Source organism: uncultured Ruminococcus sp., assembly GCF_946415235.1.
GTDB lineage: Bacteria > Bacillota > Clostridia > Oscillospirales > Ruminococcaceae > Ruminococcus.
Genome location: NZ_CAMKRR010000010.1, coordinates 1 through 57,671, shown reverse-complemented (window position 1 = coordinate 57,671; position 57,671 = coordinate 1). Strand labels below are relative to the sequence as shown.

The 57,671-nt window shown below is 42.8% G+C and carries 50 protein-coding genes (1 of these 50 running past the window's edge); 25 read left to right on the top strand and 25 right to left on the bottom strand.

The genetic code is table 11. The annotated features are described in order from the left end of the window. The 11 genes from Q0R37_RS04320 to Q0R37_RS04270 all read left to right on the top strand — a co-directional run. Positions 1-1,955: the 3' portion of a DHH family phosphoesterase gene (locus tag Q0R37_RS04320; protein WP_294751744.1), read on the top strand. It extends 19 nt beyond the left edge of the window; 1,955 of the gene's 1,974 nt are visible here — the last part of the coding sequence; the start codon falls outside the window, past its left edge; it ends in the stop codon at positions 1,953-1,955. An 18-nt stretch (positions 1,956-1,973) separates the two neighbouring features. Continuing rightward, a complete protein-coding gene (gene rplI, locus Q0R37_RS04315) occupies positions 1,974-2,420 on the top strand; it encodes a 50S ribosomal protein L9 (protein WP_294751741.1) in 447 nt (148 codons plus the stop codon). A gap of 12 nt (positions 2,421-2,432) precedes the next feature. After that, entirely contained in the window at positions 2,433-3,788 is a 1,356-nt protein-coding gene (gene dnaB / locus Q0R37_RS04310) for a replicative DNA helicase (protein WP_294751738.1), read from the top strand. 62 nt (positions 3,789-3,850) lie between these two features. After that, positions 3,851-5,125: a tRNA lysidine(34) synthetase TilS gene (gene tilS, locus Q0R37_RS04305; RefSeq protein WP_294751735.1), complete on the top strand. Its 1,275-nt coding sequence runs from the start codon at positions 3,851-3,853 to the stop codon at positions 5,123-5,125. A 17-nt stretch (positions 5,126-5,142) separates the two neighbouring features. Continuing rightward, positions 5,143-7,050: an ATP-dependent zinc metalloprotease FtsH gene (ftsH, locus tag Q0R37_RS04300; protein WP_294751732.1), complete on the top strand. Its 1,908-nt coding sequence runs from the start codon at positions 5,143-5,145 to the stop codon at positions 7,048-7,050. 72 nt (positions 7,051-7,122) lie between these two features. Next, complete coding sequence (locus Q0R37_RS04295) at positions 7,123-7,542, top strand: FHA domain-containing protein (RefSeq protein WP_294751729.1); 420 nt, start codon at positions 7,123-7,125, stop codon at positions 7,540-7,542. Beyond that, on the top strand, positions 7,532-8,827 hold the full coding sequence (locus Q0R37_RS04290) for an FtsW/RodA/SpoVE family cell cycle protein (protein WP_294751727.1): 1,296 nt from the start codon (positions 7,532-7,534) through the stop codon (positions 8,825-8,827). Before Q0R37_RS04295 ends, Q0R37_RS04290 begins: the two co-directional genes overlap by 11 nt. Continuing rightward, on the top strand, positions 8,824-10,185 hold the full coding sequence (locus Q0R37_RS04285) for a penicillin-binding transpeptidase domain-containing protein (RefSeq protein ID WP_294751724.1): 1,362 nt from the start codon (positions 8,824-8,826) through the stop codon (positions 10,183-10,185). Before Q0R37_RS04290 ends, Q0R37_RS04285 begins: the two co-directional genes overlap by 4 nt. Before the next feature lie 145 nt (positions 10,186-10,330). Further along, entirely contained in the window at positions 10,331-10,858 is a 528-nt protein-coding gene (gene raiA, locus Q0R37_RS04280) for a ribosome-associated translation inhibitor RaiA (RefSeq protein ID WP_294751721.1), read from the top strand. Positions 10,859-10,920: 62 nt separating this feature from the next. After that, a complete protein-coding gene (locus tag Q0R37_RS04275) occupies positions 10,921-11,589 on the top strand; it encodes a lactate utilization protein (RefSeq protein WP_294751719.1) in 669 nt (222 codons plus the stop codon). 216 nt (positions 11,590-11,805) lie between these two features. After that, positions 11,806-12,759: an aldolase catalytic domain-containing protein gene (locus Q0R37_RS04270; RefSeq protein ID WP_366517395.1), complete on the top strand. Its 954-nt coding sequence runs from the start codon at positions 11,806-11,808 to the stop codon at positions 12,757-12,759. Between the two features lie 38 nt (positions 12,760-12,797). Here Q0R37_RS04270 and Q0R37_RS04265 read toward each other — a convergent pair whose 3' ends face one another. The 8 genes from Q0R37_RS04265 to Q0R37_RS04230 form a co-directional block, all read right to left on the bottom strand. Beyond that, complete coding sequence (locus tag Q0R37_RS04265) at positions 12,798-15,038, bottom strand: DNA topoisomerase (ATP-hydrolyzing) subunit A (protein ID WP_294751714.1); 2,241 nt, start codon at positions 15,036-15,038, stop codon at positions 12,798-12,800. Next, the gene (locus tag Q0R37_RS04260; RefSeq protein ID WP_294751711.1) at positions 15,039-15,263 is read right to left on the bottom strand and encodes a hypothetical protein; all 225 of its coding nucleotides are present in this window, start codon (positions 15,261-15,263) and stop codon (positions 15,039-15,041) included. A 12-nt stretch (positions 15,264-15,275) separates the two neighbouring features. Next, positions 15,276-17,255, bottom strand: coding sequence for a toprim domain-containing protein (locus Q0R37_RS04255; RefSeq protein ID WP_294751708.1), 1,980 nt, complete (start codon positions 17,253-17,255; stop codon positions 15,276-15,278). 142 nt (positions 17,256-17,397) lie between these two features. Further along, a complete protein-coding gene (locus Q0R37_RS04250; protein WP_294751705.1) occupies positions 17,398-17,748 on the bottom strand; it encodes an arsenate reductase family protein in 351 nt (116 codons plus the stop codon). Positions 17,749-17,751: 3 nt separating this feature from the next. Further along, on the bottom strand, positions 17,752-19,188 hold the full coding sequence (gatB, locus tag Q0R37_RS04245; RefSeq protein WP_294751702.1) for an Asp-tRNA(Asn)/Glu-tRNA(Gln) amidotransferase subunit GatB: 1,437 nt from the start codon (positions 19,186-19,188) through the stop codon (positions 17,752-17,754). Beyond that, positions 19,175-20,644, bottom strand: a complete 1,470-nt coding sequence (gene gatA / locus Q0R37_RS04240) for an Asp-tRNA(Asn)/Glu-tRNA(Gln) amidotransferase subunit GatA (RefSeq protein WP_294751699.1) — start codon at positions 20,642-20,644, stop codon at positions 19,175-19,177. The genes gatB and gatA overlap by 14 nt, the downstream gene beginning before the upstream one ends. Continuing rightward, entirely contained in the window at positions 20,611-20,877 is a 267-nt protein-coding gene (gatC, locus tag Q0R37_RS04235; protein WP_294751694.1) for an Asp-tRNA(Asn)/Glu-tRNA(Gln) amidotransferase subunit GatC, read from the bottom strand. The genes gatA and gatC overlap by 34 nt, the downstream gene beginning before the upstream one ends. Before the next feature lie 116 nt (positions 20,878-20,993). Continuing rightward, complete coding sequence (locus Q0R37_RS04230) at positions 20,994-21,998, bottom strand: cell wall hydrolase (RefSeq protein ID WP_294751691.1); 1,005 nt, start codon at positions 21,996-21,998, stop codon at positions 20,994-20,996. 436 nt (positions 21,999-22,434) lie between these two features. Between Q0R37_RS04230 and Q0R37_RS04225 the strand changes: the two genes are divergently transcribed. The 8 genes from Q0R37_RS04225 to Q0R37_RS04190 all read left to right on the top strand — a co-directional run bounded on the left by Q0R37_RS04225 (position 22,435) and on the right by Q0R37_RS04190 (position 34,105). Next, the gene (locus Q0R37_RS04225) at positions 22,435-23,388 is read left to right on the top strand and encodes a MoxR family ATPase (protein WP_294751688.1); all 954 of its coding nucleotides are present in this window, start codon (positions 22,435-22,437) and stop codon (positions 23,386-23,388) included. Positions 23,389-23,397: 9 nt separating this feature from the next. Continuing rightward, a complete protein-coding gene (locus tag Q0R37_RS04220; protein ID WP_294751686.1) occupies positions 23,398-24,591 on the top strand; it encodes a DUF58 domain-containing protein in 1,194 nt (397 codons plus the stop codon). Continuing rightward, positions 24,591-27,263 (top strand): transglutaminase domain-containing protein, encoded by a 2,673-nt coding sequence (locus Q0R37_RS04215; protein ID WP_294751683.1) that lies wholly within the window; start codon positions 24,591-24,593, stop codon positions 27,261-27,263. The genes Q0R37_RS04220 and Q0R37_RS04215 overlap by 1 nt, the downstream gene beginning before the upstream one ends. 10 nt (positions 27,264-27,273) lie before the next feature. Beyond that, on the top strand, positions 27,274-27,861 hold the full coding sequence (locus Q0R37_RS04210) for a DUF308 domain-containing protein (RefSeq protein WP_294751681.1): 588 nt from the start codon (positions 27,274-27,276) through the stop codon (positions 27,859-27,861). A 151-nt stretch (positions 27,862-28,012) separates the two neighbouring features. Continuing rightward, positions 28,013-29,512, top strand: coding sequence for a TerB N-terminal domain-containing protein (locus Q0R37_RS04205; RefSeq protein WP_294751677.1), 1,500 nt, complete (start codon positions 28,013-28,015; stop codon positions 29,510-29,512). Between the two features lie 3 nt (positions 29,513-29,515). Continuing rightward, positions 29,516-30,829, top strand: coding sequence for an ATP-binding protein (locus Q0R37_RS04200; RefSeq protein ID WP_294751674.1), 1,314 nt, complete (start codon positions 29,516-29,518; stop codon positions 30,827-30,829). 11 nt (positions 30,830-30,840) lie between these two features. Continuing rightward, a complete protein-coding gene (locus tag Q0R37_RS04195; protein WP_294751671.1) occupies positions 30,841-33,075 on the top strand; it encodes a DEAD/DEAH box helicase in 2,235 nt (744 codons plus the stop codon). 91 nt (positions 33,076-33,166) lie between these two features. Continuing rightward, on the top strand, positions 33,167-34,105 hold the full coding sequence (locus Q0R37_RS04190) for a LysR family transcriptional regulator (RefSeq protein WP_294751668.1): 939 nt from the start codon (positions 33,167-33,169) through the stop codon (positions 34,103-34,105). A 380-nt stretch (positions 34,106-34,485) separates the two neighbouring features. Here Q0R37_RS04190 and Q0R37_RS04185 read toward each other — a convergent pair whose 3' ends face one another. The 5 genes from Q0R37_RS04185 to Q0R37_RS04165 are packed head-to-tail and all read right to left on the bottom strand — an operon-like array spanning position 34,486 to position 38,908. Continuing rightward, the gene (locus Q0R37_RS04185; protein ID WP_294751665.1) at positions 34,486-35,889 is read right to left on the bottom strand and encodes an aminopeptidase; all 1,404 of its coding nucleotides are present in this window, start codon (positions 35,887-35,889) and stop codon (positions 34,486-34,488) included. A gap of 44 nt (positions 35,890-35,933) precedes the next feature. Next, positions 35,934-36,581 carry a dephospho-CoA kinase gene (gene coaE / locus Q0R37_RS04180; RefSeq protein WP_294751662.1) on the bottom strand — a complete coding sequence of 216 codons (648 nt, stop codon included), beginning with the start codon at positions 36,579-36,581 and terminating at the stop codon, positions 35,934-35,936. After that, positions 36,578-37,591: an L-threonylcarbamoyladenylate synthase gene (locus tag Q0R37_RS04175; RefSeq protein WP_294751659.1), complete on the bottom strand. Its 1,014-nt coding sequence runs from the start codon at positions 37,589-37,591 to the stop codon at positions 36,578-36,580. The genes coaE and Q0R37_RS04175 overlap by 4 nt, the downstream gene beginning before the upstream one ends. A gap of 5 nt (positions 37,592-37,596) precedes the next feature. Next, positions 37,597-38,670, bottom strand: a complete 1,074-nt coding sequence (gene prfA, locus Q0R37_RS04170; protein ID WP_294751656.1) for a peptide chain release factor 1 — start codon at positions 38,668-38,670, stop codon at positions 37,597-37,599. Positions 38,671-38,719: 49 nt separating this feature from the next. After that, positions 38,720-38,908, bottom strand: a complete 189-nt coding sequence (locus tag Q0R37_RS04165) for a DUF951 domain-containing protein (protein WP_294751653.1) — start codon at positions 38,906-38,908, stop codon at positions 38,720-38,722. Positions 38,909-39,079: 171 nt separating this feature from the next. Between Q0R37_RS04165 and Q0R37_RS04160 the strand changes: the two genes are divergently transcribed. Together Q0R37_RS04160 and Q0R37_RS04155 are read left to right on the top strand one after the other, a co-directional pair. Further along, positions 39,080-39,436: a hypothetical protein gene (locus Q0R37_RS04160; protein WP_294751650.1), complete on the top strand. Its 357-nt coding sequence runs from the start codon at positions 39,080-39,082 to the stop codon at positions 39,434-39,436. A gap of 61 nt (positions 39,437-39,497) precedes the next feature. Then, on the top strand, positions 39,498-40,418 hold the full coding sequence (locus tag Q0R37_RS04155) for a S1 RNA-binding domain-containing protein (protein WP_294751648.1): 921 nt from the start codon (positions 39,498-39,500) through the stop codon (positions 40,416-40,418). 35 nt (positions 40,419-40,453) lie between these two features. Here the strand turns inward: Q0R37_RS04155 and pfkA are convergent, their stop codons facing one another. The 11 genes from pfkA to rpe form a co-directional block, all read right to left on the bottom strand. Beyond that, positions 40,454-41,416 (bottom strand): 6-phosphofructokinase, encoded by a 963-nt coding sequence (gene pfkA / locus Q0R37_RS04150; RefSeq protein WP_294751645.1) that lies wholly within the window; start codon positions 41,414-41,416, stop codon positions 40,454-40,456. A 152-nt stretch (positions 41,417-41,568) separates the two neighbouring features. Then, positions 41,569-44,973 carry a DNA polymerase III subunit alpha gene (locus tag Q0R37_RS04145; protein WP_294751642.1) on the bottom strand — a complete coding sequence of 1,135 codons (3,405 nt, stop codon included), beginning with the start codon at positions 44,971-44,973 and terminating at the stop codon, positions 41,569-41,571. Then, a complete protein-coding gene (gene whiA, locus Q0R37_RS04140) occupies positions 44,970-45,833 on the bottom strand; it encodes a DNA-binding protein WhiA (protein ID WP_294751639.1) in 864 nt (287 codons plus the stop codon). The genes Q0R37_RS04145 and whiA overlap by 4 nt, the downstream gene beginning before the upstream one ends. 59 nt (positions 45,834-45,892) lie before the next feature. Continuing rightward, complete coding sequence (gene rapZ, locus Q0R37_RS04135; RefSeq protein ID WP_294751637.1) at positions 45,893-46,765, bottom strand: RNase adapter RapZ; 873 nt, start codon at positions 46,763-46,765, stop codon at positions 45,893-45,895. A gap of 22 nt (positions 46,766-46,787) precedes the next feature. Continuing rightward, positions 46,788-47,693, bottom strand: a complete 906-nt coding sequence (gene murB, locus Q0R37_RS04130) for a UDP-N-acetylmuramate dehydrogenase (RefSeq protein ID WP_294751634.1) — start codon at positions 47,691-47,693, stop codon at positions 46,788-46,790. 36 nt (positions 47,694-47,729) lie between these two features. Continuing rightward, on the bottom strand, positions 47,730-48,689 hold the full coding sequence (hprK, locus tag Q0R37_RS04125; protein WP_294751631.1) for an HPr(Ser) kinase/phosphatase: 960 nt from the start codon (positions 48,687-48,689) through the stop codon (positions 47,730-47,732). A gap of 39 nt (positions 48,690-48,728) precedes the next feature. Further along, positions 48,729-49,928, bottom strand: coding sequence for a putative glycoside hydrolase (locus Q0R37_RS04120; protein ID WP_294751628.1), 1,200 nt, complete (start codon positions 49,926-49,928; stop codon positions 48,729-48,731). Between the two features lie 30 nt (positions 49,929-49,958). Further along, positions 49,959-50,531, bottom strand: coding sequence for an Rnf-Nqr domain containing protein (locus Q0R37_RS04115; RefSeq protein WP_294751625.1), 573 nt, complete (start codon positions 50,529-50,531; stop codon positions 49,959-49,961). Next, positions 50,515-51,150, bottom strand: coding sequence for an Rnf-Nqr domain containing protein (locus Q0R37_RS04110; protein ID WP_294751621.1), 636 nt, complete (start codon positions 51,148-51,150; stop codon positions 50,515-50,517). Before Q0R37_RS04110 ends, Q0R37_RS04115 begins: the two co-directional genes overlap by 17 nt. Beyond that, entirely contained in the window at positions 51,143-52,129 is a 987-nt protein-coding gene (locus Q0R37_RS04105; RefSeq protein ID WP_294751618.1) for an RnfABCDGE type electron transport complex subunit D, read from the bottom strand. The genes Q0R37_RS04110 and Q0R37_RS04105 overlap by 8 nt, the downstream gene beginning before the upstream one ends. After that, positions 52,123-52,782, bottom strand: coding sequence for a ribulose-phosphate 3-epimerase (gene rpe / locus Q0R37_RS04100; protein ID WP_294751615.1), 660 nt, complete (start codon positions 52,780-52,782; stop codon positions 52,123-52,125). Before rpe ends, Q0R37_RS04105 begins: the two co-directional genes overlap by 7 nt. Before the next feature lie 232 nt (positions 52,783-53,014). Between rpe and sigK the strand changes: the two genes are divergently transcribed. From sigK to Q0R37_RS04080, 4 genes are all read left to right on the top strand, one after another. Continuing rightward, positions 53,015-53,698, top strand: coding sequence for an RNA polymerase sporulation sigma factor SigK (gene sigK / locus Q0R37_RS04095; protein WP_294751612.1), 684 nt, complete (start codon positions 53,015-53,017; stop codon positions 53,696-53,698). Between the two features lie 66 nt (positions 53,699-53,764). Beyond that, positions 53,765-54,208, top strand: a complete 444-nt coding sequence (locus Q0R37_RS04090; protein WP_294751609.1) for an HD domain-containing protein — start codon at positions 53,765-53,767, stop codon at positions 54,206-54,208. Between the two features lie 106 nt (positions 54,209-54,314). Beyond that, positions 54,315-55,298 (top strand): DnaD domain protein, encoded by a 984-nt coding sequence (locus tag Q0R37_RS04085; protein WP_294751606.1) that lies wholly within the window; start codon positions 54,315-54,317, stop codon positions 55,296-55,298. 12 nt (positions 55,299-55,310) lie between these two features. Further along, positions 55,311-56,273, top strand: a complete 963-nt coding sequence (locus Q0R37_RS04080) for an ATP-binding protein (RefSeq protein WP_294751603.1) — start codon at positions 55,311-55,313, stop codon at positions 56,271-56,273. A 33-nt stretch (positions 56,274-56,306) separates the two neighbouring features. Here the strand turns inward: Q0R37_RS04080 and Q0R37_RS04075 are convergent, their stop codons facing one another. Next, the gene (locus tag Q0R37_RS04075; protein WP_294751600.1) at positions 56,307-57,569 is read right to left on the bottom strand and encodes a hypothetical protein; all 1,263 of its coding nucleotides are present in this window, start codon (positions 57,567-57,569) and stop codon (positions 56,307-56,309) included. Positions 57,570-57,671 lie beyond the last annotated feature (102 nt).

Below are 57,671 nucleotides of genomic sequence, written 5' to 3'. Positions count from 1 at the left end.
CAGTTATGTTGATACTTCATCTGCTTGCGCTGGGGGTATTGATACCTGCATTTCTGCTCAGCAACAATAACAGTACGATCATCAACATTCTTTTTGCCGCTGCTATTGCCCTTATATTCAGCTGTATTGTCTATACAATAATCTATTCCAGAAATTCCATGCGGCGTATCTCGAAGATGAATCAGCACCTTGAAAGCTCGGCTGCCGAATTCATGAATTCTCTGCCTGCACCTGTTGCGGTGATCGACGATAACAGACAGTTTGTCTGGTATAATCAGGTCTTCTCCGAAAAAATAGGTCTCGGACAGGATGTTTACGGACTGGATTTTGAAAGCTTTGTAAAAATGGATATAGATATTATCTCGGGAAACGGATACGGTATCTGTCCCATTAACGGCTGTATATATAACGTAACGTCTGAAAAATTCGAGAAAAATGATATGTCGTTCCTCGTTTTGTATTTTCATGATGATACGAACTATTACACCATTAAAAGAGATATGACCGAATCCCACCCGAATGTTGTCATTATTACCATAGACAACTATGATGAGATCATGCAGAATGCAAAGGAGAGCGAAAAAGCACAGACTTCCGTTGAAACCGAAAAGCTTATCGAGAATTTTATGAGCAAGACCAACGGCTTTATCAAGAAGACATCTTCAAATACTTTCTTTGCGATCATTGAAAACAAGCATCTCAACGAGATAATCGAAGAAAAATTCAAGATCCTCGATTCCGCCCGTAATATCAAGATATCAGGCAAATTCCCTCTTACATTCTCTATAGGAGTAGGTCAGGGAGCCCATTCACTTGCGGAAAGTGAGAAAATTGCAAGGCAATGCCTTGATATGGCACTCGGACGCGGCGGAGATCAGGCCGTCGTAAAGACAGACAACGGTTATAGGTTCTTCGGCGGCGTTTCCAACGGCGTAGAAAAACGATCGCGTTCCAAGACAAGGATAATCGCCAACGCCATGCAGGATCTTATTTCAAACTGCGAAAGAGTATTCATTATGGGACATCGCTTCGGTGATCTCGATTCTGTCGGAGCTGCCTGCGGCATCGCAGGAGCGGTCATAAACCTTGAAAAAGAAGCGTATATAGCTGTTGATCGCTCAAAAAATCTTGCTGTTAATTTAATTGACAAGATCGATACGGAAACAGAAGGTGCTCTTTTTGTTACGCCGTCCGATGCTGAAAGCATGATCGGTCCAAATGATCTTCTTGTTATAGTTGATACCCATAATAAAGACTATATCGAAAGCCGTACCCTTTATGAAAGAGCAAGAGCTGTGGTCGTAATAGACCATCACAGAAAAACTGTGAACTTTATTGACAACGCTGTGATCTTCCACCATGAACCTTATGCCTCATCGGCTTCTGAAATGGTCACGGAGATGATTCAGTACTTCAATTACCCCAATGACGAAAAGATCGCAAGCTGCTTTGCCGACGCTCTCCTGTCGGGAATAATGCTTGATACCAAGAATTTTGTCATGCGTACAGGCGTAAGGACATTTGAGGCTGCAGCTTTTCTTAAAAAGCTCGGAGCCGATACTATTGCCGTTAAGCATCTTTTCTCAAATTCAATAGATTCTTACAGAAGAAAAACTCAGATAGTCGCTTCTGCCAAGCTACATAACAACTGTGCTATCGCTTCTGCCGATTTCAAATCGGATGATATAAGGATAGTCGCACCTCAGGCTGCCGATGAACTTCTCGGTATCACCGATGTTGATGCTTCGTTTGTTATATACAGGACCAACAGCACAGTTAATATCTCCGCAAGATCACTGGGCGGACTTAATGTACAGGTCATTATGGAACAGCTCGGCGGCGGCGGACATCAGACAATGGCTGCAACACAGCTTGAAAACATTACAATAGAAGAAGCCGCAAAGGCTTTGATAACAGCAATAGACGACTGCAAAAACAGCAGTACCGATCTCTGAAATGAAAGGTTGATGAATATGAAAGTAATTTTCTTACAGGATGTTAAAGGTTCCGGAAAAAAAGGCGAAATAAAGAATGTTGCCGATGGTTATGCGCGTAATATGCTGCTCCCTAAGGGACTTGCGGTCGAAGCAACTGCGGCAAACATGAACAAGCTCGAAGGAGCTCAGGCTTCCGCACAGCACAAGATAGACGTTGATATTCAGGCGGCAAAGGATGCAGCGGCAAAGATAAAGGGCAAAAAAGTCAATATTTCTGCAAAAGCAGGTTCAAACGGAAAGCTTTTCGGCTCTGTAACAGCAGGCAATGTTGCGGATTCTCTTGCAGAGCAGTTCGGAGTCAAGGTCGATAAAAAGAAAATCGTCCTCAGTACAGATATCAAGAATTTCGGATCATATACGGCTACTGTAAAGTTTTATAACGGTGTATCCGAAACTATTGACGTTGAAGTTGTTGAAGGCTGATCGGTGAACATTATGGATGAACATGAACTCTTGCTCTCTGCCCGTGAGCTCCCTCACAGCATAGAAGCAGAACAGTCTGTCCTCGGAGCTATTATATCTCAGCCCTCAGTTCTTCCAGATGTTATAGAGCTTATAAAGCCCGAGTATTTCTACAATGAACAGCATAAGGCTTTGTATTCCATAATGCTGCAGATGAACTCGATGAGTCTGCCTGTTGATATAGTAACGGTCCTTAATGAAGCTGAAAAGCAGCATATATTTGAAAGTCCTGCCGAAGGACGCCGTTATCTTGCAGAGATCGGTAATATGCTCCCCTCAACTGCGAATATACAGAGCTATTGCAAGATAGTCGCAGACAAGTATTTTCTCAGAAGCCTCAGTTATGTTGCAAAAACTATACTTGACGAGGTACAGTCTGGAGAACAGGACGCACAGCTTTTGCTCGACTCTGCCGAGCAGAAAATATATGATATAAGGCAGGGCAAGGACGTAAGAGGACTTGTTCCGCTTTCGGAAGCTATTGCGGAGGCATATGACAGGCTCGGTAAAATATCAGGTCCCGACAAGGAAAAATATGTTGGTGCACGAACAGGATTTACACTTCTTGACAGTATCACATCAGGTCTTAACAAGTCAGATCTTATTATCATAGCTGCGCGCCCAGGTATGGGAAAGACCTCCTTTGCTATGAATATAGCTACAAATGTTGCCAGAAGAGCTGAAAAGGAAGTTGTCACCTTCAATCTCGAAATGTCCAAAGAGCAGATTGCGACACGTATACTTTCCACAGAAGCTCTCGTTGAGTCAAACACCCTCAGAAACGGCAGGATAAACGGTGATGACTGGGTAAAGCTTGCCACGAGCGCAGGTTACCTCAGTACTCTGCCGCTTTATATTGATGATACAGCAAGCATGACGGTTCAGCAGATGAAAGCCAAGCTTCGCAGGACCAAAAATCTCGGGCTTGTTATCATAGACTATTTACAGCTCATGGAATCAACTTCACGTTCCGATAACCGTGTAACTGTAATCAGCGAGATCACGCGTCAGTTAAAGGTCATGGCAAAGGAGCTTAATGTTCCCGTTATCCTTCTTTCCCAGCTTTCACGTGCTGTTGAAAGCAGGACCGATAAGCGCCCTATGCTCTCCGATCTTCGTGAATCGGGTTCTATCGAGCAGGACGCCGATATCGTTCTTTTCCTTTACAGAGACGCTTACTACAACAAAGAAAGCCAGCGCCAGAACATTTCTGAGTGTATAGTCGCCAAAAACAGACACGGTGAAACAGGTACGGTCGAGCTTATATGGGACGGACAGTTCACACGCTTCTCAAATCCCGACTATAATGCTCCGCCTGAAAATGTATGATAATGTTAAATAAAGTTCTAAATTTCATTAACAAATATAATATGATTTGCGGCGGCGATACGGTGGTATGCGGCCTTTCAGGCGGCGCTGACAGCGTTGCTTTGCTGCTCATAATGAAGGAACTCAGTGAAAGACTGAATATCACTGTTGAAGCTCTTCATGTAAATCATTGTCTCAGAGGCAAAGAAAGCGACAGAGACGAACTTTTCTGCAAAGCCCTCTGTTCCGAAAACCATATCCCCTTTACAGCTGCTTCCTGTGATGTTATGAGTTATTCTCGGTCAAAATGTCTTTCCGTAGAGGAAGCCGCAAGAGAGCTTCGTTACTTGATCTTTAAAGAAAAAACAGCTGAAAAAAAAATGGCGACTGCTCATAATGCCAATGACGCTCTTGAGACTGCTGTACTCAATCTTGCCCGCGGAACAGGCATAAAGGGACTTGCAGGTGTTCCGCCTGTGAGAGGAAATATCATTCGTCCACTGCTTGCCGTGACACGCACTGAGATCGAAGCTTATCTTGAAAGCAAAGGACAGGCTTATGTAACTGACAGCACCAATCTGTCCGACGATTATACAAGGAATAAAATAAGGCATAAGATCATCCCTCTTTTGCAGGAGATCAATTCTTCGGTCATTGACTCATCCGTCAGGTCATTAGATGTTGTACGCGATGAAAACAGCCTGATCGAAAAAATGGTCGATGAAGCTGTCATGAAATGCCTTAACGGTACAAAATTTACGGGACTTGACAAATATGACCCTGTTATTCGGAAAAGAGCTATTTCAAGACTTCTTTCGGATAACAAGCTCCCCTATTCGCATAACAGGCTCGATGAGACCGACAATATCCTTATAAACGGAGGAAAGATCAATATTTCCGACAATTTTTATCTTATCGGAGCAAATAATACACTTGAATTAAAAAAGATCATGCCTGTTTCGACAGAAATTGTTTCTGTTCCTCTGCAAATGGGGATTAATCAAATTTTCGAGGAATGTACCCTTTTTTGCGAACTTGTTGAATGTGATAATTTGAAGAAAAATGAAAGTGTTAACAAAATATCCACATTTTTTCTTCTTGATTATGATAAAATAAGAGGAAGAGCAATTGTCAGAAGCCGAGTATACGGTGACAAAATAAAGCTCTGCGGAAGAAGCTTCACTTCTTCTGTTAAAAAATTGATAAACGAAATGATAGCGGCTGATAAAAGAAGTACTCTGCATTTTATAGAGGACGAAGAAGGGACGATATTCGCTGAAGGTATCGGTATAGCCGACAGAGTTGCCCCTGATAAGGATACAGCCCGTTTACTAAAAATTTCTGTAAATCGAATATAAAGAATGGAGAGGATAATTTGACACCAAAAAAGAGTAAAGGAGTTCTTACCTACCTGCTTATCGTTGGAATTGCTGTATTTATGCTGGTCTTTATCAGCTCAAAGCTTAATCAGAACGCTGAAAGGACTGAATATACCGAAATAATCAGTCTGTTTGACGACTATAAGGTTGCATATTACGAGCTTGATCTCGGCACAGGTGAGCTTACTTACAGACTTGAAGACAGTGAGGAAGAAAAGCACTACAATGTTCCGAATGTCAATATATTCCTTAGTGATACGGAAAATTACCGCAAGGAATATAATGAAAGACACGACAAGCCCCTTGAACAGGATTATATCAAGATCACCGACAGGACATGGATTTATTCGCTTATTCCTGTTATACTGACCGTTCTTCTCGGGATTTCCATACTCTACTTCATCATGAAGCAGAACGGCGGCGGCAGTAAGTACGCTACATTCGGAAAAGCCAACCTTAAAAACGGTGCAAGTGCCCGTAAGGCAACATTTAAAGACGTTGCCGGAGCTGATGAAGAGAAACAGGAGCTTATCGAGATTGTTGATTACCTCAAAAATCCGAGAAAGTATACAGAGCTCGGTGCTAAAGTCCCCAAGGGCGTTCTTCTTCTCGGACCTCCCGGTACAGGTAAAACTCTTCTCGCACGTGCAGTTGCAGGTGAGGCAGGATGTCCTTTCTTCCCTATCTCGGGTTCGGATTTCGTTGAAATGTTCGTCGGTGTCGGAGCTTCACGTGTAAGAGACCTTTTTGAACAGGCCAAGAAACACGCTCCCGCAATAATCTTCATTGATGAGATAGACGCAGTGGGACGTCACAGAGGTGCAGGTCTCGGCGGCGGACACGATGAACGTGAACAGACCCTCAACCAGCTGCTTGTTGAAATGGACGGTTTTACGGGCAATGACAGCGTAATAGTCATTGCTGCTACCAACAGACGTGATATCCTTGATCCCGCGCTTCTCAGACCGGGCCGTTTCGACCGTCAGATCGTTGTCGGATATCCTGATGTAAAGGGACGTGAGGAGATACTTCGCGTTCATGCAAAGAATAAATCTCTCGGACCCGATGTAGACCTTAAGGTCATAGCTAAGACAACTCAGGGCTTTACAGGTGCGGATCTTGAAAATGTACTGAACGAAGCTGCTCTCCTTGCTGCAAGAAACAATCGTCTTGCAGTTACCGAGGCAGATATCGAAGAAGCTACAATGAAGGTCATTGCAGGTCCTGAAAAGAAGTCACGTATTGTTACCGAACATGATAAGCTCGTAACAGCTTATCATGAGGCAGGTCATGCTGTTGCGGCATATAACCTCAAAACTCAGGATAAGGTACATCAGGTCACTATCATTCAGCGTGGTATGGCTGCGGGACTTACCGTTACAAGACCCGATAACGATGACAGGCACGTTTCACGCAATCAGATGCGTGAGAGCATCATAATGCTTCTGGGCGGACGTGTCGCTGAAGAGCTCTTTATTGACGACATCTGCACAGGCGCTTCAAATGATATAGAACGTGCAACTTCAACTGCAAGGAATATGGTCACAAAGTACGGCTTCTCAAAGAAGATAGGTACTGTTGTATACGGCTCTGAGAGCGATGAGGTGTTCCTTGGCAAGGATTACGGGCATACAAGAAATTACAGTGAGGCTGTTGCCGCTCAGATAGATGAAGAGGTAAGAGCTATCATCGAAAAGGCTTATAACGACTGTACAATACTTCTCAAAGCTAACGAAGATAAGATGCATTTCCTTGCAAAGTATCTCCTTAAATTTGAAAAGATCGACGGAGATGACTTTGAAAAGCTTATGAGCGGAGAAATGTCAGAGGATATTCTTCTCACCGATCCTTTTGAGGATGAAAAAACAGCGGAAGCTCCTGCGGAAGAACCTACAGAAGAATAATATAATGTCCCGAAGAGCTCTTCTTCGGGATTTTTATTGAAAAAAATTACTTTCAACAAAAGAAGGTGCTTTATGGATTCAGTCAATATTGTTTTATGTATTATTGCTGCCGCAGCTCTTGATCTGTGTGTTCTTGTTGTACTCATAACAGCCTATCGTGAGAAAAAATCAGCAGGCAAAAAATGGTCAGAGATATCAATGGATATGGAGCTTGCCGAGCAAGGCATGACATATCAGCTCGGCTGCGATGAAGTCCTTATTGGACGTCATGCATCTGCGGATATACGCCTGCCCGATCTTTCGGTTTCAAGATATCATGCTATCCTCACTGTTTCCGAAGGGAAATGGACCATAAAGGATATGGGTTCAAAATCAGGTCTGTTTATCAATGGAAGCATGGTAAAAGAGGCTGTTCTTAACGAAAACGACGTTATAACTCTCGGAAACCGACGACTAATTTTCAGAAAAAGGGGGCATGAACGTGTACGCTAATCCCATTGCATTTGGTTTTTCGAGTTTCTTTGTTCTGATAGCGCACATTGCAATGCTTTTCAATGTTTATATAAATGGCAATTACAAGGATGCCCGCGACGTTGTTGTCCTTGGGGCTGCTGTAATCATAATTGATATCGCATACTTTGCTGTTATTCTTTTCTTTAAGCAGACTACATATGCTCTTGATTTCCTGCTTATACTTATACTTAATATTAGCTTTATATTCCAATCCTGCTTCGGAGAAGTCGGTTTCAACGCAAAGCATCTGATAACCTGTATAGCCTGTATAGTTTCCTGCAAGGCAGGATTTGTAATATGCAGGAACCATAAACTGCTTCACAGCAGGAAAAAGCTTATTTACGGACTGACTGCTGTCATTCTTCTGATTACGCTCATGGTAACGCTGATCAAAAAGGATATGTGGATATATATCGGAAAGTTCACCATACAGCCATCAGAATTCATAAAGCCCCTGTTTGTGCTTGCCTGTGCAACCTCAATTGAGGATCAGCAGAAAAAGCATAAGATACTCTTTATGAACGTGGTATATGAGAACATCACTCTTCTTGTACTTACTGCGGCAATATGCCTTGTACAGGTAAAATCCCACGATTACGGAAGCTTACCTACTTTTCTCGGTATTTTCTCTGTAGGTTTTCTTCTTAGGATATGTTACCCTAAGGCTAAATTCTCGAAAAAGAAGCTTCTTGCGGTTATCGGTATAATAATCGTGTTTGTTCTCATCGGACTCAAGTATGCTCCCGATTATGTACAGCACAGACTTCACGTTGATATCTGGAGCGACAAAACAGGCGACGGCTATCAGCAGTCAAAGGCACTTATTGCCATTGCAAACGGCGGCTGGCTCGGACTTGGTCCCGGAAAGGGCTTCCTTTCAAACATTTTTGCTTATGACAATGATATAGTTTTTGCAACTATCAGCGAAGAATGGGGACTTCTTTTCGCACTTATGGCTGTTCTTGCAATTATAATCATTACCGCAATACCTCTTATCAATCCTGCAAGGTCATATTACCACGGTACGATATCTGCCTGCATATGTGCGGCTTTTATCATTCAAATGGCTCTTAATATTTTCGGTTCATGCAATCTTATACCTTTTACGGGCGTAACTATCCCCTTCCTTTCATCGGGAGGAAGCTCCCTTATGGTAAGCGGATTTATGGTCGGTATGCTGATGGCAACGCAGTCTCCCTCATTTATTGAGCCTAAACATAAGAAACAGGAGCCATCAGTACCCGCATGGAGGTGGCAGGAATGAAAAGTATAAAACGAACACAGCGTATAATAAGTGCTGTAATCCTTCTTTTTATTATAGGCATGGCTCTCCTTGTCGTTAAACTCGTGCATGAATCTTCTTTTTACATGTTGAATTCAGACGTGCATCAGCTTGGATATGTTTATGACCGTTCGGGAGATGTGCTCTTCGACGGAACAGGTACAGGTTCATACCCCGACAACCATTTTCTGGATGTAGGCAACCTTATCGGCGACGACAAGGGACAGATGGTCAATACTCTTGTTGCGCGAAATCTTGAGAAAATAAACAATTACAGCTTCAGCGACGGTCTTGTTCCCAGCGGTGGAAAGGCAGCAATATATACCACGCTCGACCATAATGCAAACAGAGCTGTATATAATGCATATGGCTATATGGAAGGCTGCGTTTCGGCATACAACTATAAAACTGGCGAACTGCTCGTATGTGTGAGTCTTCCTTCTCTTGACGTTACAAAGGGGTATGATGATGTTGGCTTATTTAAATCAGGAACGCTCTTGTCAAAAAATATGTTTGGAACTGTCCCCGGCTCAACGCAAAAGGTCTCAACTGTTATTTCTGCACTTGAAATAATGGGGACAGATCAGCTTTACTCAAAAAACTACAGCTGTTCGGGAAAATATCAGAACAGGTCAGGCGCATTCATTGACTGTCATAATCCATACGGCCACGGTGCTCAGAATATACAGGAAGCCTTTGAGAACAGCTGTAATCCCTTCTTTGCACAGCTTGTTGAAGATGCGGATATGCCGCTTGAAAAGGTGAAAAAGCAGTACTCAAAGCTCGGATACGCATTAAACGGTGAAGAAATGTCGTATATCGATATAAACGGCATACAATGTGAAACCGCATCGACTACCCTTAATGATCCTTATGAATTCAGAACACAATGGGGCTGTATAGGTCAGGGAGATACCCTTGTAAGCCCGATACAGCTCATGATGTGGCAGAGTGCGATAGCTAACGGTACAGGCAAAATGACAATGCCTTACCTTATAGATCATATTACCGATACCAACGGAAAAATCAAGGAAAAGGCTTCCGCATCATTCAGCGACAGGCTTTTCTCGGAGAATACTGCCGAGGCGGTAAAGCAGATAATGCTCACAAACGGTGCAGACAGGTATACCTACCTTATCAGCGGCTATAAAGTCGGAGTAAAGAGCGGAACGGCCCAGGTAGATGAGGGCATGAAGGAAAATTCACTGCTTGTAGGCTTTGTGGATGATCCGTCTTTCCCTGTCGCTTTCGCGATCCTTATCGAGAATAAAGACAGCGGCTACCTCACAACAGAGCAGATAGCACAGGTGCTTCTTGATAATTTAAAAAACGATTTCTGATGTCAGATTAAACAAATTATACCATTTACTTTGTGCATTTCAAACGAAATTAACAAAATTCCCTTGTAATTCAGCTTCCTTTATGGTATAATATAACCATAAAGAACAGTTTTGCATCTCGCAAAGCTATAAAAGGAGGACCAATATGAAAACAACTATCACAGCTAAGAAAATGCAGATACCTACTAACTTTACTGAGTACGCAGCGAAGAGGATCGATTCACGTCTCGGAAAATTTTTTGGAGAGGAAGCTGATGCTAAGATTGTAATTTCAGAGATAAAGACACAGATAATTCTTGAGCTTACTGTTAAATATAATAGTATAATATTCCGCGCAGAGCGTTCTGCCGAGGACAAATATGTTGCTCTTGACGACGCAATCGACAAGATAATCAGGCAGATAAGAAAGAATAAGACTAAGGTTGAGAAAAAGCTTAAGGACGCTGCCTTCAAGGAAGCCTTCGCTTATCCTGTTCCCGATACCGTTGATTATGAGGTCATCAAGCACAAGAAGTTCAAGATGAGGCCCATGGATATTGATGAAGCTATTCTTCAGATGAATCTTCTCGATCACGAGTTCTTTATGTTCACAAATGCCGAATCAGGTCTTATAAATGTTGTTTATAAGCGTGACGACGGTAACTATGCGGTTCTTGAACCTGACAACGATTAATTGCAATTAATATATGCGGGGCTTATGTCCCGCATATTGATTTTATGAATGGAGTATGTAAAATGGACGAAAACAAAAAGACCATAATCGAAAAAAGGATAAATAAGACAGGTGAAAATCTTCGCAAAAACAATATGGAGTTCTACTATGCGAAAACTAAGGACGATGTCTGTCCTATTGTTGAATCACTTATCAAGGAAGGAGACGTTATAACCAACGGCGGTACTGTTACAATGAAAGAGTGCGGATTGTCAGAGCTGCTGAATTCTACCAAATACAAGTACCTTGACCGCTCAAAAATGACTCCTGAGGAAGTTGCCGAGCTGTATATAAAAGCTTTTTCAGCAGATGTATATATATCAAGCTCCAACGCAATAACCGAGGACGGAGTTCTTTACAATGTTGACGGAAACAGCAACAGAATTGCTGCTATAGCCTTCGGTCCAAAGTCAGTCATTATCATTGCAGGATATAATAAGATCGTAAAGGATCTGAATGAGGCTGAGATCAGAGTTAAACGTGAGGCTGCTCCGCCCAACTGTGTTCGCCTTGACTGTGCTACATACTGCAAGGAAAAAGGTGAATGTGTGTCACTTAATAATGCAGACAGGCAGATATACGATGGCTGCTCGGGTGATGGAAGGATATGCTGCAATTATCTCATTTCCGCTCATCAGCGTCACAAGGGCAGGATAAAAGTTATCATCGTAGATGAAGAGCTCGGATATTAAGCCAAAATAATATATATTGAACAAATGGGAATTTTATATATAAATTCTCATTTTATTTTTTTATTTTGATGCAATAGGGAAAATCTCAGAAAACGTTTGACAAACGAAGAATACTGTGCTATACTATATTTAAAGGATATCGCTTTAAAGTATTACAGTGTAAAGTGATATAGTCAAAAAGAGAGAGTGAGAAGTATGAAGGAAATTTCAAAACTTATGAATTACAGATCTGATGTTAAGGTAGTAGACGCAACGCTTCGTGACGGAGGCCTTGTTAATGATTTCAGATTCAGCGACGAGTTTGTCAGAGATCTTTATCTTTCAAACATAAAAGCAGGCGTAGATTACATGGAATTCGGCTACAGAGCTGATAAAGAGATGTTTGATGTAAATAAATTCGGTCCCTGTAAGTTCTGCGATGATGATTACCTTCGTTCTATCGTAGGTGATAATCATACCGATCTCAAAGTCGCAATTATGGCTGACGTGGGAAGATGCAACTACAAGCAGGACATCGTTGAACGTGAAAACAGCCCTGTTGACCTTATTCGTGTCGCAGCCTACATACATCAGATACCAACAGCTATTGACATGATTGAGGACGCAAAGAAGAAGGGCTATGAGGTAAGCTGCAATATTATGGCTATCTCTAACGCACAGGAATCTGATATCAAGGTCGCTCTCGACCTCCTTGGTCAGTCCCCTGTTGATGTTTTCTATATAGTTGACAGCTTCGGCTCGATTTATCCCGAGCAAATGGCACGGATCGCTGAATTGTACGTTGAAATAGCTGAAAAATACGGTAAAAAGGTTGGTATACACGCTCATAACAATCAGCAGCTGGCTTTTGCGAATACGATCGAAGCTGTAGGAGACGGAGTTGACTGGCTCGATGCTACATACGGTGCTATGGGAAGAGGCGCAGGAAACTGTGCAATGGAGCTTCTTCTCGGTTTTCTAAAAAATCCCAGATACAATGTATACCCTGTATTCCAGTTTATCGAAAAGCATATCAATAAGCTCCGTGAAGAGGGCGTAGTCTGGGGATATGATCTCCAGTATCTCCTAACAGGTCTTTTCAATCAGCACCCCAGAACAGCTATCCAGTACACAAAAGAGAAAAGAAAAGATATCTCTGAATTCTATAAAGAGATAATTTCACAGGAATAAAAGTAAAATCCGCATTTTTCAATGCGGATTTTTCATTATCAGAATGTAAGCTGATTGCTGTCGCCGAGCTCCTTTGCAGCCTTTCCGGCGGCTGGAACACTCTTTGAACGGTATTTTTCAAGCTCAGGCAGTGTCTCGGGGGCAACGATCTCGGCAGAAGCAAGCGATGCTTTTCTGCGAAGCGTAATTACCTGTACGCCCTGAGAGTCTCTTGTAGTCTTTGGAAGTATCATACCCGTATTGAATACAAGTGCATGACCGCTCGTGGTCCTGAGAAGAATATCAGACTCTTCGGCGATATACAGAGCTGCAATAAGCGGAGATTTGGACGAATAAGCATTGGCAAGCTTCTTTCGGTTCGTCTTTGTCTCATAGGACTTCAGCGGTACTTTAGCCGCTTTGCCGTTCTCAAAGAAAAATACGATATAACCGCTGTAATCAGAAGTCGGTACAAGTGTTTTCAGGTTCTCGCCCTCATCAAAGCCGAGCTTTGCGGGGATATAGTCTCCCATTACACTTGCCTTTGTGTCATCAAACGCACTTGCCTTTGACTTATATGCCAGAGCCTTATCGGAGAAGAATACAAGATCTGTCTTGTTTGTCGCTTCAAAGCTCTGACTTATAAAGTCGCCTTCCTTAAGCTTCTGCTCACTGCTCATACGCAGTGACTGCGGAGTTATCTTCTTGAAGTATCCGCTGTCAGAAACAAAGATATTGACAGGATAATCAGGTGTATCATCAATATCGTCAGCTTCTTCGACATCAGCCTGATAATAGAACATTGTTTTTCTCGGCTGAGAGTAATTCTTTACAACATCTTTCAGTTCGTCAATGATGATCTTGCGTATCTTTTTCTTGTCACGGAGTATCTCCTCCATTTCCGCAATATCCTTTTTGAGCTGGTCAACTTCTTCAATTCGACGGAGAATATACTGCTTATTGATATTGCGGAGCTTTATTTCAGCTACATATTCAGCCTGTATCTCATCGATACCGAAGCCTATCATGAGGTTTGGAACAACGTCAGCCTCGTTTTCGGTCTCGCGGATTATCTTAATAGCCTTGTCGATGTCAAGAAGTATCTTTGAGAGAGCCTCCAGCAAATGGAGCTTCTCTTTTTTCTTTTGCAGATCATGATATGTCCTGCGCTGTATACATTCCTCACGGAAGGCAGTCCACTCTGTCAGTATCTCACGAACTCCCATGACCTTTGGAGTACCCGCGATAAGGATATTAAAGTTGCAGGGATAGCTGTCCTGCAAGGGAGTGAGCCTGAACAGCTTTTGCATTAGCTTGTCAGGATCTGTTCCACGCTTCAGGTCTATCGCAATCTTAAGACCGTCGATATCGGTCTCGTCACGTATATATGAAATTTCTCTTATCTTGCCCTGCTTTACAAGATCGATTATTTTCTCGATTATAGCCTCGATAGTGGTGGTATATGGTATCTCTGTTACCTCGATACAGTTTGCAGACTTGTCATAGCTGTACTTTGCACGTACTTTTATGCTTCCTCTGCCTGTCTCATAGACCTTTCCGAGCTCGGCTTCGTCATAGAGCATAAGTCCTCCGCCCGGGAAATCAGGACCTTTAAGTGTACTGAGTATATCGTGCTCCGGATTTTTCATAAGAGCAATGGTAGTCTCGCAGACCTCTTCGAGGTTGAAGGGGCAGACATTGCTTGCCATTGAAACAGCAATACCCGTATTTGAATTTACAAGGACCGTAGGGAAGGTTGCGGGAAGAAGCGTAGGCTCCTGCATAGTATTATCGTAATTCGGTACGAAATCTATAGTTTCCTTATCAATATCACGGAAGAGCTCATTGCATATCTTTTCAAGCTTTACCTCAGTATATCGCGGAGCGGCAAAATGCATCTTGCTTGAATACTGCTTGCCGAAGTTGCCCTTGCTGTCGATATAAGGATGCAGAAGAGCCTCATTTCCTCTTGTCATACGTACAAGAGTCTCATAAATAGCCTGATCTCCGTGAGGGTTGAGCTTCATGGTCTCGCCGACAACGTTTGCGGACTTGGAGCGTTCCTTGTCGGGACTGAGCAGTCCCCTTTTGTACATCATATAAAGCAGCTTTCGGTGAGAAGGCTTGAAGCCGTCAATTTCAGGAAGAGCTCTTGATATGATAACGCTCATGGCATAGGGCATATAGTTCTTTTTCAGCGTATCCGCAATTTTTTCGTCAACAACACTGCCTGAACCCTCGATATATGCTTCATGCTTGAATACAGGCTGCTTTGAGGGAGTACTTTTTTTCCTTGGCATTTATTTTTCTCCTTCTGAACGTCTGTCGCTCTTTTTAAGAAGCTTTTCGGGATCTTTTACAAAGGATCTCACAATGCTTCCGCAGTCACGGCATATAGTGTGATAAAGCGATGCGGAATGCAGAAGACTGTCAGCACTGTAAACCGCTCCGTAAAAGTTCTGATATCCTGTTATGAATTCAGTTCCGCCGCAAAAACGGCATTTAGTCATTCTGACCTTTTTCATATTGTCACTCCCTTAGCTTATGTCCGCAAGTTCAAGATAATCTGCGCCGTATTCCGAGATATAGTCCTTGCGTCCCTGAAGGTCGTCTCCAAGGAGCATCTCGAATATTTCTGCGGATTCACTTATATCCTCAGCTGTAACCTTGATAAGACGCCTTGTATCGGGATTCATTGTAGTGAGGCTCATCATGTCGGGTTCGTTTTCGCCGAGACCTTTTGAGCGCTGTATAGTGTATTTCTTTTCGCCTATCATGTCGAGTATACGCTGTTTTTCCTGTTCGGTATAGGCAAAATATGTCTTTTCCTTTGTATTGATCTCAAAAAGAGGAGACTCAGCGATATAAACGTATCCCTGTTCGATAAGAGTAGGCGTAAGCCTGTAAAGCATTGTAAGTATGAGCGTTCTTATCTGGAAGCCGTCAACATCGGCATCGGTACAGATAACGATCTTGCTCCAGCGGAAGTTGTTTATATCAAAGTTTGAAAGCTCTTTGTTTGCTTTGGTTGTGACCTCAACTCCGCAGCCGAGGACTTTTATAAGGTCAGTGATGATCTCACTCTTGAATATCTTTGAATACTCAGCCTTAAGACAGTTGAGTATCTTTCCGCGGACAGGGATTATAGCCTGAAATTCTGCATTTCTTGCCAGTTTTACGGAACCGAGAGCCGAATCACCCTCCACAATATAGATCTCGCGTCTTGAAACGTCCTTTGTACGGCAGTCAACGAACTTTTCCACCATATTTGAAAGATCTATAGTTCCTGTGAGCTTTTTCTTTACGTTGAGACGTACTTTTTCTGCGTTTTCACGGCTTCTCTTGTTAATAAGTATCTGTTCCGCTATTTTCTGAGCTTCATCGGGATTTTCAATGAAGTATACCTCTAACTGATGACGCAGGAATTCGGTCATTGCCTCGCGTATGAATTTATTTGTAATTGCCTTTTTAGTCTGATTGGCGTAGGATGTCTGAGTTGAAAACGAAGATGATACAAGTATAAGACATTCCTCGACATCGGCATAGGTTATCTTGCTCTCATTCTTCTGATAGCCGTTTATAGACTTTATATAACTGTCTATCTGAGCCTGAAAAGCTCTTTTTACTGCTTCGGCAGGAGAACCGCCGTGCTCAAGGAAGCTGGAGTTGTGATAGTACTCCGTGAGCTTAGCTTTATTTGAAAATGTAAGTGCAACATCGAGCTTTACCTTATATTCGGGCTTATCGTCACGGTCACGGCCCTTTTTCTCGGAAGTCCAGTGCTGAACAGAGGTCAGAGCTCCCTCCCCTGCTATCTCCTGAACATACTCCGTAATACCCGATTCATAGAAGAATTCCTGCTCACTGAAGCCGCCTGCTTCATTTTCGGAACGGAAGACAAAAAGAATATTCGGGTTTACGATAGCCTGTCTTTTTAATATATCACAGAAAAAATCGTCGGAAACGTTTATATCCGTAAATACCTCAAGATCAGGACGCCAGCGTGTCTTTGTCCCTGTCTGCTTCTTTTTACAGGGCTCTTTCTTTAAGCCGCCTATATTATTTCCCTTTTCAAAATGAAGATCATACTTGAAACCGTCACGGATCACTTCAACATCCATGAATTCAGATGAATACTGAGTAGAACAAAGACCGAGACCGTTGAGTCCGAGTGAGTACTCATAGGAATCGTCAGCCGCGTCATATTTACCGCCTGCATAAAGCTCACAGTAAACAAGCTCCCAGTTATAGCGCTTTTCGTTGTTATTATAGTCAACAGGGCAGCCTCTTCCGAAGTCCTCGACCTCTATATCATTATTTCTGTAATGAGTGATTATTATTTTATTGCCGTATCCTTCACGGGCTTCGTCAATGGAATTGGAGATAACCTCAAAGATCGAATGCTCACAGCCGTCAAGGCCGTCTGAGCCGAATATAACCGCAGGACGCTTACGAACTCTGTCCGCGCCCTTGAGCATTGATATACTGTCATTGCCGTAATCTTGTTTCTTAGCCATAATCCTCTGCCTTTCGGTCACGTTTTTATGCATACTTAAATATTATATCACATATATATTTTTTTTGCAAGTCAGCGGCAGATATTTCCGTAATTTCCTTTAAAAAAGGAAAAGGCAGCCTATCTGACTGCCCTTGAAAGTATCATTTTAAAGCTTCCTCGTACTCTTTTTCCTTAAAACCCACGATAACTGTATCGTTCTTAACTATAATAGGTCTCTTGACAAGCATTCCATCGGAAGCAAGCAGCTTGTACTGCTCTTCCTCGGACATATCTGCAAGCTTGTCTTTAAGCTGCATGGATTTGTAAAGAAGTCCGCTGGTATTAAAGAACTTTTTCAGAGGAAGTCCGCTCTTTTTATGCCATTTTTTAAGTTCTGCAAGTGTCGGATTGCTTTCCTTTATGTCTCTCAGGTCGTATGCGATGCCGTTATCATCAAGCCATTTCTTAGCCTTCTGACAGGTGGTACATTTCGGATAACATATAAAATCCATTTCTTATTCTCCTTTTTTTAATTTATTTTCGATCAAATTCCTTATCTTGGAAGGATCCGCTCTTCCCTTCGAGGCTTTCATAGCCTGACCGATAAGAAAGCTTATGGCACTTTTCTTACCGTTCCTGTAATCAGCTGCCGATCTCTCGTTTTCACTTATCACTTTATCTGCAAGTTCGCTTAAATAAGCAATATCGGTATTCTGCTCAAGTCCCATACGCTTTATTATTTCTTCTGTCCTGCCGCCGTGAGCAATGAGCTCTTCAAGTGCGGTCTTAGCTCCCGAGCTTGAAATAAGACCTTTTTCATGAGCGCTGCATATTTCGCAGAGCTCCTCGGCTGTGATGCCTGTTTCGGATATGCTCTTTCCCGTATCGTTCATGAATTTGGTTATCTCTCCGACGATTCTGTTTGCAGCAGAACGGATACTGCATCTTTGCAGCCTGACACATTCGTCATAAAGGGCTGCTTTATCAGGCGAAGAAGTGATAATAAAGGCTTCGGAGTCGTTAAGTCCGTGTTCTTTTACGTAGCGTAGCATCTTTTTATTGGGTAATTCAGGCATATTTTCACGTATTTCTGCAATTTCCTTTTCATCAAGTGCGATCGTTCCGAGATCGGGCTCGGGGAAAAAGCGATAATCCTCAGCATTTTCTTTATTACGCATAAGTATGCTTATTCCGTTTTTGTCATCCCATCGGCGTGTTTCACGCTCAATACTACTGCCTTTTCCGATTATTTCCGTCTGCCGCTTTATCTCGTACTCTATACCGCGCAGGGCAGCGCTGAAGCTGTTTACATTCTTAAGCTCGCACCGTGTACCGACAGGGCTGCCTGCTTCATGAACAGAGACATTGACATCGCACCTTATACTGCCTTCCTGCATTTTACAGTCGGAAATACCGATGTAAAGGAGAATGCTCCTGATATTCTCCAGAAAGATACGGGCTTCCGCAGAGCTGTTCATATCGGGCTTTGTAACGATCTCAATAAGAGGGACGCCGCAGCGATTATAATCACATAACGTGTTATCAGATCCGTCGTGTATAAGCTTCCCCGCATCTTCCTCTATGTGTATCCTTTCAATCCCGACTCTTTTTACATTTCCGTCAACCAAAATATCAAGATATCCGTTCTCACACAGGGGTATATCAGCCTGTGTTATTTGATAAGCTTTTGGCAGATCGGGATAAAAATAATTCTTCCTGTCCTGACGGCTTATCCTGTTTATCCTGCAATTGAGAGCGTGTCCCATTTTTACGGCATGATAACAGGCTTGTTTGTTTAAACGTGGAAGAGTACCGGGTAAACCGAGACACACAGGGCATACATTGGTATTCGGTTCAGCTCCGAATATATTTTTACAGCTGCAATACAGCTTTGACGAAGTATTCAGCTCAACGTGTACTTCAAGTCCTATCACTGCTTCAATATTGGCCATATGTACCTCCGCTGAGTTCAAAACCGTATGCTGTATTGAATACCGTTCCGTCATCGTATTTTCTGCCTATAAGCTGTAACCCTACAGGGAAACCATCATTGCTTTTTCCGCAGGGAATACTGATCGCGGGCAGTTCCGCAAGACTTGACGGCACTGTAAATATATCAGCCGAATAAAGATCAGTCAGCTTGTGTGGCTCGCTAAAGCTGATAGAAGCATCAGGATAAACAGGCGATGCTATGATATCGCAATGCTGAAAGGCTTCGTCATATTCACGGCAAAGCCTGCTGCGTAAAACTGCCGCCCTTTTATAATACGCATCGCTGTATCCCTCGCTTAATGCAAATGTCCCGAGCATAATGCGTCTTTTTACCTCCACACCGAATCCTTCTGTACGGCTTTTTTTATAAAGCTCGGAGATATCTGAAGCATCTGCACTCCTGTGGCCGTACCGCACTCCGTCGTATCTTGCAAGATTGGACGAAGCCTCCGCAGATGATATTATGTAATAAGCCTTTACGGCATCTCTTACTGAAGGAATGGAGACTGTAACAAGCTTTGCACCGCTTTTCTCCATAATACGCAAAGCATTGCTGATACAGCCTTCTACCTCTTCCGACATATATGAATCAAAAATCTCCTTCGGGATACCTATTCTTGTACCATTCAGTGTATCTTTAAGCTCAGATGAAAAATTTTTTCTTACAGATGTCACATCTTTAGCGTCGTATCCGTTTATTATATTGTGGAGGAAATAAGTATCACTGACATTTTTGCCGAAAGAACCGATCCTGTCAAGAGACGAAGCAAAAGCGATAAGACCATATCTTGAAACGGAACCGTATGAGGGGCAAAAGCCCACGATTCCGCAGAATGATGCGGGCTGACGCACAGAACCGCCTGTATCGGAACCGAGCGCAAGAACAGCTGCACCGCTCGCTGCGGCAGCTGCAGAACCGCCTGATGATCCGCCTGCCGAAAAGCCTTCCTTTATGGGATTGACTACCCTGCCGAATATTCCCGTATCCGATGCAGACCCCATTGCAAACTCATCCATGTTCGTCTTGCCTGTTATAACAGCACCCGCAGCTTTAAGTCTTTCAATGACAGTTGCATCGTATGGGGGTATATATTTTTCAAGCATTTTTGAAGCGCAGGTCGTCCGAAGTCCTTTTGTGGAAATATTGTCCTTTACGGCGATCGGTATCCCCGTAAGCATTGTAACTCCCTCACCTGCTGCAAGCATCCTGTCAGCTTCCTCAGCCTGCTTCAATGAGTTTTCATTGTAAGTTATATAACAGTTCAGCTTCCTCTGCACACTTTCTGCTCTTTTGACAACGTCCTCAAGCACTTCTTTTGCACTGCACTGTCTCTTCATAAGCATATCATGGAGTTCGGCAGCGGTTTTATCGCAAAGGCTCATCATTGCTTCACCGTCCTTGGTACCGAAAAGCATCCGTTATACGTTTCGGGAGCGTTCATAAGCAGCTCATCACGGCTGTATACGGAAGGACAAACTTCATCTTCCCTGAGCTCCATTCCGGGAGTATCACACTGCTCATTGCAAAGCTCGGGAAGATCGGAGACCATATTTATCATTTCGGCCATTTCGGCGAATATTTTTTGCGATTCGTCTTCATTTATTTCAAGCTTGGCAAGCTCGGCTATACGTTTGATATTGATGTCCATTAATTTCTCCTTAGCGGTAGTATAAAAAGATTATATCACATTTTCAGATTAATATCAACCATAATGCGGATAAAACAAAAACAGCCGGCTGTATGCCGACTGTCCTTTGATGTTAATCAATAGTGTGTTCTGAAAACATTCTGTCCGTTCATGCCTGTAAAATATAAATAACCCTGAGTAAAGGATTCAGGCTCCGAAAAATAAAGTGTTACCGAGTCTTTAACGCTTTGTGTAACCTTTGAAGAGAACGTACCGAGATTAACGTAGCTCCATGCACCCGAGAACTGTCCGTTTTGTGTGAGCACATCGTAGATCGTGTTCGGGTAGTCAGGAGAGTTCACTCTATTCATGATCACTTCTACTACATTCGCCTTGTTATAATCACTGATCCAGTTACTGCCGGCCTCATGACCTACTGCATTACAAAGAAGTATGTATTCTTCCTCTGATATCGGCAGTTCAAAATCAGTTGATTCAACGTCGATAGATGTCGGCTCTGTCTGCGGTTCAACATATGTCTCTGTTGTTTCCGTAGGAGCCTCAGTTACCGCTTCAGCAACAGTTGTAGTTATTTCTGCTGTTGTGGCAGCAGCTGTAGTAGTTACCGTAGTTGTAGTTTCCTGCGTTGTAGCGTCAAGTGTTGTTGTCGAAGAAATTTCAGCTATGGTAGCTGTAGTGGCTTCCCTTATCACATCAGCAGCAGTCTCGATGATAGACACTGTAGTTGTAGGCTGAGTGGAAGCCTGTGTGATTGCAGCCGGCGCGTGAGCCGGTGCTGGCACCGATTTTGAAATCTTTGCAGCATTTGCAGCTGCTGTACTGTACTGAGAAGTTGTGCCTTCCTGTGCAGAACGTGAATTTTTGCTTGCAGCTGATGTATTATCAGCTGTGTTAGATTTCTTGGTGGTTGTTCCTTTGTTTGCGATTGCCTTTTCTGTCTCAACCTCTGTTGCAGATGTTAAAGAGCCGTCTTTGTCATAGTTCATGACCTCAACTTTTTCTTCAGAGACTATATCAGCTGTTTTGATGGTAGAGGAAGTAAGATATGCAACTCCTGCACCACCGCCCAGAACTGAAGCAACCACTCCGCAAGCTATCGCTGCGGCTTTGAGATTACCCATCAACTCATCCTTTCCTGAAAAAAGAATTTTCAATTTTTTCGGGCTGTTGATATGATAACACATCTGCCCCGAAATGGCAATACTTTCAAAATTTTTTCCATTTAATGGCTAATTGTTTCCACTAAAAAAGCTATATCGAAGTAATTCTGCACATATTAGTTTGCATATTTGTTGCCATTTAATTAATTTTTTGTTAATACAGATTGTGATTTAACTGTATTTTGTAACAAAACGGTTACAAATAATACACTGATGTAACGAAAAAAGGACGTTTTGAGGCACTTTTTCCCCTCATTTTATTACGGAGTTCAACTGTAAACAATGAGAAAATTGAATATTCTCATTGTTTGATACCTAAAAAAAGCCTCACGCTATTGCAAACGTCAGGAAATAATGATATAATATATAAGTATAAACATATTTATAGGAGAAACATATGAACAACACTTATTATACGGAACAGATCAATTCTGTCATCACTGAAGTAAAAAAAGCCGTCATCGGCAAGGATGCTATTGTTATCAAGGTGCTGCTTGCAATGCTTTGCAAAGGACATATCCTTATCGAAGATATCCCCGGCGTCGGAAAAACCACTCTTGCACTGGCTTTTTCAAAGGCTCTTTCACTTGAGCATAACCGTATGCAGTTTACGCCTGATGTTCTTCCCTCTGATGTCACAGGCTTTTCGGTATATAATAAGAACAACGATAAGTTTGAATTCCGTCCCGGAGTTGCTTTCTGCAACCTCTTCCTTGCGGATGAGATAAACCGTACTTCAAGCAAAACGCAGTCCGCACTTCTTGAGCTTATGGAAGAAAAGAGCATTACAGTCGACGGAAAAACCTATAAGCTCCCCGAGCCTTATACAGTTATAGCTACTCAGAATCCTATCGGCTCTGCGGGAACTCATAATCTCCCCGACTCACAGCTTGACAGATTTATGATAAAGCTCAGTATGGGCTATCCCGATTTCAGCGGAGAAGTCTCTATTCTTAAGGCAAAGCAGACTATCAATCCTCTTGACATGGTTATTCCTGTTGCTGATTCTACGTTCATTACCGAATTGCAGGAATATATATCCAATGTATATGTAGATGACCGTATTTACGAATACATAGTGTCCTTATCCGCCGCAACAAGAAATCATCCGATGCTCAAGCTTGGCGTCAGCCCGCGAGGAACCCTTGCTCTTATGCAGCTTTCCAAGGGTATTGCTGTTGCAATGGGACGGGATTATGTTATCCCAGAGGATATTTCCTATATCTGCAATGATGTCTTTGAACACAGAATAATCCTTAATTCTAAGGCAAAGCTTTCCGATACCACTGCTTCGGATATCATCACAGAGATACTCAGAACGGTTCCTGTTCCCGGTATCACCTCCAAATAAGGCGGAAATATGCTACTGACAAAACTTCTGTTTATAGTACTTATCATCATCTGTATACTTTTTTATATACTTTATCTGTGGGATTTTGCACTCGTGCTCCTGATCGTTGTCACCGCTCTGCCGATCATCATGTTCATAACCACATATATTGCAAAAAAGAATATAACTGTCGAATTCGCGGTAAAAGATAAGAACATTACTAAAAATTCTGACTTCCCTGTTCAGCTCGTGGTAACAAACAACAGTATTTTTCCTATCGGAAAGGCAAACGCGAAGATCGAATACTATAATGTATTCACCGGCCAGTTATCGGCTTTTGACCTTTATCTGCCCGTACAGGCAAAGAATTCTCAGAGAGTCACATTTCGTCTGTGCTCTAAATTCTGCGGTATCATTAAAATAAAGACTTCATGCCTGTATATATATGATCCTTTGAAGATTTTCAAATTCAAGGCAGCTGAAAACATCAGCACTGAAGTAAATATACTTCCCGACGGTCATGAAATAAGCGGTATAGTTCAGTATACCGACCGTGTAAACGAGGAAAGTGATATCTTTTCAGAGCACCGTCCGGGTGACGATCCCTCAGAGGTTTTTGACCTCAGGGAATATAATCCCGGGGACAAGCTCAATAAAATACACTGGAAGCTGAGTTCAAAAAAGGATGAGTTCATTGTCAAGGAATACAGTATGCCCATAGATGTACCGTGTGCTGTTTTTCTTGATCTGAAGTCCTATACCTCAGGAGCTTATGACCTGCCTGTTATAGATACGGTCATTGAGACTTTTTTGTCATTATCACAGTTTTTGCTCGATAATGAGCGCGGTCACTCTGTTATATTCTTCGACGCTTCACAAAACTGCTTTACTGAAGAATATATACACGATACCTCCGATCTCAACAAGTTCATAAAAAAGCTTTTTTCATCGTTTACCGATTCTATGGATTGTCTGCCGCCTGATAAGTACTTCTTCGATAATCCCGACCTGTCGTTCGCTTCATTCACGTACATCAGCTCTTCAGCAGATCAGGGAGTTCTCGGAACGATCGACGAAGACATTGACGCTGACATAAAAAACGCTTTTATCATAGCGGAATCAGAGAAAAAGCTCTTTGAGACAGACGGAGCTTTTTCATCTCTCAATATCACACCTGTATTAGTCGGCAGGATATCTGCCTCAATAAAGGATATAGAAATATAATGAAAAGAAAGAATATACAAAGCGCAAACGGAATATCAATAAGCGACAGTATCGTAATGTCCGTCAAGCAGAAACACGCCAATTTGAGGAAGGTTTACTCAGCTGCAATTGCGATCTTCGGTTTTATATCAGTAATAATGGCTTTTCTCGGTATGTACGGCTTACATTACAATAAAAAAGCCGTAGTTTTATCGGGAACGATCCTGCTGGCATTTTACCTTACGCTTTCGCTGATAGGCGGAAAGGCTATGTGGATATACGGAGCTTCTGCGATCGTTTTCCTTTTTTCGGCGTATAAAAAAATATCAAAACTCGTGATCGGATACAAATTTATATACAATATTATATATAAGGTATCCTTTGATTCAAATGTAAACTATTACAAGCACCTTAAAACGGCGCTTGAGCTGCCGACAGTCACTATGTTTTTCATTTTTTATATGTGGCTGCTCGCGATAGTGATATGCTTCTTTACTGTATGCCGTCCAAATCCTGTACTGCCGATACTGATAACCTTCCCGATACTTGAAATAGGACTTTATAACGGCGTCAAAATGCCTGTGTTCTGGGGAATACTTTGTATCGCCTATTGGCTTGCGGTCATGGCGATGTCAACTATTGACGTAGGAGAATATTCAGGTGGTCAGAGCGGATTTGTCCGTAAGAACAACCTGTTTTTCCCTAAGCGGCATATGAAGCTGAAGGTCACGGAAAAATGCGGAATGCTTGTTATAGGCTCTGTAATGCTGACAGCTCTTGTGTCAGTGAGCGTTCTGAAGCTTGCTCGCTATGAAAGAAGCGATAGCATCAATCAGAAACGGCGGGACATTTCCGATGCGGTCGAGGACTTTTCATTCATTAACTTTGCCGAAAGCATTTCCCGTCTTTCAAGTGCATTCGGGATTAATTTTGACTATGATAGCCATAAGCTCGGCACAAACAGCCGTATCAGATATAAAAATGTTACAGACCTTACCGTTAATATTGAGAAACCTGTATCGGGAGCTATATATCTCAAGGATTATGTAGGCTCTGTATATGAAAATAATCAGTGGGACGTACTTCCTTCTTCCGCATATTATGACAGTATTTTTGATAAATTCAGCAAGTACGGAGTTTATCCTCAGGACTTTGCTTTAAACTCATATAAAATGATGTCTCCCGATCCGACTATGAATCATATGCGCGTCAAAACAAGCAGCAGGAAGAGAAAGCACGTATATGTACCGTATTATTCAGTAAACGACGGACATACGGATTATATAACCGATACAGTAGTACTTCCGTCGGATCAGAAAGCAGGAGATAATGAATATGATTTCTGCTCTGATAAGATCGTTGAAAATTCATATAATCTGTCATTGTCTCAAGTCGGTATTACGAGAATATCTTTTCCGCTGAGTTCACTCTCCCCTGATCTTGCCGATTGCTGCAAAATGTACGGTCTTGTTCAGGAGGATGAATATGTTGTTCTCGACTGTGCAAGTATAGTTGAACCTAATAAAATACTGAATGATAAAAATAATATAATTTCTGTTATTTTAAGAGAAGGCTACAGAGATTTTGCATACAAAAACTATCTTGATGTCCCTGATACAAAGGATATGGAAGAGGTACGCAAACTTTTTTCTGATGTAGTTGATAATAAAAATGTAAGCACATTCAAGTATCAGCTTGAAGTGCTTGATGGTATTAAGAACAAACTTGCTGCTACCTGTACATATTCCCTTGATCCCGGAAGAACACCTTCGTCAAAGGATTTTGTCAACGATTTCCTGCTCGAAAAAAAGAACGGCTTCTGTACACATTTTGCTACCTCGCTCGTTATGCTCGCAAGAATGGCAGGTATCCCAGCACGTTATGCAACGGGATATGTCGTAGTCGAAAATGATGTCAAGGCAGGTCAAAAGAATGCTGATGGCTCTATAACTGTAAATGTAAAGGACAGCCGCAGCCACGCATGGGCAGAGGTTTACCTTGAAGATATCGGCTGGGTGCCTTTTGAGTGCACTCCCGGTTATACATCCGAGGAGATAAATATTCAGCCCACACAAGCAGCAGAAACTACTTCCGAAACGACAACGTCTGCCGAACAAACTACTGTTTCGGTTTCATCGAGTTCAGTTCCAAGTACCACAAAGCTTACAACTACTCAGGTCACAACATCATACGTATATGTGACTCCTTCAGATGAAGACAGCGTAGACTACAAATTTAAGTTATGGCTTTCCAAACACTCGAAAGCAATAAAAAGGATACTGAGATCTGTAATTTTTGTTATTTTGGTATGCGCTGTTATACTTCTCAGACGTTATCTGATCCTGAAAATAAGAAAGCAGAAACTCAGCACAGGAAAAATTTCCGACAGGATAATAAATATCTATTCCTATGCAGAAAAGCTGCTGGACGTTATGAATATGAGAAGTGAAATGTGCAATTACGTCAAGTTCTCTTCGGAAGTTGAAAGATACCACGGAGGTATTTACTTTGATAAGGGCGATTTCAAATTTCTTACTGATGTGACTCTGAGAACGAAATACAGTAAAACAGATCCTACAAGTGAGGAAGCAGATAAATGCTTGAAAACCGTTGAGCAGTTATCCGAAAAGCTCTACAATAAATCAGACTTCTGGCAGAAGCTCAGGTTCAAATATATAAATGTACTGAGATAGGAGCGATAATATGAAAATAGACAATACAGGCTATATTATCAAGGCAATACTGCTTTTGGTATGCGGTATACTCTTTGCATTTTTCCCCGGTGTTATTTCGTGGGTATTCTATATAATCGGCGCAATAATCATAATAGGAAGCCTGCTTACAGGTCTCAGCAGCCTCGGCGGCGGTGACGGCGGCTCTCTTTTGCCTGCAGGTGCAGTAGGAGTTCTGATCGGTCTTCTGGTAATATACATTCCGAAGTTCATAGCTTCAAAAATGTCTGTAATTGCAGGTATTATCCTTGGTATCATTGCTATTACACAGATTGTAAAGGCTCTGAGCAAGGAGCTTACAAAGGGACTGAAAGTATTTCAGCTGCTTTTCGGTATTGCCCTGCTTGTTTCCTCTGTTTTCCTTATTTTCAATCCGTTCCACGGTGGAAAGGTCATCAGACTGATAATCGGACTTGTAATGATCGTTTTTGCAGCATTCAACTTCTATGTTGCATATGTTATCAGCGAAAGGAACGGTGAAGTCATCGAGTCAAACAATATTGTGGACACAAATGCCTATGAGGTCAATGAAAACAATGACCAAAGACTTCTGAAATAAAGACGAACTGCCGAATCATTCGGCAGTTCTTTTATGCATCAGAAATCGAACAAGTGTTTGACATTTGCATTCCTATATGATATAATTGATTATAACGCCCATGCAAATATGTGATCGGGCGATCATAAATTTATGTAAAGGGAGGGCGGATATGTCAGATATCAAGTTAATACTCGATCATGTTCTTTCGGACGAAAAGCTGTTGAACAGCTCCGCCTTCAGGGAACGGGTATATAAGGATGAACCTATAATCCGACCAGCTTCACAGCTTAAGGCGTTAAGCACTCCCAAAAAGATCAAGGAAATGAAGGAGATCGTGTATTCGCCCGAAGCGTACTGGAAAACCTCCGCATGGCTTTTCTATACGCAGGGAAAATGTGCGGAGGATTACGAAGACAGCTATGAATACAATACAGACTTCACAAAGTATTATCCCTGTTACAGAGACCTTTCACTTGAACAGCTGCGGGGATATTTTACATGGCGCAAAAAGGTGCGTAACGGCAATATTGTAAAAGCTCCTCTCCCCTTTGTTTATATCTATATTTACGAGCTGATTAACTGTATAGGCTCGAAAACGACTTTGGAATGCTTTTTAAAATTGAAGAATTTCTTCGATTCATATACATATATTGACGATTCTATAAAAAAATATTCGGAAAACTGGCTTATCGACTTTATAGTTTATTACGGACTTGATCCCGAGCTCGCAAATGATATGCCTGATGTCATGCACGACAGCGCTCTTTTATCGCTCATGCATTGGGACAAGTGTTCGGATGACGAATTATTTGAAGCTATATCCAAGCTTTCATCATATCAATTTGAGAAGTCGCTTTATTATTTATCAAAACCTGATGAATTCAAAGCGGTACTTGTCCGCAGCTTTATCGGAATATCAGCCTTTTTCCATGAAAAACGCAAGCAGTCGTTTTTTTCAAAGCTTTTCGGCAATACTGTCGAATGCAGCTATAATATGTTCCGTTCCGCGATATTCTACGACAGACAGTCTATGCGGAGCTGTGAATATGCGCTTAACGAAATACATACATATACCTGTAAAAACGGTAAATGGAGCTGCCAAAAGATATACGGCAGCCGCGGACGAAGTGTCCGCCTCGGTAACCTTGTCAGAGCTGTTGACAGCCTTTTGCGAGAAAAAAGCGATTTCAAACATAAGATATCATTTGAAGATGTATCAAAAACGGCTGTAAAGCTTATTCGGAATGTAATTGATGAGTATTTTGAGGAGCTTCGCAGAAAAGAAGCTCGAAAAATTACCATTGATCTTTCAAAACTCAGCGGAATACGAAAAGCCGCCGATATAACAAGAGAAAAGCTTCTTGTTGATGAAAACGGGGAAACTGATGATATTATCACGCAAACGGAAGAAAATACGAAAAGCGAACCGATAACAGAAGATTGTCCTCTCGACAGAAGTGAGAAGGAATTCCTTATATCTCTTCTTTACAACGGTGATTACCGCGGTATTTCTGCGAAGTACAGGATCATGCCTTCAATACTTGCCGATTCCGTCAACGAAAAGATGTTTGACCTTTTTTCTGATAATATTATTGATTTTTCTGAGGACATTCCGAATATTATCGAAGATTACGCCGATGATCTGAAAGAAATGTTTCATAAGGAGTAAACAATGAAAATTCCAAAAAGAATCGCCTCTGCCATTATAAATTCCCTGAAAGGCGGAGTCGTACCGAGAACAGGTCTGCCCTATATAACTGTGGGACGAGAAACAGAGATAGACGCTCTGCTGCACGACGTTGACATTATCGCCGACGGAGGAGCTTCATTCCGATTTATTGTAGGTAAATACGGAAGCGGCAAAAGCTTTCTGCTCCAGACCATAAGAAGCCATGTTATGGACAGGAACTTTGTCGTTGTTGATGCCGACCTTTCTCCCGAAAGGCGCCTGCAGGGCACAAAGGGTCAGGGGCTTGCCACATACAAGGAGCTTATACGCAATATGTCCACAAAGACCCGACCCGACGGCGGTGCTCTTTCACTTATACTTGACCGCTGGATAAGCAGTATTCAGAGCGAAACAGCCGCTGTATCAGGTATTTCTCCAGAATCTCCCGAATTTTCAAAAGCTGTTGAAAAAAAGATATTTGAAGTGATAAACTCTCTTAATGAAATGGTTCACGGCTTCGATTTTGCAAGACTTCTAACAATATACTATCATGCAGCCGTTAACGGAAACGATGAGGAAAAAGCTAAGGTAATACAGTGGTTCCGCGGCGAATACGGTACTAAATCAGAAGCTAAGGCTCAGCTTGGAGTAAATATAATCATTACCGATGACGACTGGTATGAATATATAAAGCTTTTTGCCATGTTCCTCAAAAAGGCAGGCTACAGCGGACTGCTTGTGCTTGTGGATGAACTCGTTAATATCTATAAGATACCCAACAGCATAACCCGCCAGTACAACTACGAAAAGATACTTACAATGTACAATGATACATTGCAGGGCAAGGCTAAATATATCGGCATTATCATGGGAGGCACCCCACAGTGCATCGAGGATACACGCCGCGGAGTATACAGCTATGAGGCTCTGAGATCGAGACTTTCCGAGGGCCGCTTCGGACGGGAGGGGCTAAAGGATATGCTCGCTCCCGTAATACATCTTTCCCCTCTTGATTATGAGGAAATGATCGTTCTTACAGAAAAGCTCGCCGATATACATTCTCAGCTTTTTGATTATCAGCAGAAAATAACTCAGGAGGATATGATTAGCTTTATAAAGCTTGAATTCGGACGTATCGGTTCTGTCAGTCATATTACTCCAAGAGAAGTTATACGCGATTTCATTGAGCTGCTTGATATAATCTATCAGAATCCTAACATAAATATTAGCGAGCTTATCTCATCGGATAGCATCAGTTTTTCCGCTCCCATGTCGGACGCCTCCGCCGATGAAGAATTTGCTGAATTCGAGATATAAGGTATTATATAATGAGTATTTTTGAAAGATATGCTCCTTTTATACAGGATTTTATTTACAGGAACAACTGGGAGTCGCTGAGAGCTATTCAGACTGCGGCAGGAGACGCTATATTCAATACTGATGATAATGTCCTTCTGACTGCTTCGACTGCATCAGGAAAGACCGAAGCGGCTTTTTTCCCGATACTTACTCTTTTTTCCGAGGATATGCCCCGTTCTGTAGGAGCTATTTATATTGGTCCGCTGAAAGCCCTCATAAACGATCAGTTCTCACGGCTGAACGAGCTTTGTGAGGAAGCGGATATACCCGTATGGCACTGGCACGGCGACGTTGCACAGTCGCATAAAAACAAAATGCTGAAAAATCCATCTGGTATACTGCAGATAACACCCGAATCTCTTGAAGCCATGCTTCTCAGGAAACACGCTCTTGTACCGAAGCTTTTCAGTGATCTTCGATTTATCGTTATAGACGAGATACATTCTCTCATGCGCGGAGACCGCGGCGGTCAAACTATCTGCCTTATTGAAAGATTATGCAGAATGTCAGGGGCTGACCCGCGCAGGATAGGTCTTTCCGCAACTATCGGCGACCCTGAGGCTGCAGGTGATTTCCTATCATACGGCACAAACAGGCGCACTTATATACCAAAGATCGAATCCAAAGGCGTAAAATGGCGCCTTTCCATGGAACATTTCTACATCAGTCAGCAAGATCAGTCCGAGAATAAAGATGAACAGCCTGCCTTGCCTGTGCTTGAGGAGAGAACTGATATTGCTCCCGAAAATGCAGACGCAGGAATGGGATATATATTTGAACATACAAGAGGCAAAAAATGCCTTATCTTTGTTAACTCGCGCGAAGAGTGCGAAGCAGTCACAACTACCCTGCGTTCATACTGCGAAGCGAAACATGAACCCGACCGCTTCCTTATACATCACGGCAACCTCTCGGCTGCATATCGTGAAACAGCTGAAGAAGCCATGAAAGACGATGATGTGTATATGACCACCTGCACCACCGCCACACTTGAGCTGGGCATAGATATAGGAAAACTCGAACGTGCTTTTCAGATAGACGCTCCATTTACCGTATCATCTTTTTTACAGAGAATGGGGCGCACAGGAAGGCGTGATCTCCCGCCCGAAATGTGGTTCGTGATACGCGAGGAGCTCCCCGAGCCCCGTTCTATGCTTCCCGAAACTATCCCATGGAAGCTTTTGCAGGCGATCGCTCTTATACAGGTATACATTGAAGAGCGCTGGGTAGAACCGCCAAAGCTTGACAGGCTTCCCTACAGCCTCCTTTATCATCAGACAATGAGTACTTTAGCTTCCTGCGGTGAACTGACACCTGCCGAGCTTGCTTCAAAAGTCCTTGGTCTGAAGTACTTTCATCGCATCTCTCAGGAAGATTACAGATCGCTGCTCAGACACCTTCTTGAGACCGACCACATACAGCGTACCGATGAGGGCGGTCTTATCGTTGGTATAACCGGAGAAAGAATAATAAACAGCTTTAAGTTCTACGCCGTATTTCAGGAAAATGAGGAATATACCGTCCGCTGGGGCTCACAGGAGCTCGGAACGATAGTCATGCCTCCGCCGCCGGGTGAAAAGATCGCAATTGCAGGTCATGTCTGGATAGTCGAGGAAGTCGATCACAAGCGCCGTCTCGTCTACTGCGAAAAGATAAAAGGAAAGGTTCCGGCTTATTTCGGTGACTGTGCGGGTGACATAAATACAAAGATACTTCTTCGTATGCGTGAAGTGCTTCGTGAGGACAAAAGCTACCCTTATCTTATGAAAAATGCCGTCTCGCGACTGTATCAGGCGCGGCAGACTGCAAAAAATTCGGGAGCTGCCGAATATCCGCTGATATGTCTCGGCGGTAATATGTGGTGCCTTTTACCGTGGCTCGGAACCTATTCATTCTTTGCGATGGAGCGTTTCCTTAAGCTTAAATGTGCTGATAAACTCGGACTTAAAGGAATGGATTCATGCCGTCCCTACTATATACAGTTTACAATGAAAGCTGAGCCGAAAGAGTTTTTCTCGGTACTTTTTTCGGAAGTACAAAAGGATCTTGACCCTATGGAGCTTGTATATGATAAGGAGGTACCGCTCTTTGAAAAGTATGATGAGTTCGTTCCTCCGGAACTTATAAGGAAAGGATTTGCATACGGGATACTCGGTATAACTGAAATGAAGGAACGTATTTTAAGCTGGAAAAAGATTATTTAATTAATCGCAATTAATGGCTTGATTTTTCAGCTAAATAGTGATATAATATGAATAAGTAAAAAAACTGCTCTAAAGTAAGGTAGGATGTCATATGAAAATACAACAGCTTGAATATGTCATTGCAGTTGCGAGAGAAGGAAGTATAACCAAGGCAGCAAAAAAACTGTATCAGGCTCAGCCAAATATAAGTATTGCTCTTAAGGAGCTTGAAACTTCCCTTGGGATACAGATCTTTAATCGCTCACCAAATGGTATGATACTCACTCCCGAGGGTGAAGAATTTCTCGCAAGAGCACAGACAATAGTTGATGAGATGCAGAGTCTGGAGCGCGATTACGCTCAGGTCCCCGAGAACGAACTCAAGCTTAAGGTCGCATCTGCGCGTTCAACATACGCAACAAATGCAATGGGCAAGCTCATAAGCGATTACTCCGAAAAAACCGATAAGATCGAAGTCCACGTTATGGAAACAAGTACTTCAAAGGTAATGGAAGATATCTGTGCAGGCAAGTATGATATTGGTTTTATACGTATCCCGAGTACTTATTCAGAAATGATAGAAAGTCGTCTGAAGGCAAGAAATCTTGTAGGCAAAACTATTATGGAGTTCCCTCTTCAGGTCGTAATGAATGTAGATCATCCGCTTTCTAAGTATGAGGATATCCCATTCGAGCTTCTTTCTCAGTATCCCGAGATAATCCACGGAGATGATGAGCCCGAAATGATAAGACGTGCTTCCATCAATCAGGATTACGATGAAAAAAGATCTACCAAAAGGATATTCATATATGACAGAGGAACACAGATAAGCTTGCTTAAAACAGTTAAGGACGCATATATGTGGGTACCTCCGATGTCACAGAGTATCCTTCGATATAACGATCTTGTTCTGAAAAAATGTTCGTATGCCAACAATCTTAACCGCGATATGATAATATACCGTAAAGCAAGTGAAAACAGTGCACTTATAACCGACTGCATCAGAACTGTTTTTGAATATGCCGACAAGATCGAAGGCCTTGAAATATAAAATAATCCCTGATCAATGATTTTTACACCTTGATCGGGGATATTTTTTATATCATTTTTATTTGTCAAATCGGAAATTCCAAAAGTATAAAAACCAGTTGATTATATTTTTTACACTTTTTTAAAAAGAAAAAGAATGAGAGCCATTAGGGGGGAGGTTCTCATTCTTAATAAGGGGATATGAGATTGTCATTTATGAAAGAATGACTTTCCATATGTTATTATAGCATAGTGGTACATATAATGCAAATATAAAATATTTATGTCTTTATATATTATATTGATTACTGCTAATTTAAGTAAGTTATTTACATCATAGACATATTTTATAAACTAATCAGTAATAAAAAACTCCGTATATTTGATACGGAGTTTTAACATTTAATCAGCTATAAACACTTCAAACGCTTTATATGCCATGTAGGTATCAAGTTTTGAAACTATCTCATACGGCGCGTGCATTGAAAGTACAGGAACACCAAGATCGATCGTATCAACATCAAGATTGGCTATATATGCAGCTACTGTTCCGCCGCCGCCTTCATCGACCTTACCGAGCTCGCCTGTCTGCCATACAACTTTATTTGCGTCCATAAGTCTTCTGACACGTCCCGTAAACTCAGCGGAAGCATCGGATGTTCCTGCTTTTCCGCGAGCACCTGTATACTTTGTTACAACAACGCCATGATTGATATAAGCGCTGTTATTGCGCTCGTTGACTTCGGGGAATGTAGGGTCATAAGCTGCGTTTACATCGGCAGAAAGACACTCGGAAGCAGAAAGGACAGTCCTTCCGTCAGAGCCGAGAGCTTCAGCGATATCAGCTATAAAGTATTCGAGATAAGATGAGCGAAGTCCTGTATTTCCGTCGCTACCTGTCTCTTCCTTATCGGTAAGTATGGTTACAACAGTGTGCCTTGGCTTTTTGCATTCGGCTGTTGCTACAAGTGCAGGATATGCACAAACCTTGTCATCGTGACCATATGCACCGATCATGCTGCGGTCGAAGCCGATGTCCTTAGCTTTGAATGCCGGTACAGCTTCAAGCTCCGACGATATGAAGTCGGCCTCTGTTATGCCGTACTTTTTATTAAGAAGATCAATTATCGCAAGCTTTACGGAGCCGCTTTCCTCATCATCCTTGAACGGACGCGAACCAATGAGTATATTAAGCTGTTCACCTGTAATACCCTTTGCAAGCGGCTTCTGCATCTGCGCAGAGGCAAGGTGCGGAAGAAGATCGGTCACACAGAATACAGGATCACCTTCGTCCTCTCCGATATTAACGGGAATACTTGTTCCGTCTGCTTTTATGATAACTCCATGAAGCGAAAGCGGGATAGTTGTCCACTGGTATTTCTTTATACCGCCGTAGTAATGTGTCTTGAACAGTGCAAGCTCTGTATCCTCATATAATGGATTCTGCTTGAGATCGAGCCTCGGCGAGTCTATGTGCGCCGCACAAAGTCTTACTCCCTCTTCAATAGGCGCCGTGCCTATAACAGAGGCAATAACGGACTTTCCGCGGTTGTTTTTATATATTTTGTCACCCGCTTTCAGCGCCATGCCTTTTTTATACTCCACAAATCCTTTTTTCTTAAGAAGATCAATGGAATAAATAACAGCTTCGCGCTCGATCTTAGCCTTGTTCATAAAGTCCTTATAGCCTTCACAGAACTTATCGCAAGCCTTGAGCTCCTTATCGGAAATAAGGTGATAGCCGTTCTTACGCTGTACAAGGAGCTTTTCCTTAAGCTTTTTTACTGCATCCTTTTTTTCTGCCATGATTAGATTACTCCCTTCCGGATCATACATCATATACTATATTTTTACTGCGCTTTTGCAGGCATCTGCCTGTTGTAATAAAGTTCTCTTATCTTTCCCGATACTTCCCATGCAATACCGTTAACGGTATCCATTCTGCCGTTATTCTGAATTATATAGTCGGAATGGCTGCGGAAGAACTCCTCATCAAGCTGAGAGTTCATTCTTTTTCTTGCCTGTTCGGCAGTAAGGCCGTCGCGGGAAATTATCCTCTTTTCTCTTATATCTGCATCTGCAAGTACGGAAATAATGATTTCGCAGAAATCATCAGCTCTGCTCTCGAAAAGTGTAGGAGCATCAAGAAGAATGAGCTTCTCCCCTTTTAGCGAATGGACTCTGATCTGACGCAGGATCTCGCCTGTTATATAAGGATATGTAATCGTTGTAAGAGCTTCAAGCTTTGATTTGTCGGAAAAAACTATGCCTGCAAGTCCTCTTCTGTTGAGTGTTCCATCTTCGTTGATAACTGCCTGACCGAAAAGATCGAATATCTCATCAAGGCATTTTGTGCCCTTTTCGACTATCTTTCTTGCGACCTGATCCGCGTCAATGACCGCAAAGCCGTTTGATGCAAATATTTTTGAGACAGTGCTCTTCCCTGCCCCTGTCTGACCTGTAAGTCCGACCACCATAACACCATTCAAACTGTTCATATCCTTATCACCTCGAATCCTGCCGCCCTGATAAGGCGGTTATATACCGCAAGCCCTACTCCTTCCGTTTCAGGGGCGCGGACATAGACCTTCTCTGCGCCTGCATCGTCCAGCTCACGAAGCCTCTGAAAGAGCAGATGTGCCTGTTCGGAGCTGTCCTTACCGTAAGTCATATATCTGTAAGGAAAACATTCCTTATCCGTGTCAAAAATAAGTGAACATACACCTTCACCGTTATGAGCGCCAACATAAGATATAAAGCTTTCGAGACTGCCTTCTACCATTATTATATCGGCTTTCGGTGAATAATGCTTGTATTTCATACCGGGAGATGCAGCTTTTTGTCCTGCCTCAAGCTCGTGAAGTATCGCGCGGTCGATAATGACCTCGCTGCAAAGCTCTGAAAGCATTTCCTTTGTGATACAGCCGGGGCGAAGTATCCTTACGGAGTTCCTGCTTTCTATTGAAATGACCGTTGACTCAACGCCGAATTCGGAACTTCCGCCGTCAACGACTGCTGCGATCTTCCCGTTCATATCACGCATTACGTGTTCTGCCGAGGTCGGGCTCGGATATCCCGATGTATTAGCAGAGGGAGCAGCTATCGGTCTGCCCGACAGCTCTATTATCCTGTGCATGACACGATGGGAAGGCACTCTTATGCCGACTGTATCAAGTCCGCCTGATGTTATCATAGGTATCCTGTCATTCTTCGGGAGAACCATTGTAAGCGGACCGGGACAGAAGCGCTCTGCAAGCTTATACGCAAGCTCGGGTATGGATGTTGTGTACTCCTTCGCCTGTGAAAAATCCGCAAGATGAACTATCAGCGGATTATCAGCAGGTCTGCCTTTAGCTTCAAAGACTCTGCGTACAGCGTCCTCATTTGATGCATCAGCTCCGAGGCCGTACACTGTTTCCGTAGGTATACCGACTATCTCACCATTTCTTATTAAATCAGCTGCTTTTTCAAGCTCATTGTTACTGTCACTTAGTAAAACTGTATCCATAAAAACTACGCTTCCTGATTTGCGAGCTTGGCAGCCTGATCGGCAGTCGCAAGCGCATCAAACACTTCATCAAGATTTCCGTTGAGAATGTCTTCAAGTCTGTAAATAGTCAGACCTATACGGTGATCCGTAAGACGTCCCTGCGGATAATTGTATGTTCTGATCCTCTCGGAACGGTCGCCTGTGCCGACCTGCATTTTTCTTTCCGATGCGATCTTTGCGTCTTGCTCCTCCTGCATAGCCTCGTAAATCCTCGAGCGCAGAATCTTCATAGCTTTATCTTTGTTCTTATGCTGACTTCTTTCGTCCTGACACTCCACCACCGTATTGGTAGGCAGATATGTTATCCTTACGGCAGACTCTGTTTTATTTATATGCTGTCCGCCTGCACCGCTTGCGCGGAAATAGTCTATTTTCAGATCCGTGGGATTTATTTCCAGCTCGACCTCGTCTGCCTCGACAAGGACTGCCACGGTAACTGTTGAGGTATGGATCCTTCCCTGAGACTCAGTCTCGGGGACTCTTTGTACACGGTGAACTCCGCTTTCGTATTTAAGGCGCGAATATGCTCCATCGCCTTCGATAGAGAAGCTTATTTCCTTGAAGCCGCCCAGCTCTGTAGGATTAGCGCTGAGCACCTCCTGCTTCCAGCCCATAGCTTCCGCGTACATTGTATACATACGATACAGAGAATTTGCGAACAGCGAAGCCTCTTCGCCGCCTGCGCCGCCTCTGATCTCAATTATAACACTTTTATCGTCATTTGGGTCTTTAGGAAGTAGAAGAACTTTGAGCTCCTGTGTGATGCTCTCCATAGCCTCTCTTGACTCATCAAACTCCGCCTGAGCCATTTCCTTGAAATCCTTGTCAAGTCCACCGCCTTCGAGCAGCTCTCTGGCTTCCTCGAACGAACCCTGTGCCTTTTTGTATTCCCTGTACTTCTCGATGATGGGAGTCATTGTTTTGAACTCCTTCATGAGCTGAGTATACAGCTTATTATCGTTTACGATATCGGGATCTGAGAGCTTTTCGCTTATCTCCTCATATTTCTGCTCCATTACTGCAAGCTTTTCAAACATCGGGTAATCTCCTTAATGCTAAAATTATTACTGATAATGTTGCAGTCGGCTAACCTTCGTCGGCGTGTCTGACATTTCGGATACTCTTTTCTATCTTGTTCCGCGGGACCATAAATTCCCTTGAGCACTTCGCGCATTTTAGTCTGAAATCCATTCCCGAGCGTAATACAAGCATTTCATTGCTTCCGCACGGATGATTCTTTTTCATGGTAAGAATATCTCCCGCTCTGATATCCAAAAAAGTATCCCCCTTTCAACAAAAAATAAAAATCGAACATTTTTATTATACCTCAAATCAGCTTTCAAATCAATATTTCAGAGGTATATTTTTTTCATTTTGGTGAAAAATAATAAAAAATGCCAATCAATCATATTGAACACATACAAAAATTAGAAAGGATATATAAATATGATCTCAAGAGTAACAGCAGATTTTGAGTCTCCCGAACTTGCCGATCTGGCAATGAAAAGAGTCAGGGAAAGCGTGGAATATGTTTATTCGGCAAAAATGATGTATCACCGAACAGGCGAAAATCCCACAGGGATGAGCCGTTCGTCCACTTTTTCACTTATCCCCGCATATTATAATTCACATTCAAATTATCTTACCGACGTTATCGGTTCACCTGCTTCGGAAGATATTATCCCTGCAAGACGCAGATACAGAACGACTACAGCCTGCATCGTATGCGGTAGCGCAGCAGTTGACAATGTTATTTCAGTCCTTAATGCAATGGGAGGTTCAAATATCAGATTTGCACAGTAGAATATCATAACTCTGCGATGCATAGACTTAAGTATCAAAGTTAGATAACGGAGGTACAAACATGGAATATCAACCTGAAGGAATGCTTTACGGAACAGTTTTAAATCAGAATTATATCTCGTCCGCAGAAGGACTTTCCGAAGCAATGAATAAAAATATCACAGTCGAAGGAAAGGTTATACTTTGTACGAGCGAGCACGATCTTATAGTTGATCTCCCCTGCGGGAAAGGCATCATTCCGCGGGTAGAGGGAGCTGTAGGCGTTAAAGAAGGAACTACCCGTGATATCGCTCTGATATCGCGGGTAAACAAAATAGTTTGCTTTAAAATAACAGGTATCGAGCTTTCCGAAAACGGAAATATAACTGCATATCTTTCAAGGAAAGCTGCTCAGGAAGAATGTCAGCGCGAGTACATTTCAAAAATGAAAAAAGGTGATGTCATCAGCGCATCTGTTTCACATCTTGAACAGTTCGGCAGCTTTGTGGATATAGGCTGCGGGATACCGTCACTTATACCGATCGATGCTATGTCTGTTTCAAGGATCTCTCACCCGTCAGACAGATTTTACACGGGTCAGAGGATAAAAGCTGTGGTCGCCGATAATATTAACGGGCGTATATACCTTACTCATAAGGAGCTTCTCGGAACATGGGACGAGAATGCTTCAAAATTCAATATCGGAGAGACTGTTCCGGGTATTGTCCGTTCTATAGAAAGCTACGGTGTATTCGTTGAGATCGCACCAAATCTTGCGGGACTTACCGAACCATACGAAGGGATAAAGGTCGGTCAGAGCGTCAGCGTATACATAAAAGCTATCATTCCCGAAAAAATGAAGATAAAGCTTATTATCGTTGATATATGCTGCGAAAAAGAGCCTGTTCCCGAGTACGATTACTATATCACCGGCGGACATATGGACAGCTGGCTGTATTCAAGCAGATCCTCAGATAAAATAATAAAAACAAGCTTTATATGAAAAAATGCACCTGAAAAACAGGTGCATTGATATCATTAATATGCGATCTCTTCAGCAATGTGGTGAAGCTTTTCGTCATAATCCTTATGCATTGAAAGAGCTTCCTGTATATCATAATCAATGAGCTTGCCTTCCTTGACGCCGACAACACGGTTGCCGATACCCTGCTCGAGGAGCTCTACTGCATAATAGCCCATTCTTGTAGCTTCAACTCTGTCTCTTACTGTAGGTGAGCCGCCTCTCTGAACGTGACCGAGGATAGTAAATCTTGCATCGATGCCTGTCTTTTCCTGGAGCATCTTGGCGATCTCCTCGCAATGTCCGACGCTCTCCGCAACTATAACAACAAAGTTCTGCTTGCCCTTTGCCTTCTTTGAGAGCATTGAGTTTGCAATAGCGTTTATATCGTAAGGAACTTCCTTTGTGATGATGTCTGTAGCACCGCAGGCAATACCTGTATTAACAGCGATATGACCTGCGCCTCTGCCCATTACCTCAACAACGGATATCCTGTCATGTGACTGAGCTGTATCACGGAGCTTGTCAACAAGATCCATAGCTGTGTTCATAGCTGTATCAAAACCGATAGTATACTCTGTACAAGCAATGTCATTGTCAATAGTTCCCGGAACACCGATACAAAGCACACCCTGTGCAGAAAGATCGGCAGCACCTCTGAATGAACCGTCACCGCCGATAACTACAAGTCCCTCGATACCAAGTTCATCACACTTAGCCTTGCCCTTCGCAACACCCTCAGCTGTTCTGAATTCAGGACATCTTGCTGTATAAAGTGTAGTTCCGCCTCTATGAATAATATCAGAAACGCTTCTTTCATCCATTTTGATGATATCACCGTTGATGAGACCTACATAACCTCTGCGGATACCGTAGACCTCCATTCCTTTACTGAGAGCCGATCTGACAACTGCTCTTACTGCGGCATTCATTCCGGGGGCGTCGCCGCCGCTTGTTAAAACACCGATTTTTTTGATCATAAATATTCTCCATTCTGCACTTGGCAAATATTTTTAATTCGCAGATCTGCTGCGAAATAATCCCATACCCTTATATTTTACTACTTTGTGCAAAAAATGTCAATAGCATTAAAGATTTTTTTCATCCAAAGAGTGATTTTGCAGTTTTCAGGCTATATAAGCCCTATCTGAGAAGCGGCGAAATGCTTTTTCAGCTCTTCAAATGACTCCTTTGACAGCTTCAGGCTCAGCTTTTCACGCGGAGCAACAGTTTTTCTGATGTCGGTGAGATAACAGCATACGGATGTATCGCCTTCATAACGTGAACAGATATCAACAAGCTCGGGTCTTATTACTGTTTCGGTGGAGACTGTTTTTATACAAAGTTTCATATTTGATATAAGTCGTGTGAATTCGGTTTCCGAGGTAATTGCTCCGCAGATCACGGTTATACGATCGTCTTTCAATGATATCCTGCCGTTTATGATAACTATAGAGTCGTTTTTCAGCTTTTGTCCGCTCACAAGGTAAAGGTCGGGGAAAACGACTCCTTCGATCTCCCCTGTTTCGTCGGCAAAGTTCAAAAAGCACATTTTATCACCTTTTTTAGTAACATGAAGCTTTGAGCTTTCCACAAAGCAAAGGAGTTTTACTGCTTTCCCGTCACTTTCAGCACCACAGGACAGCAGCTCTCTAATTTTTTTAGTATGCATCAGCTCTGCTATCCATCCGTAAGGAGTAAGCGGATGTCCGCTGAGATACATACCAGTTGCATCTTTTTCAAGTGCGAGGATATCCTTATGTTCATATTCGGGCTTATAGGGTACACGGATATTCATTTCCGTTGTATCTGTCCCTTCAAGGAAATTGAGCTGTCCGTCAATTATGCCCCGTGAATTAGCACCTGCCATCTCAAACATGGATTCATAGCTTTCGAGCATTTGTCTCCTGTTTAAGCCCAGACCGTCAAATGCTCCCGCTTTTATGAGGTTTTCAAGAGCTTTTTTATTCAGTTCACGGCCGTCTATGCGCTCACAGAAGTCCTGCAGGCTGTAAAATATGCCGTTTTCTTCCCTTTCGCGTATTATCTTGTCTGCAAGTCCGCTTCCTGTGTTTTTTATGGCAAGCAGTCCGAAATACATTTTCCCGTCGGCAAAGGTGAAGCCTTTATTGCTCTTGTTTATATCAGGTCGCAGTATCTCGATACCGTTTTCACGGCAGGAATCGGTATACTCCGAAAGCTTTGAGCTTGCACCCATAACGCTTGACATAAGTGCAGCCATATATATACCGCGGTAGTGATATTTGAGATATGCTGTCTGATACGCAAGATAGGCATAAGCTGCCGCATGGGACTTGTTGAACGCATATGATGCAAAGCTGACCATTTCATCAAATACAGAGTTTGCAATATCTTCGGAAACACCGTTTTCGGAAGCTCCCTTAACGAAGCTTTCACGTTCCCTGAGCATAACATCGTGCTTTTTCTTTGCCATTGCACGTCTTACTATATCCGCATGGCCATAGGAATAGCCTGCAAGCTTGCGGCAGATCTCCATAACCTGCTCCTGATATACCATGCAGCCGTATGTGTCGGCAAGAATATCCCTGAGCATTTCGTGTTTGTATGTTATATTTTCGGGGTGTTTTTTGTTTTCGATATAGACAGGTATCGACTTCATAGGTCCCGGACGGTAAAGAGATATGATAACGATAAGATCTTCAAGTCTTTCGGGACGAAGCTCCATGACTCTTGCGGTCATACCCTCGCTTTCAAACTGAAAAACGCCCATCGTATCGCCATCGGACATCATTTCAAATACGCCCTGATCGTCAACAGGTATATTGTTTATATCAAAATCAGGCTCGGTTTTATGTATCTCTCTGACAGTATCTCTTATTATTGTAAGGTTTCTCAGTCCGAGAAAATCCATTTTCAGGAGTCCGAGAGACTCGAGCACTCCCATGGTGTACTGCGTTACTATCGTATCATCGTTTCGCTGAAGCGGTACAAGATCGCTCAGAGGCACGGCAGATATAACAACTCCTGCCGCATGGGTGGAAGCGTGACGCGGCATTCCCTCAAGCTGCAAGGCAAGATCTATAAGCTTTCGCATATTCCTGTCGGAGTGATACATACCGCTCAGCTCCTCAGAAGCATCAAGAGCTTCTCTGAGAGAAGATTTCTGGTCGATCTCCTTTGCGGCGGTGTCACAAAGCTGATATGATACACCGAGAACTCTGCCGACATCACGTACAGCGGCTCGGGCTTTCAGAGTATCAAAGGCGATTATTTCCGAAACATAATCCTTTCCGTACTTCCGAACAACATAATCCTTGACGCTTTGCCTGCCTTCGATGCAGAAATCTATATCAAAATCGGGCATACTCACTCTTTCGGGGTTAAGAAAACGCTCAAAAAGCAAATTGAACTTGATAGGATCAATTCCCGTGATACCGATACAGTAAGCACAAAGACTTCCTGCGCCCGAACCTCTTCCGGGACCTACAGGAATATCATGCTCCCTTGCATAGCGGATAAAGTCCCATACTATAAGATAGTAGTCGGTATAGCCCATTTTTGTAATAACGTCAAGCTCGTATTCAAGACGTTCGGTAACTGCTGCTGACGGCTGCGAACCGTATTTTTCAAGCATACCTTTTCGGCACAGCTCACGGAAAAACTGTTTATTGTCATCAACTCCGTCTATTGTAAACTTCGGGAGCTTTATATTTCCGAATTCAAATTCTACATTGCAGCGCTCTGCAATGGTGCAGGTATTTGTTACAGCTTCCTCGTGTCCTTTGAAAAGCTCCGCCATTTCATCGGCGGATTTTACGTAGAACTCATCAGTTTCAAACTTAAGTGCGTTGGGGTCGTCCAGTGTTTTTCCTGTCTGGATACAAATAAGAACATTCTGCATCTCGGAGTCTTTCTTATTTATGTAATGACAGTCGTTTGTTGCAATAAGAGGGATACCTGTTTCTGCTGAAAGCTTATAAAGAAGAGGAAGATTTTTCACCTCTTCCTTTATACCATGATTCTGTATCTCTATGAAATAATTATCTTTTCCGAATATATCCCTATATTTAAGGGCGGTCTCCTTTGCTGCACCATATTCACCGTCAGTAAGCAGACGCTGAACTTCTCCCGCAAGACAGGCTGACATACATATTAGTCCGCTGTGATACTTTTTCAGGAGCTCTGTATCGACACGGGGCTTGCTGTAAAAGCCCTCGATACTTGCATATGAGACAAGCTTTACAAGGTTTCGGTAGCCTTCGTTATTCTCGCACAGGAGTATAAGATGATACGGCGAGGAATCAAGCTTCGGCTCACGGTCATGGCGGGTACGCCTTGCAACATATACCTCACAGCCGATTATGGGCTTGATGCCCTGCGCTTTTGCAGCATTCCAGAACTCGACAGCTCCGTACATATTCCCGTGATCGGTAATAGCAACAGCAATCTGACCGAGCTCCTTGACCCGCGATATAAGCTCATTGATACGGCAGGCACCGTCAAGAAGACTGTATTCCGTATGGACATGGAGGTTCACAAATCCATCTGCTCTCATTTTGCGCCCCCGTTTCTTAATTCGTCTGCCATTTTAGCAAGCTTCTTGAAACGATGATTAACTCCCGAACGGCTTATGGGTTCGCTTAACGATTCACCTATCTCCTGTAGACTCATATCTATGTTATCGAGCCTGAGTTGTGCGACTTCACGCAGTTCTTCAGAAAGGGAGTCAAGCCCTACGGAAGAGTCGATAAGCTTTATATCCTCTATCTGCTTCATAGCGGCTTTTACTACCTTGTCGATATTGGCGGCATCACAGTTTGCTATCCTGTTTGCCTTATTCCGGATATCCTTGTATATCTTCATATTCATGAGTTCCAGCGTACACTGGGACGCACCGATAAAGGTCAGCGTATCCTCGATGGATTCACTGCCCTTGATATAAACTATATGCTGACCTCTGCGAAGCATCATCTTTGCCGTTACTCCGATATCGCTTAGAAGCGTACAGAGCTGCACCGCAAGTCCTTCCTCGGGGCAGGCGAATTCAAGATGATATTCCTTCGACGGGTCATTTACGCTTCCGCAGGCAAGAAAGATCCCTGCTGTAAAAACTCCGAGACTATTTGTGGCAATAATCTCGGAATCTATCTCTCTTGTGTTTTCGTTGAATCTGTACTTCCGAAATACCTCCGCAGCTCTTTCTCCCGAAACATCACAGGTATAGAGTACTGCCCCGTTTTTTCTTGTATGCTCGTCAGCTGTCGGCTTATACTTGAAAACAGCTTCATAGAGCCTGCCGAAAAGCTCTGCGGAAGTTCTGCTCTCACTCTGGAAGCTTATGCGTCTGCTCGTGAGAGTCCTGCAAAACAGCAGCATACCATAAAGGCAGGCAAATCGCCTGTCTTTATCGTTCACTGTAGTGCTTATTTCATTTCTTACATCATTTGAGAATGATATTTCAGCTCACTCCCTGTTCAGAATTTTTTATCCTTCGTTATATCACGGTGATATTTCTGCACCTTATAGTCTTTTTCAATAAGATGCTTTGCCATAAGCTCGGCAAAAGTTATGGAGCGGTGTTTGCCCCCTGTACATCCGAAGGATATTACGAGCTGGCTCTTTCCCTCCTGTACATACAAAGGTATAAGGTAGTCGATGAGGTCGGTAAGCTTCGCAAAAAGCGTCTGCGACTGCTCAAATCCCATAACATAGTCTCTTACACAGCTGTCACAGCCTGTATGGTTGCGAAGCTCCTCGATATAAAAAGGATTGGGAAGACACCTTACGTCAAACATAAGGTCAGCGTCAGTTGCAACACCGTACTTGAAACCGAAAGACATTACCTTGATAATAAGAGAATCCGAACTCTTTTCAAGGAATATGGTCTTGACCTGTTCCTTCAGCTGTGATGATGTGAAATTGGAAGTCTCGATATAGTAATCAGCTATTTCACGAAGCTGAGAGAGCTGTGACCATTCGTAGTTTATGGCTTCCTGTATATTACCGTTGAATTTTTCCGACAAAGGATGCTTGCGTCGGGTCTCCTTATATCTTTTAAGGATAACATCATGAGTCGCCTCAATAAACAAAACCTTGACATCCACATCAGGCTGGCGCTTCAGTTCCTGCCATGAGCGGAATATCTCGGCAAACATATCGCCTGTTCGTATATCTACAGCAACAGCGATCTTGCTTATATCGGATTCGGACTGTCTGCAAAGGTCAACAAACTGAGTTATCAGCTTTGGGGGTATATTATCGATACAGTAAAAGCCGATATCCTCCATTACATCCATTACACTTGATTTTCCCGAACCCGACATCCCCGTTACAATCAATATCTGCATAGATCTCTCCAAATAACGCTTATCAGCTTAGTATCACAGGTTCAAGCTCAAGCTTATAGCCTGTTTTTTCGTTTACTATCTTTTTTACTCTGTCACACAGTTCAAGTACATCGGAACAAGTTGCATAGCCCTTGTTTATCACAAAGCCGCTGTGCTTTTCACTTACCATTGCGCCTCCGCAGGAAAAGCCCTTAAGCCCGCACTGGTCGATCAGAAGAGAAGCATAGCTTCCTTCCGGACGCTTGAAGGTGCTTCCTGCACTCGGATACTCAAGAGGCTGTTTTGCGCTCCTTTTTGCCATACATTCGGACATTGCAGCCTTTATTTCCTCAGGCTTCCCGGCAGTGAGCTTTAGCGTCACCGATGTAATGATCCTTTCACTGCCTGAAAAGATACTGCTGCGGTATGAAAGCCCCATATCCTCTGCCGAGATAGTCTGTATTTCACAGTTTTCATCTATATATTCAGCAGATTCGACAACATCCTTCATTTCGCTGCCGTATGCGCCTGCGTTCATATACAGAGCGCCGCCGATAGTTCCGGGGATACCGAAAAGGTTCTCCATTCCCGTAAGTCCCAGCTGCTGTGCGCGTACACAGGCAGAAGCAAGCAGAGCTCCCGCATCGCAGCGTATAGTATTTCCGTTGACTTCGATATCGGAAAAATCACTTCCGAAATGAAGTATAACTCCGTCGAACCCATCATCGGGAACAAGTACGTTGCTTCCTCTCCCGAGAATGCCGTATTTTATCCCGCTGCTCCTGATAAAACCTATCAGCTCAGCCGCAGATGCTGCAGAATTGACACTGATAAGGGCTCTGCAAGGTCCGCCGAAACGGAATGTGATATATTCTTTAAGCGAAGCTTCAGGTGTTATCCTACACCCGAGCTTACCGCATAATACAGTCAGTTCACTTATATCTATCATAGTGTCCCCCTGATTTGGTGTATATTTTCAAGTTTCTCAGAATGAGTCATAATCACGGACAACTTCCTTTGGCTCAGACTCCATGCCGAGCCTGTTAAGGAGCTCGCGGGCTGCGTTATAACCCATCTTTTTCTGTCTGTTGTTCATGGCTGCGACCTCAAGAATGACAGCAAGGTTACGGCCAGGTTTAACAGGAATGGTCAGCGACGGTATCTTCACGCCGAGAAGGCTTACGAATTCGGTATCTACGCCCATTCTGTCGTATACCTTTTCGGATTTCCACTGCTCGAGCTCAACAACAAGATCTATTTTTTCGGTCATCTTTACAGCACCGATACCGAAAAGCCTTCTTGCATTGATGATTCCGATGCCTCGGAGCTCAAGGAAATGGCGTATATTATCGGGCGAACTTCCGACAAGACTGATATTTGAGACCTTTCTGATCTCAACAGCATCGTCCGCTACAAGCCGGTGTCCTCTCTTTACAAGCTCGATGGCAGTTTCGCTCTTTCCGACACCGCTCTCACCTGTTATGAACACACCTTCGCCGTATATTTCGATAAGTACACCGTGACGTGTTATACGAGGTGCAAGATTAAGATTAAGGAATGCTATAAGTCCCGACATAAAGTTTGAGGTGCTTTCCTTGCTTCTCAGCAGAGGGACCTCATATTCCTTTGCAAGCTCAAGCATTTCCGCGAAATACGGGAGCTCTCTGGTGATTATGAGCGCAGGTATCCTCTGTGCGAAAAGAAGCTGCAAACGCTCTTTTCTTGTTTTTTCATCAATTGTTGAAAGATAAGCGAATTCCATTTTGCCGATGATCTGGATACGCTCGGGATTAAAATACTCATAGAAGCCCATGAGCTGCAAGCCCGGACGATTAACATCATTTTCATCGATCATAACGTCATTTGCGTCTTTGTGTATGTAGATCGTTTCAAGCTTGAATTCATCAATGACGCGCTGAAGTGAAACCTTAAAATTCTCTGCCATAACAAACTCCGTTCTCCGATCGCAGATCGGGAATTATTTTCAGCCGATTACGTATGAATCATATCCGCAGCCGACTATTTCATCCTTTGCATCAAGAAGCTCCTGTATTCCGGCTGTAGAACCCGAAACACGGACAGCGACATTAAAATCTTCAAGATCATCTCCGACAAGGTCAAGCATTTTTCTGACGTTTTCTGACGGAGTTCCGTTGAATTCATATACCGTATCAGGCGTAAAGACGCCGTATGCAAGTGCATCAAAGTCAATATTGAGAATAACGGTATTGACCTTCAGCAGCATAGGCTGCAAAACATCCTTTTTGCCTTTCAGAATATCCGTTGCGTCAACTTCAAGTATCATTTTTGAACCGTTCGACATAGCTTTTTCATACATCATATTTGCCGCCGATGTAAGAGCCATATATCTGTCGTTGCTTATGAACTTATCGCCGAGATAGTCGATATCAGACTGACGGAAATCAGGAAATACGAAATCGGAACACACAACCCTGACAAAGCCTGCTGATGAGACCTCATCAACTATATCGGTAATATAGTTCACAGCGTCCTCGCTGAAAGGGTTGAGCCACGGCTTTCCGCCTGCTTCCGTACTGTTATCTATCCACATCATGCCGTCCGCATAAGTCAGGTAGCTCATATTCTGAAAATACATGGGCACTACATTGTCATAAAATGTGCTTATATGAGCAACAGGCTTATATCCTGCATCAACGATCGCATTGGCAATATCCTTGGGCTTCATTGCCCCCTGAACTATGCCCGATGAAGTAGAATAATAGTTATTGGTAGCATAATATATATCACCGCCCGCTTCTTTCAGCGGGACTTCTATATATTCTATCTTGCCGTCGGCAGGGACACGCTTTAAAGCCTTTTTCAGAGTATCCTTATCGACGATGTCCATAGTACTGAGGGTGTAAGCCTTGAAGCGTTCGAGATTGAAAGGCGTTACCGCTGTTGTGTCTTCCTGTGTGATCTCCTCGCCGTTTGCGTCCGTGATAAGCTCTTCTTCAAATGCGGGAGCTGTAGTCGACACGGTATCGCCCTTCTGCTTTGCATAATTTATCAGCGGTCCTGCAACGCTGAAACCTATAAAAAAGATACCGCCTATAAGAAGAACCGTAAGCCCTACCGAGAAAGCCTTTCCGACAGGGCTTTTCCCGTAATAATTCTTTTCCTTTGTCTTATAGATCTTACGTCCTTTGTTTTTGAACTTCATTAAAAACTCTCCTATATCAGTATAATGCGATCATTTCAGCGAATATACTGCCATTGATATTATCCCGAGGTAAACAAGCATTGCGGGAAAGCCTCTGAAAGCCGAAGGTACTTTAGAGGAATTAAGCTTTCTGTATGCGACCGTAAGTATAAGCGCCGATATTATAAAACCTGCGCCCGCTTCAAGGCCTGCAGCTGCATAATCTCCTAAATCGTATGAGCTTCCGTTCATTGAAGCTCTTTCGTTTATTGTGAAGAGCGTTCCTATAACAGCGCAGTTGAACACCGAAACATGAACGTACTTACGCAGCTCTTCAAACCGCGGCCTGCTTATATAGTATACAGCGGTAAGCAGCAGAACATAAAGAACTCCGATAACGATGATATACATAAGCAGTCTCAGGTCGGAAACTGCCGACGGAAGCATTTTGTCAATAAAATAAGCAGCAGTCGAGCCCGCAGTGGTGAAAAAAGTTATCACACAAGCTGTGGCGGTAAGATTTTTCCTGCCTCCTGCCGCTATAAACAGCGTACTCGTTCCAAGAGCACGGGACAGTATGAGATTAGCGGCAAGCAGAGTGATAAGATCATTTATAAGAAACATCAGTATCGCTCCTTACTTCGCTTTTATCTTTCTGAACGGCATTTCTGACAAAACGGTAGGCTCCACACATAAGTCCAAGGAAAATAAAGCCGCCGAAGGGCTTTGAAAGTCCGTCCGTAAGCGTATTCATATCAACGATATGATTGTTGATAGTTCCGTATGCGAAGAGCTCACGGAGAAAGCCTGTGATAAGCATCACAATGTCAAAACCGAGTATGCAGAAGATCAGTGATATTATCATATCACGTTTGTTCATACGGAAAAACTTTGCTTCCGTTTGGAACACGATAAGGGAATTGACCGCAAGAAGCGGAAAATATATACCGATCCTTGAAATTGACTCGGGATAAAGCTGCTTTGACGCAAACTTTACAGGTATATATATTATCGCCGCAATAACGGCATATAATATTACCTTTACAGTATACGGAAGCTTCTGAGGTACAAAGGAAGAGATCAGCACTGCAAGGAATGTGATTGCCGAAAAGGCGTATACAAGAGCAGCGGCGTTTTTCAGCGTATCACCGCATACGATGACAGGTGAAATGACCATAAGTCCCGATAAGACTACATTATCACCGAGTACACCGCCCATCAGAGCTTTTCTGCGATCATTCACCGATAATCCCCTCCTCTGTTACGGCATTTTCATTTATCAAAGCATCATCGGCCTGTTCCAGTGCAGCGTTCTCGATATGCTTTTCAAGGTTTTTAAAGCCGAGAGCCGCGGGAGTAAACAGAACAGATATTATAACTATCGCATTTTCCTTTGCACCCGTAAGAACGATTACATAAGAAAAAACTCCGATGAAAAGGCCGTAGAAAAAGGCGTAATAATCACGCTTCGGCGCTATCCTTTTGTCCGCAACTATATATACGGCAGCAAAAAGCACCATATTCGTAACAAGGGAATACTTGAGTGAATCTGCTTTTGAAGAAACAGAAGGTGTAACGACTGCAAAAAAAACCGTACCGAATATAGTTCCGAGAAATGCGCCAACGGATATGCTTCTTCTGAACATGAGAACCACAGCAGCTACCGCAAGGAGAAGTATGCTGACAGCTCCCGAAGGGCCGCTGAAATTACCGAGAAGTATCTCAAAATCGGAATGCTTGAATGTTCCTGTCAGGTCGAATGTATGCGATGCCGAATTCACAAGCACCTCAGGCTTTTCAAAGATTCCTGTCTTGACGTGAGGCTCTGTATACTGAAGAAGCTTTCTTCCCCATGAAGTAAGCACAAAAACATATGCCGCAGCCGCAGGAGAAAAGATCATGTTCATACGTCCGCCGAATATGTTTTTTGCCACTACTATAGCAAAAACAGATGCAACAGCGGCAATTTTGTAGTCCATGACCGCAGGAAACATCAGTGCTATAATAAGAGCATCAGAGGTACAGGTGAGATCATCGGCAGAAAATCTGCGCTTCATAAGCCTGATTGAAATGATCTCGGCTGCGGAAGCCGACACTATGCATACAGCAGCAAGTACGACCGACCTTATGCCGTAGTAAAAATACGACATGAGCTCAAGTGCCAGCAGCGTCAGCATTATGTCAAGCCAGATATGCCTCTCTTTTCTTGCCTTTTTCAGCATATCCTATCATCCTTTAATGCATTTGCCGCTGCTGCCATATCCTCAGCGTGGAACAGAAAGCTTCCAGAAACGAGAACATTTGCACCTGCTTCACGGACAATTGCAGACGTCTGTCCGTTTATTCCGCCGTCTACCTCGATATCAACATCAAGTCCGAGCTCATTGATCTTTGACCTGACAGCCCTTATTTTATCAACAGTCTCGGGTATGAAGCTCTGTCCGCCGAAGCCGGGTTCCACAGTCATTACGAGCACCATATCAAGATAAGGCAGAAGTCCGAATACCGCTTCCGCAGGGGTTGCAGGCTTTATGGCTATTGCAGGCTTTACGCCGCATCCCCTTATTGCTTTGAGGGTCTCCAAGGCATCACTGTCGCTCTCAACGTGGAATGAGATCATATCAGCTCCCGCATCGGCGAAACGCTTTATATATTTTGCGGGATCCTTTATCATAAGGTGAACGTCAAGTGTTATATCTGACGCTTTTCTGACCTGTTCCAGAATGGGGAGTCCGAACGTAATATTATTTACAAATATACCGTCCATGACATCAAAATGCAGCATATCAATACCGCTGGTCTCAAGCTTTTTTATCTCGCTTCCGAGATGAAGCATATCAGCACTCAGAACTGACGCTGAAACATAGTTTTTCAATTTATCACTTCTTCCGAATTCTTTCGCCTGCAATCGCAAACGATATCAATCTTTCAAAATCCATACACTATTATTATATAATATTTATTCCGTAACGTCAATACGCAGTGATAATTTTTTCAATAAATTTTATCAATATTTTATTCGTCTGCATTTAAGTAAAAATATTGTATTTATATTGTCCATGCTTTGCAACATATTATATTGTAGCTGAATATCAGGAGGTTAGACAATGTTTATCGAATTGCTGAGGAACCTTTTCTTCTTTTCGCTTCATATCGACAATTCATCCGTATTCCCCAAACCGCTCTCAAAAAAAGAAGAGGCAGAATGCTTCAGAAAGATGTCAGAGGGCGATAAAACCGCAAGGAACAAGCTTATCGAGCATAACCTTCGCCTTGTTGCACATATTGTTAAAAAATATGCATCAGGTACGGACGAACAGGACGAACTTATCTCTGTAGGTACGATCGGACTCATAAAAGCTGTTTCTTCCTTTGATTACGAAAAAGGAGCCAAATTCGCAACTTACGCAAGCAGATGTATTGAAAACGAGATACTTATGCAGTTCCGCTCGGCGAAGAAATCAGCAGGAGATATATACATAAATGAACCTGTCGAAACAGACAAGGACGGTAATTCACTTACGCTTATGGATCTTATAGATGACGGTATCGACATACACGAACAGGTCGATATACTTATTCGTTCAAGGCAGCTGTACAGCTTTATAAAGCAATGTCTTGATCCCCGTGAATATGATATTATAGTCTACAGATACGGACTTTACGGTTCAGCTCCGCACACGCAGAACGAAACTGCCGAAATGCTTAATATTTCTCGTTCTTATGTTTCGAGGATTGAGAAAAAAGCTATCTGTAAACTAAAAGATATGTTCGACAGTTCGATAATTTAATTTCTTGCTTAACAGTTTTTAATATGCTATAATACATATAAAATGTAATATTTAATGGAGGAAAAAATGATTTATACAGAACTTACCTGCAAGGCTATGAAAATTGCATACGACGCTCATCACAGACAGCTTGACAAAAACGGTGTTCCATATATCTTTCATCCATTTCACCTTGCGGAACAAATGACCGATGAATTTGCGGTCTGCGCTGCGCTTCTGCATGATGTTGCCGAAGATACAGACATAACAATTGCCGATCTCGAAAAAGTTTTTCCGCACGAAGTCACAGACGCCGTAAAGCTCCTTACACATGATAAAAAAGATGATTACTTTGATTATGTCAGGAAAATAAGCACCGATCCTATTGCTAAAGCCGTTAAAACAGCCGATCTCATGCACAATTCCGATATGAGCAGATATATCGACGACAATATGAAAAATGATCCCGAAAATCTTAAGAGAGTCGAAAAATACAAAAAAGCATTAAAGCTCCTCAGAGATAACAGCTAAAAAAATTCACATTTATTTCTGTCACTGATTGTACAATTTGCACGGTGACAACTTCGTCGAAATATGGTATAATGTTTCTTGCAGAATTTTTTCGGAGGTGTCTTTATTGGAATTCAAAGTCAACTGCGGCATATGGGGAACAATGTTCGGCGTCCCCGGTATAGTTGCGGACAATTTTCTTAAGCTCGCTACAGGCGGACAGATAAAGGTGCTTCTGTATCTTCTCAGATACTCGGGAAAAATGTGCTCTCTCGATGAGATATCCTCAAATACGGGTGTTCTGCCCGATCAGGTAGAAGAAGCTATCATGTTCTGGCAGCAGGCAAATGTTCTTACTCCGCAGAATACCCCCGAGATCACTGCTGTAAGACCGATAATGCAGCAGCCTTCCGTCAGCGAACCAAAAGAAGTCTCACCTTCTGCCATTCACGGGCCTGTTCCTGACCATAAGGCGAATTACAGCGGCTCGGAGATAGCTGAGATAATGAAGGAGTCACAGGATATACGGGAACTTTTCAAGATCGCAGAAGGTATCCTCGGTACTCTGAAAAACAGTCAGATGAACTCTATAATATGGATGTACGACCACCTCGGGCTGAAAAAAGAGGTCATCATAACTCTTCTGACCTACTGTTCTTCCATTGAAAAGACCAATACTTCCTACGTTGAAAAAATAGCTGCTGACTGGGCTGAAAATGATATCAATTCCATGTCGGCAGCTCAGGACGAGATACAGCGTATGACCTCATCAAGGGATTATACCGCCAATATCATGAAGCTTTTTGAAATGACAAGACGTCCTACCACAAAACAGGACGACTTTATCAAACAGTGGAAAAATGCAGGGTATGAACTCGACCTGATACATTACGCTTACGAAAAGACCCTCGAGCAGATAAACAAGCTGAGCTTTGATTACATAAACAAGATACTTATTTCCTGGAATGACAGCGGTTTCAGGACTGTACAGGATGTTAAAAAGGCAGAATCCGGCTTCAGGAGCAAGAAAAAAGGCGCGAACGCCTCAAACAGTGACAGCAGTTCCGATATCGAGGAGTACAAATCAGTCATCAATAAATTTCTTTATTAAGGAGAATAAAAAATGGACAGCGAGATATTCGACAAGGCTCAGGCTATTCTAACTAACCGCCGCATGAAAGCTGTCAGCGAGAATGAGGAAAGAATACGCGAAGTCAATGATAAAATACCTCAGATACGTGAAATTAACGAAGTTCTTTTTAATACGGGAAAGGAACTCATATCCATTATTTCAAACGGCAGAGGCAGTGACATAACCGATAAGATCGAGCAGCTGAAGCAGTACAATCTCGGAGCTCAGGCAATGTGCAGAAAAATGCTCGCCGAGCACGGATACCCCGAGGATTACCTTGATATACACTACAACTGCTCAAAGTGCAATGATACGGGATATAACGGCAGTAAGTTCTGCGGGTGCTTCAACGCCCTGTGCGGAAAACTTGCCGCCGATCAGCTCAACAAGCGCTCACAGCTGAAACCTTCAAGCTTTGAAAGCTTCTCTCTTTCCTATTATTCGGGCGAGAATTACACGGCAATGAAGAATATCCTTGAATACGCAAAGCAGTATGCAGCGACCTTTACGCTGAATTCAAAAAGTATTCTTATGTTTGGTCAGACCGGTCTGGGAAAAACTCACCTTTCACTTGCTATTGCAAATGCAGTGCTTCAAAAAGGCTACAGTGTCATATATGACTCAGCTGTAAACATACTAAGGAATATCGAAAAAGAACATTTCAGCTATGAGCACTCTTCCGAAATGATAGATCTGGTAATGAATACCGATCTTCTTATACTTGATGATATAGGGTCCGAATACGAATCTTCATTCTATAATGCAACAGTTTATAATATCATCAACACAAGGCTCAATTGCGGAAAGCCTTCAATTATAAGCACAAATCTTGATTTTGACGGGATCGCGCGGAGGTATGACAAAAGAGTCATGTCAAGGATCGTTTCGATGTATTCATGCCTTGAATTCAAGGGAGAAGATGTAAGGCTTCAAAAAAGAAAAAACGAAACATAAAAGGCTGCCTTTAAAGGCAGCCTTGTTTTTATATTATGCATCTCCGAGGTTAAGATCGAAAGGAGTAAATTTCCTGTACGCCTTACTGTTCTTTTCCACCGAATAGCCCTTAACAATGTTCTTCATCATATCCTCGAAGTCATTGTAATAGCGTTCACTCAGAAGTGACTCGATCTTATCTTCTGTCCAGAGATCATCCGAAGTCATACGTTCCTTGATGTCCGCTCTGATGATAACGTAAACCGTATTATCATCATACTGATATTTTTCAGCCTTATTGTAAGGCATTGAGAAAACATGATCGTTGTATTTCTTATAAGCATCCTCGCTCGCAGCTGATTCAGCAGAAGTTGATGTAGTTGTGGTGTCACTTGACTCGTTTTCGTCAGCTGTTGTCGTAGTATACTTTGTGATCGTTATTTCATTCGCGTAAGGATCTGTTGTAGTTGTGGTAGTAGTTCCCGAAGAAGTAGTGGTCGTCGTAGTTGTGGTAGTTGTCTCTCCTGCTTCCTCCGCGGCCTTAGCTTCTTCTTCGGCGGTGCGCTTTTCGACATACTTATTATAATCTTCTTCGCACTCGTCGATCTTTTTAAGCTTGGCGTCATTGGTCTTTTCTTCGTTGATCTCCTTAACATAATCGTCAATCATATTGTTAAGGCGGCGCTTTTCATCAGCACCGTACTGCTCGCCTTCACTGTCTGTCATGCTTATGGCAAAATATTTTACTCTTGTAGTCTTGTCCTGATAGTATGTTTTGAGTTCTTCCTCAGAACATCCCTTTTCAGCATCAAGTCCGAAATAATGCTTGAAAATAGCTTCTCTCTTGTAGTTGTTTTCAATTATCTTTCTGAGCGACTCCTCACCTACACCGTTTTCGCTGAACAAAGACTCGCTTGAATAAGTCGAAAGCATATCCTTGATCTCTGCAAGGTCGGTCTCTTTAAGGCTTTCGCCTATCTTTTCAAATTCCTTTTCGCTTGCTACAAAGTCCTTGCAGGCATCGGTAGCATTATCCTGTATCCAGTCGGTGGAGTCAAGATCCTTGATGGTCGAATTCTTTACATCATCAAGCGTAGGCATCTTTCCGTTCTTATAATACATATCATACATTGCGTTTCTGTATGCTGTTATCTCATTATAAATGAAAACGCCTGCGGGTACCTCATAACCGTCAACAGTAAGGGCTGTCTGTGTACCCTTTCCGAATGTGATTGCTTCAGGAGCGCTGCATGAAGCTGAAGCAGCAGCAAGTGCAAACGCCGCAGCTGCAGATGCGAACCTATTAAATTTATTCATTTGTATATTCCTCCGATATAATAGTAGATTACAAATACTGTTTTATTATACAACATTTTTTTTAGTTTGTCCATAGTAAAATGAAAATTTTTTCCGTTTTAT

What these genes read in the sequence shown, in the direction of transcription:
- Q0R37_RS04250 (WP_294751705.1), bottom strand. Translation starts at nt 17,748, where the DNA reads ATGGATTTTATATGTTATCCGAAATGTACCACCTGTCAGAAGGCTAAG.
- rplI (WP_294751741.1), top strand. Translation starts at nt 1,974, where the DNA reads ATGAAAGTAATTTTCTTACAGGATGTTAAAGGTTCCGGAAAAAAAGGC.
- Q0R37_RS04255 (WP_294751708.1), bottom strand. Translation starts at nt 17,255, where the DNA reads ATGGCTAAGAAACAAGATTACGGCAATGACAGTATATCAATGCTCAAG.
- Q0R37_RS04080 (WP_294751603.1), top strand. Translation starts at nt 55,311, where the DNA reads ATGGACAGCGAGATATTCGACAAGGCTCAGGCTATTCTAACTAACCGC.
- prfA (WP_294751656.1), bottom strand. Translation starts at nt 38,670, where the DNA reads ATGTTTGAAAAGCTTGCAGTAATGGAGCAGAAATATGAGGAGATAAGC.
- Q0R37_RS04295 (WP_294751729.1), top strand. Translation starts at nt 7,123, where the DNA reads ATGGATTCAGTCAATATTGTTTTATGTATTATTGCTGCCGCAGCTCTT.
- Q0R37_RS04115 (WP_294751625.1), bottom strand. Translation starts at nt 50,531, where the DNA reads ATGTTTCTTATAAATGATCTTATCACTCTGCTTGCCGCTAATCTCATA.
- pfkA (WP_294751645.1), bottom strand. Translation starts at nt 41,416, where the DNA reads ATGATCAAAAAAATCGGTGTTTTAACAAGCGGCGGCGACGCCCCCGGA.
- Q0R37_RS04105 (WP_294751618.1), bottom strand. Translation starts at nt 52,129, where the DNA reads ATGCTGAAAAAGGCAAGAAAAGAGAGGCATATCTGGCTTGACATAATG.
- gatC (WP_294751694.1), bottom strand. Translation starts at nt 20,877, where the DNA reads ATGGACATCAATATCAAACGTATAGCCGAGCTTGCCAAGCTTGAAATA.
- Q0R37_RS04225 (WP_294751688.1), top strand. Translation starts at nt 22,435, where the DNA reads ATGAACAACACTTATTATACGGAACAGATCAATTCTGTCATCACTGAA.
- Q0R37_RS04270 (WP_366517395.1), top strand. Translation starts at nt 11,806, where the DNA reads ATGAATTACAGATCTGATGTTAAGGTAGTAGACGCAACGCTTCGTGAC.
- murB (WP_294751634.1), bottom strand. Translation starts at nt 47,693, where the DNA reads ATGATAGATATAAGTGAACTGACTGTATTATGCGGTAAGCTCGGGTGT.
- Q0R37_RS04195 (WP_294751671.1), top strand. Translation starts at nt 30,841, where the DNA reads ATGAGTATTTTTGAAAGATATGCTCCTTTTATACAGGATTTTATTTAC.
- hprK (WP_294751631.1), bottom strand. Translation starts at nt 48,689, where the DNA reads ATGGCAGAGAATTTTAAGGTTTCACTTCAGCGCGTCATTGATGAATTC.
- Q0R37_RS04285 (WP_294751724.1), top strand. Translation starts at nt 8,824, where the DNA reads ATGAAAAGTATAAAACGAACACAGCGTATAATAAGTGCTGTAATCCTT.
- gatB (WP_294751702.1), bottom strand. Translation starts at nt 19,188, where the DNA reads ATGGCCAATATTGAAGCAGTGATAGGACTTGAAGTACACGTTGAGCTG.
- raiA (WP_294751721.1), top strand. Translation starts at nt 10,331, where the DNA reads ATGAAAACAACTATCACAGCTAAGAAAATGCAGATACCTACTAACTTT.
- Q0R37_RS04200 (WP_294751674.1), top strand. Translation starts at nt 29,516, where the DNA reads ATGAAAATTCCAAAAAGAATCGCCTCTGCCATTATAAATTCCCTGAAA.
- Q0R37_RS04260 (WP_294751711.1), bottom strand. Translation starts at nt 15,263, where the DNA reads ATGAAAAAGGTCAGAATGACTAAATGCCGTTTTTGCGGCGGAACTGAA.
- Q0R37_RS04215 (WP_294751683.1), top strand. Translation starts at nt 24,591, where the DNA reads ATGAAAAGAAAGAATATACAAAGCGCAAACGGAATATCAATAAGCGAC.
- Q0R37_RS04155 (WP_294751648.1), top strand. Translation starts at nt 39,498, where the DNA reads ATGGAATATCAACCTGAAGGAATGCTTTACGGAACAGTTTTAAATCAG.
- Q0R37_RS04160 (WP_294751650.1), top strand. Translation starts at nt 39,080, where the DNA reads ATGATCTCAAGAGTAACAGCAGATTTTGAGTCTCCCGAACTTGCCGAT.
- rapZ (WP_294751637.1), bottom strand. Translation starts at nt 46,765, where the DNA reads ATGCAGATATTGATTGTAACGGGGATGTCGGGTTCGGGAAAATCAAGT.
- Q0R37_RS04275 (WP_294751719.1), top strand. Translation starts at nt 10,921, where the DNA reads ATGGACGAAAACAAAAAGACCATAATCGAAAAAAGGATAAATAAGACA.
- Q0R37_RS04205 (WP_294751677.1), top strand. Translation starts at nt 28,013, where the DNA reads ATGTCAGATATCAAGTTAATACTCGATCATGTTCTTTCGGACGAAAAG.
- Q0R37_RS04185 (WP_294751665.1), bottom strand. Translation starts at nt 35,889, where the DNA reads ATGGCAGAAAAAAAGGATGCAGTAAAAAAGCTTAAGGAAAAGCTCCTT.
- Q0R37_RS04145 (WP_294751642.1), bottom strand. Translation starts at nt 44,973, where the DNA reads ATGAGAGCAGATGGATTTGTGAACCTCCATGTCCATACGGAATACAGT.
- Q0R37_RS04075 (WP_294751600.1), bottom strand. Translation starts at nt 57,569, where the DNA reads ATGAATAAATTTAATAGGTTCGCATCTGCAGCTGCGGCGTTTGCACTT.
- dnaB (WP_294751738.1), top strand. Translation starts at nt 2,433, where the DNA reads ATGGATGAACATGAACTCTTGCTCTCTGCCCGTGAGCTCCCTCACAGC.
- Q0R37_RS04265 (WP_294751714.1), bottom strand. Translation starts at nt 15,038, where the DNA reads ATGCCAAGGAAAAAAAGTACTCCCTCAAAGCAGCCTGTATTCAAGCAT.
- Q0R37_RS04120 (WP_294751628.1), bottom strand. Translation starts at nt 49,928, where the DNA reads ATGAAGTTCAAAAACAAAGGACGTAAGATCTATAAGACAAAGGAAAAG.
- Q0R37_RS04190 (WP_294751668.1), top strand. Translation starts at nt 33,167, where the DNA reads ATGAAAATACAACAGCTTGAATATGTCATTGCAGTTGCGAGAGAAGGA.
- Q0R37_RS04175 (WP_294751659.1), bottom strand. Translation starts at nt 37,591, where the DNA reads ATGGATACAGTTTTACTAAGTGACAGTAACAATGAGCTTGAAAAAGCA.
- sigK (WP_294751612.1), top strand. Translation starts at nt 53,015, where the DNA reads ATGTTTATCGAATTGCTGAGGAACCTTTTCTTCTTTTCGCTTCATATC.
- Q0R37_RS04090 (WP_294751609.1), top strand. Translation starts at nt 53,765, where the DNA reads ATGATTTATACAGAACTTACCTGCAAGGCTATGAAAATTGCATACGAC.
- coaE (WP_294751662.1), bottom strand. Translation starts at nt 36,581, where the DNA reads ATGAACAGTTTGAATGGTGTTATGGTGGTCGGACTTACAGGTCAGACA.
- gatA (WP_294751699.1), bottom strand. Translation starts at nt 20,644, where the DNA reads ATGCTTTTCGGTACCAAGGACGGTGAAGCAATGATGAGCCTTTGCGAT.
- Q0R37_RS04220 (WP_294751686.1), top strand. Translation starts at nt 23,398, where the DNA reads ATGCTACTGACAAAACTTCTGTTTATAGTACTTATCATCATCTGTATA.
- Q0R37_RS04210 (WP_294751681.1), top strand. Translation starts at nt 27,274, where the DNA reads ATGAAAATAGACAATACAGGCTATATTATCAAGGCAATACTGCTTTTG.
- Q0R37_RS04230 (WP_294751691.1), bottom strand. Translation starts at nt 21,998, where the DNA reads ATGGGTAATCTCAAAGCCGCAGCGATAGCTTGCGGAGTGGTTGCTTCA.